Here is a 57,671-nt window from a genome sequence, read left to right as displayed (position 1 = left end):
CCTGACGAATCTGGCCACGAAGGTCGCCTGGATCCCGCTGGGCAATGTCGCGATCATGGCGATCGTGACGGCACTGCGCGAGTGGTTCCGCAAGTCGGAACTGTCCGCCGACCGCGCCGGGCTGCTGGTCGGCCAGGATCTGCAGGCCTCGATGCGCGGACTGATGAAGCTGGCCGGCGGCAATCATCTGCACGAGATGAACGTCGATGCCTTCCTGAAGCAGGCGGAGGAGTACGAGGCGGGCGGCGATCTGCGCGACTCCGTGCTGAAGATCCTCAACCTGCTGCCGCGCAGCCACCCGTTCACGACCGTACGGGCGGCCGAGCTGAAGAAGTGGGCGGCCAGCCGCGACTACCAGCGGATCATGGACGGCCACTACCCGCGCCGGGACGAGGACAAGGACACCTCGGTCTCCGACTCGTTCCGGGACTCCGCGGCGCACTACGCCGACTCGGTGCGCAACAGCAAGGACCCGCTGATGGGCCTGGTGCGCGATATCGCCGGCGGTGCGGGCGATCTGGGTGGCAAGCTGCGCGACACGGTCTTCCGTGGCGGCGCGCGCCCCGACGGCTCGGGCGGCGGCAAGGGCAGCAACGGCTCGGGGGGAGCCGACGGCCCGGAGGCCTCCTAACGCAGCGGATGGCTCGGCTTCGGCTGGGCGGAGGGCGCCAGCTCACCACAGAGCGAGGGGTTGGCCCGGTCCCTGGCGTAGGGGTCGGTGCCCCTGGGCCGGTCCTTGCCGGCGTGCTGTCCCGCGAACAGCGGGCGCAGCGCGTCGGCAGGCCGCGAGGAGCAGGCCAGCGGCCCGGCCTGCAGGCTGCTCTGCACGACCTCCAGGCGGTGGTCGTTGAGGTTCTCCCGGCTCAACCGGAAGTGCACCTCACGCCGGACGGTGACCAGCGAGGCGGCGCCCGGGGTGGGCTTGCCGACGCCCTGGCCCGGGGCGTCGTCCGGGGCGGCGGGGGCGGGCCGGACGGCGTAGACGAAGGTGTAGTCGGCGCTGACATCGAGCGCGTCCGGGCTCAACTCCGACGCGGAGAGCGTGCCGTTGACCCGGACGTTCCGGTCGGCGAGCCGGGTCTGCCTCGGGTCGAAGCGGATCAGCCACCCGGTCGCCGCATCGTGGCCGTTGTCGTCGGGGCGGGCCAGGCTGCGGTCGAACTGGTCGAGTTGGCCGGTGTCGAGCAGCAGCCGTACCGGCCGCACGGACCCGCCGGTGAGGGTGGCCGGGTCCAGCGAGGACCGGACGAGGTAGTCCTTCGCGACGGTCAGGGCGGCGACGATCTGGCCGTCGGAGAAGTGCTCGGTACGGGTGACGGCGGGCAGATTGACGCCCGCGGCACCGATCCGGTAATCGGCCGCGGGGCTGTGGGCGAAGAGGTCCCCCGGCTTGGCTCCGGGTACCTCCCCGGCCGGCGCGAGCGGCACCACCGCGGAGCGCAGCGGCTGCGCCCGGACCGTCTCCGGGGTTTTGTACGGATGGCGTACGCCCATGTAGACGGCGGTGCCGAAGGCGAGGACGATCAGCAGCACCAGCAGGACGGCCTGCCGCGAGCCGCCCAGCCGCATCCAGGCGTGCCGGGTTTTGACGGCCGGCGAATGGTGCTCGCCCAGCCGCTCGTCCGCGGAGAATTCCTGCAGCCGCGCAGCCCGAACAAACGATTCGTCGAAGACGACGGATCGGTATTCGTCCTCACCGCCTCCCGGGGCGCCGTTGGGCGTCCCTTCCGGAGGGTCCCCAGGCCCGGTCATACAACAAGAGTAGGTCTGCCGGGGCGAAGGTAAACGCCGGGGCGACGGGCAACTTCGTAGGAGGATTCCGTTTCGAAAACCCGTTTTGCGGGCACGGCGCCACGGTGTCAGTGCGGCCTGGGCACCGCCGGGAACGACGGGCGCAGGGATCCGGCCGACGGCAGGCCGGGGCGCGCCGTGCGGACGCTGTCCACGACACCCGTGGCGGGCGCGTCCACCCCGCTGGACGTGGGCGCGGGTGCCGGGTGCTGGGTCCGTCCCGAGGAACCGCGGTAGACGGCGCTGAAAGCCAGCGCGACCAGCCCGATGCCCATCACCACGGCCAGCACCCAGGCGACCGGCCGGTGCCAGCGGGTACTGCTGCGGTACGGGCGCAGCGCACCGCCATAGGGGCCGTACGGGCCGTAGGGCGGGTAGTCGCCCCACTCACCGTCGTCCTCGTACTCGGCGTAGTCGGTGTACCCGTCGTAGTCGTCACTCCCCCGGACGCGGCGGTGGCTGCGCAGGCCGGTCTCGTCCGGGTCGTCGCCCTCGGAACCGAAGCCGGGGCCGGAGCGGGCCGCCTCGGCCTCGGCGCGTGCCTCGGCGGCGGCCAGCATCCGCTCGACCGCCGAGGGTTCATGAATCTGCGCGGACCGGACGAATTCCTCGTCGAAGACCACGGAGGCGAATTCTTCGTCCGCTTTTCCGTGGCTCCCGTGGTGGTGCTCGTCGGGCTCTTCACCGTCCGGGAACGGCTTGCCCCCCACGTCGTCCGGCACCCGTCCAGGTTAGCCCCGGGCCGTCATTTTGGGCAGAGAGAACGGGGAATCCGGGGGACGTTCAGCGGGTGTGGCCGTCTCCCGTGAGGATGTACTTGGTGGAGGTCAGCTCGGGCAGTCCCATCGGGCCGCGGGCGTGCAGCTTCTGCGTCGAGATGCCGATCTCCGCGCCGAAGCCGAACTGGCCGCCGTCGGTGAAACGCGTCGAGGCGTTGACCGCGACGGTGGTGGAATCCACCACCTGGGTGAAGCGCCGGGCGGCGGCCTGTGACGTGGTGACGATCGCCTCGGTGTGGCCGGAGGTCCAGCGCCGGATGTGCGCCACCGCGGCGTCCAGGTCGGGCACCACGGCGGCCGCGATGTCGTAGGAGAGGTACTCCGTCGCCCAGTCCTCGTCGGTGGCGGGGGCGACCAGCCCGGGGCCGGCCTGCTGCCAGGCGGCGTCGCCGTGCACGATCACCCCGGCCTGGGTCAGCGCCTCCAGGGCGCGCGGCAGGAACTTCTCGGCGATCCCGGCGTGCACCAGCACCGTCTCGGCGGCGTTGCAGACGCTGGGCCGCTGGGCCTTGGAATTGACCAGGATGTCGAGGGCCATGTCGAGGTCGGCGGCCTCGTCGACGTAGACGTGGCAGTTGCCGGTGCCGGTCTCGATCACCGGGACCGTGGACTCCTCCACGACCGTACGGATCAGGGACGCGCCGCCGCGCGGGATCAGCACATCGACCAGGCCGCGGGCGCGCATCAGCTCCTTCACCGAGTCACGGCTCTCGCCGGGCACCAGCTGCACCGCGTCGGCGGGCAGCCCGGCGCTCCGGACGGCGTCCCGCAGCACGTCCACCAGGGCGCTGTTGGAGGCGTACGCGGAGGACGAGCCGCGCAGCAGCACGGCGTTGCCGGACTTCAGGCACAGGGCCGCGGCGTCCACCGTCACATTGGGCCGGGCCTCGTAGATGATGCCGATCACCCCGAGCGGGACCCGGACCTGCCGCAGGTCGAGGCCGTTGGGCAGGGTCGAGCCGCGCACCACCTCGCCCACCGGGTCGGGCAGCGCCACGACCTGGCGGACGTCCGCGGCGATGGCCGCGATCCGCTCGGGGGTGAGGGTGAGCCGGTCCACGACCGACTCGGCGGTGCCGGCCGCCCGCGCCTTGGCGATGTCCTCGGCGTTGGCCGCGACGATCGCGTCGGCCCGCTCCACCAGGGCGTCGGCGATGGCGAGCAGCGCTGCGTCACGGGCCGTACGCGGCTGCGGTGCCAGGACGGCGGCGGCCTCCCGCGCGCGGCGGGCGGTCTCGAGGACGGGCGAGGAGTGGGATGCGCTGCTGGTCATGGCCGCAGCCTAACCGGGCGGCTCGCCGCGGCCACGCCGTATCTCACAGCGCGGGACGCGGACGACCGCGGATCAGAAGGGATGGACGCCGACCGGTGAGGCCGGGGGCGGACCGTAACCCTCCGCTACGCGCTGATGGTAGGTCTCGCGGTCGATGACCTCCAGACCGACGATCTCCCACGGCGGCAGCTTGGCCGTCGAGCGGTGCTCGCCCCACAGCCGTAGCGCGACCGCCGCGGCGTCGTGCAGGTCCCGCGCCTCCTCCCAGTAGCGGATCTCGGCGTGGTCATTGGCGTAGCGGCTGGTCAGCAGGAAGGGATGGTCGTGGGCGAGCTGTTCCAGGGCCCGCCGGACCTCCTTCAGCGGGGCCTCGGCGCCCGAGACGCTGAGAGTGATGTGCCACAGCCGGGACGTCTCGCGCTGCCCGCCGTCCGGTCCTCGCTGTGCCGCCCCGTCCCGCTGTGCACCCCGCTCGTCCGGCCGGCCGGTGTCCCCGCCGGTTCCGACGCTGGTCAGCGTGCGCTCCGCCGTCCCTCGGGGCAGCGCCCCTGAGCGCCCTCGTCTCACCGGCGGCCTCCTGTGATGCGAATCGCTCCGCCCTCGGGGGATGCGGAGCCTCCTACGTCGGCGGGTGCGCTCGCGCGCTGCGGGCGCCGCTCCCCCACGGCGTCCCCGCAACAAAGTTGACCAGCCCGCGGCCCGTCGCGGGGGCGTTTTCACCAAGGTCTCCACGGAAAGGCCGGTCTCCGCACCGCGTGGTGGGAGGGGTTCACGGAGCGTGACGACCGTCGGCCGGAGGGCGGCTTCAGGGGTGCAGCAGCACCAGATCGTCGCGGTGCACGACCTCCCGCTCGTAGGCGGGGCCCAGCTCGCGGGCGAGATCGCGGGTCGAACGACCCATCAATCGGGGGATTTCCCGGGCATCGAAATTGACGAGTCCCCGGGCGACGGCGCGGCCCCCGGCGTCCCGCAGCTCGACCGGGTCACCGGCGGAGAACTCACCGTCCACGGAGGCGATACCGGCCGGCAGCAGCGAGGAGCGCCGTTCGACGACGGCCCGTACGGCGCCGTCGTCCAGGACGAGGGCGCCGCGCGGCGTGGAGGCGTGCGCGAGCCACAGCAGCCGGTCGGCGGAGCGGCGGCCGGTGCGCAGGAAGTGGGTGCCGGTCGCGCCGCCGGCCAGTGCGTCCGCGGCGTGCACGGCGGAGGTCAGGACGACCGGGATGCCCGCCGCGGCCGCGATCCGGGCCGCCTCGACCTTGGTGACCATGCCGCCGGTGCCGACACCGGCCTTGCCCGCGCTGCCGATGGAGACGCCCTCCAGGTCCGCGGGGCCGCCGACCTCCGCTATCCGGGAGGTACCGGGGGCGGACGGATCACCGTCGTAGAGGCCGTCCACGTCCGAGAGCAGGATCAGCAGATCGGCGCGGACGAGATGGGCGACCAGGGCCGCCAGCCGGTCGTTGTCGCCGAACCGGATCTCGTCGGTGGCGACGGTGTCGTTCTCGTTGACGATCGGTACGGTGCCCATGGCCAGCAGTTGGTCGAGGGTCCGGTAGGCGTTGCGGTAGTGGGCCCGGCGGCTGGTGTCGTCGGAGGTCAGCAGGACCTGGCCGACCCGGCGGCCGTAGCGGGCGAAGGACGCGGTGTAGCGGGCGACCAGCAGGCCCTGGCCGACGCTGGCCGCGGCCTGCTGCCGGGCCAGGTCACGGGGCCGCCGGTCCAGCCCCAGGGGCGCCAGCCCGGCCGCGATGGCTCCGGAGGAGACCAGCACGATCTCCTTGTCCTGGTGCTTGGCCAGCACGTCCACCAGCGCGTCCACGCGGTCCGCGTCCAGTCCCCCGGCGGCCGTGGTCAGCGAGGACGAGCCGACCTTCACCACGATCCGGCGAGCGTCCTTCACGTCCTGCCTTGCGCCTGCCACCTGCATACCCCTGTGCTCGCCGATCCCGCCGCCGTACGGGGGATTACTGCCCGACCCGCACCACGGCCCTACGGGCGCAATCTACGGCAGAGCGGACCCCGGGCGCTTCGTGATATTGCCTGGCGGACGCCCTGCGGGAGGGGAGCGGCCGGACCCGGCGCCCGGCACAGGGCGCAGAATAGGGGCCGAAATGCCGGGCCTTGCTTCCGTGCCTTTCCCCGCCCGCGCGGGTTTTCCTTAAGAGGGAAGCCGAGGCCAAGAGGTTGCGTTCGATTGGTCCGCTTTCGCGGTGATGAGAGCCACAGCAGATTGTCACCAAGGCCAACAAGGTCATACGGTCGGGTGTCCATCGGTCCCGTTTCGCCGCTCCGGCGGCGTCGCAGCGCGGGACCCGGCCGCCCCCCTCGGCCTCCCCTTTGACCTTTCGTGCTGCCAGGAGCCCTCCCCCGTGCCTTCCGCCGGAATCGCCCCCCGCCGAGCCGTCCAGCTCGCGGCACTCTTCGCGATGATGGTCGCGTTCACCGCCCAGTTGGTCGGTGCGCTGCTGCCCGTCATCCCGCTGTTCATCGCCGCATCCGTGGTCAACCTGGGTCTCGACCTGGTCCTCCAGCACAAGCAGCCCGGCCTGCTCGCGGTGCTCGGCCGGATCCGGTTCGATGTCACGGTGCGCCAGTTGCTGCGCGACATGCTGATACTGGTCGGCCTGCTGCACATCGACGGCATCAACCCGCTCGAGGAGCAGGCGCCGCTCACCATCACCCTGCTCCTCTTCTACGGCACCCACTTCGTGTGCCAGGCGGTCGCGGTGCTGGTCCGCAGGACCCGCAGCCTGCCGTTCGTGACCCGCAACATCGATGCGAGCGCGCTGCGGCTGTCCGACGCCCCGCCGCGCATCCTCTCCCGCCAGACGGGCCGGCGGCTGCTGCGCTTCTCCGTGCCCACCACGGTCGGCATGATGCTCACCTCGATCACCACGGACGCGTACTGGGGCGGCATCGGCCTGACCGTCTCCCTGACGCTGTCCGCCGGCGGCACCCTCTACCTGGGCACCTGGCTGCTGCCCAAGAAGCGGGTGGCCGGCGAGAAGCAGGCCCTGGCGTGGCTGGACGACTGGCTGGCCGAGTACCGGCCGACGGTCGGCATGTACTTCTCCGGCGGTTCCTCCTCCGCCTACCAGGCCAACATGTGGCTGAGCACCCTGGCCGCCCTGGACGGCAACCCGATCATCGTGCTCCGCGAGCGCTTCATGGTGCAGAAGATCGAGGCCACGGACGTGCCGATCGTCTGCATCCCCAAGGTCGCCAACCTGATGCGTCTGGAGCACTCCACGCTCAAGGTCCTGCTGCACCCGGCGAACTCCGGCAAGACCTCGCAGATCCTGCGCATCCCCTCCATCAAGCACGCCTTCACCAACCACGGCGAGAGCGACAAGCTGTCCTCCTGCAACCCGTACGCCAAGGCGTACGACGAGGTATGGGTGGCGGGCCCGGCGGCCCGTGACCGCTACCAGCTCGCCGACATCGGCGTCGAGGACAAGGACGTCATCGAGGTCGGCCGCCCCCAGCTGGCCCCGATCCAGCCGATCCAGCGGCAGGACAGTGCCCCGGCCGGCCGGATGACGACCGTGCTGTACGCCCCGACCTGGGAGGGCTGGGACGGCAACCCGGGCAACACCTCGGTGATCCTGGCGGGCGAGAACATCGTCCGCGAGCTGCTCGCCGACGAGAACGTGCAGCTGCTGTACAAGCCGCACCCGATGACCGGTTCCGTGGACCCGCGCGCGGGCGCCGCCAACAACCGCATCCAGGCGATGATCACCGAGGCGAACACCCGGCGCAGCGGGGAGCGGCCCGGCCCGGAGGCCGCCGCCGAGCTGGCCCGCCGCACCGGCGAGCTCAATGCGCTGACCACTTCCGCGTTCCGCAAGAGCGCGGACGAGCTGGAGCGGATGGGGCTGCAGGGCACCCCCGAGGAGGGCCGCGCCGCCGCCGTCGAAGCGGCCGTCACCGCCTGGGAGGCGGCGTACTGGAACTCCTTCCCCCGGTGGGAGCACCGCATCATCACCACCGCCCGCCCCGGCATCTTCAGCTGCTTCAACCAGGCCGATGTGCTGATCAGCGATGTCTCCAGCGTGGTCTCCGACTACCTGAGCAGCGAGAAGCCGTACGCGGTCGCCAACACCTCGGGGATGAGCGAGGACGACTTCCGGGCGAACTTCCCGACGGTGCGGGCCGCGACGATCCTCACTCCCGACGCGCACGAGGTGGCCGGTCTCCTCGACGCGGTCCGCAACCCGGAGCACGACACCCTGGCCGCGGAGCGGGCCGAGCTCAAGGAGCATCTGCTGGGCCCGTCGGACCCGCCGTCGTCGGTCCGCTTCAACCAGGCCGCACTGGACCTGGCCACGAAGGCCGACGAGCGGCGCATCCGGATGGAGAACCGGCTGTCCGGTATCCCCGGCCAGCGCTCGCAGGAGGACGTGGACGCCTCCGAGACGGCCGGACACGAGGCCAGCGGCGCCTCGGACACCACTGCCGCCGTCTAGGCCGCAGCGGGCCGCTCACGGCTTCGGCCGCGACGCCGGCGCAACGGGGAAGGCCCCCGGGAGGAGAACTCCCGGGGGCCTTCCCCGTTGCCGTGGTTGCCGTGGTTGCCGTGGTTAGAAGGGCTTGAAGCCCTCGTACTCCTGGTCGGCCTCGTCCCGTGCCACGTCCCGGTCCCTGCGGCGCTGCGCAGCCGGCCGGGGCGCCTCCATACGGTGGTCCTCGCCACGCCGTCCCAGCATCTCCGCACCGGCCGCCATCATCGGCTCCCAGTCGAAGACGACCGCGTTGTCCTCGGGGCCGATGGCAATGCCGTCGCCCGCGTGCGCGCCCGCCTTGCGCAGGGCGTCCTCGACACCGAGACGGTTGAGGCGGTCGGCGAGGTAGCCGACGGCCTCGTCGTTGTTGAAGTCGGTCTGGCGGACCCAGCGCTCGGGCTTCTCACCGCGCACGCGGAAGAAGTTCTCGCCCTCTTCGGTGACCGTGAAGCCGGCGTCGTCCACGGCCTGGGGCCGGATGACGATACGGGTGGCTTCCTGGACGGGCTTGGCGGCGCGGGCCTTGGAGACGACGTCGGCGAGCGCGAACGACAGTTCCTTCAGGCCCATGTGGGCGACCGCGGAGACCTCGAACACGCGGTAGCCGCGCTCTTCGAGGTCGGGGCGGATGATGTCGGCGAGGTCCTTGCCGTCGGGGACGTCGATCTTGTTGAGGACGACCATCCGGGGCCGGTTGTCCAGGCCACCGTACTGCTTGAGCTCCTCCTCGATGATGTCGAGGTCGGAGACCGGGTCGCGGTCGGCCTCCAGGGTCGCGGTGTCGAGGACGTGGACGAGCACCTCGCAGCGCTCGACATGCCGCAGGAACTCCAGGCCCAGGCCCTTGCCCTGGCTCGCGCCGGGGATCAGGCCCGGGACGTCCGCGATCGTGTAGACGGTCGAACCGGCCGTCACCACACCGAGGTTGGGCACCAGGGTGGTGAAGGGGTAGTCGGCGATCTTGGGCTTGGCCGCGGAGAGCACCGAGATCAGCGAGGACTTGCCGGCGCTCGGGTAGCCGACCAGCGCGACGTCCGCGACGGTCTTGAGTTCCAGCACGATGTCGCGGGCCTCACCGGGCTCGCCGAGCAGCGCGAAACCGGGGGCCTTGCGCCGGGCGGAAGCCAGCGCGGCGTTGCCGAGGCCGCCGCGGCCGCCCTGGCCGGCGACGAAGGTGGTGCCCTGGCCGACGAGGTCGGCGAGCACATTGCCCGCGCGGTCCAGGATGACGGTGCCGTCGGGGACCGGCAGGACCAGGTCCTGGCCGTTCTTGCCGGAGCGGTTGTCGCCCGCGCCCGGCTGGCCGTTGGTGGCCTTGCGGTGCGGGTGGTGGTGGTATTCGAGAAGGGTGGTGACGTCCTGGTCGACGACCAGGGTCACGTCGCCGCCACGGCCGCCGTTGCCGCCGTCCGGGCCGCCCAGCGGCTTGAACTTCTCCCGCATCACGGAGGCCACGCCGTGGCCTCCGTTACCCGCGGCGACGTGCAGCTCGACGCGGTCCACGAAGGTGGTCATGGTGGGGGTGCCTCCAGATAACTACGGGTATGTCGCTCTACTGCGCGCACGTCTCTGCCCTGCGCACATGTCTCTGTACTAACACGCAAGGGCGGACCGGCCTTCCCGCTCTCGCGGGAAAAGGCGGTCCGCCCCTGAGTGATGCTGATGCTGAGCTATCGCTCGGTCAGGCCGGAATTACTCGGCGACCGGAACGATGTTCACGACCTTGCGGCCACGGTGGGTGCCGAACTGCACCGCACCGGACGCCAGGGCGAACAGGGTGTCGTCGCCGCCGCGGCCGACGCCCGTGCCCGGGTGGAAGTGGGTGCCACGCTGGCGGACCAGAATCTCACCGGCGAGGACGGCCTGACCGCCGAAGCGCTTCACGCCGAGCCGCTGAGCATTGGAATCGCGACCGTTCCGAGTGGACGATGCGCCCTTCTTATGTGCCATGTCTCCTCAGTCCCTTACTTCGCCGGAGCGTCGATGCCGGTGATCTTCAGCGCCGTGTGGAGCTGGCGGTGGCCGATCCGCTTCTTGTAACCGGTCTTGTTCTTGTACTTCTGGATCCGGATCTTGTCGCCCTTGTGATGGTCGACGACCTCGCCCTGGACCTTCACGCCGGCCAGGACCCACGGGTCACTGGTGACCGCGTCGCCGTCGACAACCAGCAGCGTCGAGAGCTCGACGGTGTCGCCGACCTTGCTGGTGGAAATGCGGTCAACCTCGATGACGTCGCCAACAGCAACCTTCTGCTGGCGTCCGCCGGTGCGCACGATCGCGTACACGCGGAACTCTCTTTCGCTGGGAACGGATCCTCTGATGCCAGCCGCTCACACGGGCTCGGGATGGGGCCCGTGGAATCCGAGTGGACGAGCGGCCTCCCTCGGCGGACCGAGAGGTGTTTGCTCAGGGGTTCGGTGTCACAGACACCGACGGTCAAGATTACGGGGCCTTGACCAGGGGGTCAAACCGGCCCCGGACCGCTGACGGCCCGGGGCACGGCTGGTGCTGCCGAGCGGCTTACGCCACGCCCTCCGCCTGCGCCTCCGAGGGCTGCTCGGCGGCAGCGGTCTTCTTGGCCGCCGCCTTCTTGGTCGTGGCCTTCTTCGTGGTGGTCTTCTTCGCCGTGGCCTTCTTGGTGGTGGTGGTGGTGGTGGTCTTCTTCGCCGCCGTCTTCTTGGCCGTGGTCTTCTTCGCCGCGGTCTTCTTGGCGGTGGCCTTCTTGGCCGCCGTCTTCTTCGCGGTCTTCTTGGCCGCGGGCTCCGCCTCCACCCCGGCGCCCTCGGCGGGCTCCGTGGCCTCGGCCGGCTCCGGCTCGGTGACCGGCTCGGCCGACGGCGCCGACTCGGCGGGCACCACGATCGCGGCGGCCTCCTCGGCGGCCTTGGGGGCACCCGCCGGAGCGGTCACCTTACGGGTCGCCCGACGGCGCGGACGGGCCGGTGCGGGCTCCGCGGCCGGCGCCTCGGCGACCGGCTCCGGGGCCTTCTCCGGCTCGGCTGCGGGCGCCTGCTCGGCCGGCACCACGATCGCGGCGGCCGACTCGGCGGCCTTGGGAGCGCCCGCCGGAGCGGACGCCTTCCGGCTCGCCCGGCGGCGGCCACGGCTGCGTCCGGCGGCCGCCTCGGCCTCGGCCGGGCTGCCGAACCATTCGTCGGCCCCCTCCACCGCGGGCTGCAGCTCGGCCTCCGTCACGGCGGCGGGCTCCAGCTCCGGCGCGCCGCCCTCCGGGGCCGGCTCGGCGGCCTCGGCCTCGTGGACGTGCGGCTCGGGCTGGGCGCCCTTGCCCTTCTTCTTGCGCTTGCCACCGCCGCCGGCCACCGCCGGCTGGTCCATGTGGACGATGACGCCACGGCCGTTGCAGTGCACACACGACTCGGAGAAGGACTCCAGCAGGCCCTGACCGACCCGCTTACGGGTCATCTGGACCAGGCCTAGCGAAGTGACCTCGGCGACCTGGTGCTTGGTGCGGTCCCGGCCCAGGCACTCCAGCATCCGCCGCAGCACCAGATCCCGGTTGGACTCCAGCACCATGTCGATGAAGTCGATGACGACGATGCCGCCGAGGTCGCGCAGCCGCAGCTGGCGCACGATCTCCTCGGCCGCCTCCAGGTTGTTCCTGGTGACCGTCTCCTCGAGATTGCCGCCCTGACCGGTGAACTTCCCGGTGTTGACGTCGATCACGATCATCGCTTCGGTCTTGTCGATCACCAGCGAACCACCGCTGGGCAGCCAGACCTTGCGGTCCAGCGCCTTCATCAGCTGCTCGTCGATGCGGTACGTCGCAAAGACATCGACGTCCGAAGTCCACTTCTGCAGCCGGTCGGTGAGGTCCGGGGCGACGTGCGCGACATAGCCGTGGATGGTCTCCCACGCCTCGTCACCGCTGACGATGACCTTGGAGAAGTCCTCGTTGAAGATGTCGCGGACCACCCGGACGGTCATGTCCGGCTCGCCGTAGAGGAGCGACGGGGAGCTGGTGGAAGCGGCCTTCGCCTTCTTCTGGATCTCTTCCCACTGCGCCTGCAGCCGCTGGACGTCGCGCGCCAGCTCGTCCTCGCTCGCCCCCTCGGCGGCGGTGCGCACGATGACGCCCGCGTCCTCGGGGACGATCTTCTTGAGGATCTGCTTCAGCCGCGCCCGCTCGGTGTCGGGGAGCTTACGGCTGATACCGGTCATCGAGCCCTCGGGCACATAGACCAGGTAGCGGCCGGGGAGCGAGACCTGGCTGGTGAGCCGGGCGCCCTTGTGGCCGATCGGGTCCTTGGTGACCTGCACCAGCACGGACTGGCCGGACTTCAGCGCGGTCTCGATGCGGCGCGGGCCGTTGGACATGCCGAGCGCCTCGAAGTTGACCTCACCGGCGTAGAGCACGGCGTTGCGGCCCTTGCCGATGTCGACGAAGGCGGCCTCCATCGACGGCAGGACGTTCTGCACCTTGCCGAGGTAGACATTGCCGACGTACGAGGTCGCCTGCTCCTTGTTGACGAAGTGCTCGACGAGCACGTTGTCCTCAAGAACGCCGATCTGGGTGCGCTCGCCGCTCTGGCGGACGACCATCACGCGCTCGACGGCCTCGCGGCGGGCGAGGAACTCCGCCTCGGTGATGATCGGCACCCGGCGGCGGCCCTGCTCGCGGCCCTCACGGCGGCGCTGCTTCTTGGCCTCCAGACGCGTCGATCCCTTGATCGACTGCACCTCGTCGGCGCTGGTGCTCTCGTCCTTCTTGCGGGGCTCACGGACCTTGACGACCGTGCGCTCCGGGTCGTCGGTACCGGTGGTCCCGTCCTCGCCGGTGTCACCGGTGCGACGGCGGCGGCGACGGCGCCGGCGGCTGCTGCTGGAGCCGCCGCCCGGCTGCTCCTCGGCTTCGTCCTCCGCCTCGGGCTGCTCGTCGGCCTCCTCGGGCTCGGCCCGGTCGCTCTCCCGCTCCTCGGCGCCGCGGCCCTCGGCGGGCTGCTCCTCGCCGCCCTCGGCGGACTCACCGCGACGGCGGCGACGGCCACCACGGCGGCGACGGCGCGAGGGGCGGCCGTCGGACTCGTCCTCGCCGTGGCCGCTCTCGGCTTCCTCGGTCTCCGGTTCGGCCGCGGCTTCGGCTTCTTCGGCCGCCGGCTCCTCTACGGGGGCGGCGGACACCGGCTCGGGCTCGGCCGGGGCGCCACGGCGGCGACGGCGGCGCGCACCGGCGGCGGGCTGCTCCTCCACGACCGGCTCGGCCTCGGTCTCCTCCTGGCGCGCCGCGGCAGCGGCGGCGGCCGCGGTCTCCGGCGTCTGGAACATCGGCTCGGTGAAGACCGGCGCCTGGAAGACGGCCGTCGGGGGCCGCTGCGCCCGGCGGCGGCCGCGCTGCGGCGCCTCCTGTGCGGGCTCTTCCTCGGCGCGGGGCGCCTCGGCGGCGGGCTGCTCGGCGGCACGCTCGCCACGGCGGCGTGCCCGGCGGCGGGGGGCTTCGGCGGTCTCGCCCTGGGCGGCCTCGGCGGGGGCGGCCTCGGCTTCGGCGGCCGGAGCCTGCTCGGCTTCCGCTTCCGCGGTCCGTCCGGCGGCCTGCGGCGCACCCGCGGGGGCGGTGGCCTTACGGGTGGCACGGCGGCGGGAGCGGGCCGGCTTGGCGTCCTCGGCGGCGGCCGGGGCCTCCTCCTCGGTGCTCTCGGCCCGGGCGGCCGGTGCAGCGGTCTCAGCCCGGGCGGCGGGCGCGGCGGTCTCGGCGACCGCCTCGTCGGCGTCGCTCGCCTGCGGGGTGCCGGCCGGAGCGGTGACCTTGCGGGTCGCCCGGCGGCGGGTACGGCGGGGGGCGGCGTCCTCGGGCTCCTCGGCGGCGGCCGGGGCGGGCTGCGCGGCGGGCGCCGGCTCTTCGGCGGCGGCCGGGGCGACGGGCGCGGGCTCTTCGGCGGCGACCGGCTCCTGACCGGCCTCATGCTGCGGCGAACCGGCCGGGGCGGTCACCTTGCGGGTCGCCCGGCGGCGGCCGCGGCGCGGCGCGGCGTCCTCGGGCTGCGGCGTCTCGGCAGGCTCCTCGGCGGGCGTCCCGGCGGCGGCCGCAGGCGTCTCGGCGGCGGGTTCGGCGGGGGCCTCGGCCGGCTCGCCTCCGGCCGGCTGCGGGGCTCCGGCCGGGGCGGTGGCCTTACGGGTCGCGCGGCGGCGGGAACGGGCCGGCTTGGCCTCGTCCCCGGTGGTCACCGCGGAGGCGGCGACCTCGTCGTCGAGGGCCGGATCGACCGCGGGTGCGGCGGTGGCCTCGGTGCTCACCACCTCGGCTTCGGCGGCGCCGTCGGCCACCGGAGGACCGGCCGGCCGGGAGGCCGCACGGCGCCGGCGGCGCGGCGGCAGCGTGTCGCTGGGTGAGTGGTTGTCGTCGGCACCACGGTCCTGGGACTGCGTGGAGCGGGTGGGCTCAATGGGCTCGAGCATGCGGGCGGTTCTCCCGTCACGCTCCCGGGCGCCGCGCCTGATTCCGGCCGCGGTCCGCGTGATGAGCGCGGTCCCGCTGTCCGGGGCGTGGGCGCCGCACGGGAGCTGTCGTCTCGCTCGCCGATCCCCGTAGGGCAGGGACCGGCGAAAGTCTCCTGGTCAGATGCGTCTGCCGGACCGGGGTGGCTCCCTGGCTGATCGGCGACGCGACGACGGCGCTCCTACGCAGTACCGTCCCCGGCTGCCGGGGATACCCCGCTCGTCACCTTCGCGGCACTCAGCCCGGCGGCCGTGGGTGGGGCGGCCGTGGCAGCGTCGCGGTCGGGCGCAAGCGGGTCGGTCACCGCGCCGGTCTCCTCATCGAGCAGCCCCTGCGCCAGCCTGGTCACCGCTGCGGGGACCGGCGGCGCCAGGTCGGCCGTAGCTCGGAGGCCGGACAGGACGTCGTCGGGTCGAACGGCAGGTGTCAGATGCCGAACAACCAGCCGCAGTATCGCACAGGCTTTGCCGTCGGGCCTATCGCCGGCGTGACCGGCGGCCTCCAGACGCGTCACCGCGGCCCGCGCGTCAAAGGTCCGCATGCCGTTTTTCGTCCGCCGCTCGACCTGTACCTCGTCCGCGGCGAGGAACGCCTCGACCGCACGCGCGGCCTCCTCTACCTCGACACCGTCGAGCCGGAGCTCCCACACCGAGGCCTGGAGCCGGTCGGCCAGACCACTGGTGTGGGCCTCGACCGCGTCGGTCACATCGAGCCCGTCCGGCAGCGACGAGTCGAGAAGAGCACGCAGAGTGTCCGGATCGCGGCGCTCGGCGAGCTGGATCTCCAGATACTCGGCCTCGCTGCCCGTACCGGTGGGGGCGGCGTTGGCGTACGACACCTTGGGGTGCGGGGTGAAGCCCGCCGAATAGGCCATGGGGACCTCGGCGCGGCGCAGCGCCCGCTCGAAAGCGCGCTGGAAGTCGCGGTGGCTGGTGAACCGGAGGCGGCCGCGCTTGGTGTAGCGCAGTCGGATGCGCTGCACCGCCGGTGCGGGCGGCGGGCCTTCGGGCTGTCGCTTGCCCAGTGTCGTTCAGTCCTTCGTGAGTGCGGTCGTACTGCTACCTAGAGTACGTGTGCCGGGCGCTCCCGGTTCCCGCCGGGGCTCGGCAGCGGCGGTCGGCCGGGGCTTCGCGGGGGCGCCGAACAGCGCCCGCCGGATCTCCCTGCGGGTCTGCCGCACGGTCGCGCGGGCGGTGCGCAGGGCCTGCCGGACCGGCCGCCAGATGCCGTCCCGGATGCCGTGCCCGAGAGGGGTGAGCACGGTGCGGTACACCCACCGCACCGGTTCGACGAGGAGCCACCGCAGCATCGCGCCGAGGAACCGGCCGATGGCCCCGGAGATGATCCCGGCGGCCCGCCAGCAGTGCCCGAGCGCCGCCCCGGCCTCGCGCACCACCACCGTCACCACGGCGGCCAGCAGCCGCCCCGCGGGCACCAGCACATATCGCCACAGGGTGACCAGCGGCACGACCAGGAGCCACCGCACGAGGGTGGCGAGAACGGTGCCGATGCCGCGCACCAGCCAGGCGAGGCCCCGTCCGGCCGGCGTCAGCACACAGGTGTACAGCCACCGGGCGGGAACCACGACGAGATGACGGACCAGCCACTCCAGGGCCACGCCGATGCCCCGGCCGACGGGCGCCAGCACATACCGCCACAGGACCACCCACGGCCACACGAACAACGCGCGACCCAGCCACAGCAGGGCCGTGCCCAGTCCGCGCAGCAGCCAGGCGATGCCGTGCCCCACCGGGGTCATCACGTGGGTGTACAGCCACCGCACGGGGAGCACGAGCAGCTGCCGCACCAGCCACGCCACCGCCCTGCCGGTCCCCCGGCCGGCCGGGGCGAGGACGGCGCACCACAGCCACCCCAGCGGGGCGACGACCAGCGTGCGCCAGGCCCATCCGAGCGGGAGCACGACCAGGGTGCGCCAGGCCCATGCCACGGGGACGACCACGAGGGTGTGCCCCAGCCGGGCGAGGCCGCGGCCGAGGGGGCGCAGCACGCTCCGGTTGACGGCCCGGCCGGCGGCGGTCAGTGCATCCCACACCAGGCGCACCGGCACCACGAGCACCAGCACCACGATCCGGATCGGAATACGGACCACTTGGGTCACACAGCCCTCGCCCGGCTCGTAACGGGCGGGCACCCGCCGGTCGTTGTCCGTGGGCTCCATCCGGCCCCTCCCCCTTGTTCTTCCGTGCCCGCACCGCGCGTCCCGCGGCCCCTCAGGGGTGCTCGTGCGGCTGCTGTCCGGCGGCGGGTGCGGCCGCGTGGATCCAGTAGCGCAGCTTCTCGTTCCGCTGGTCCTCGAAGATCCCGCCGCAGGCCTCGATGACCTTACGCGAGGCGGTATTGGTGTGGTCGCAGGTGACCAGCACCGGGTCGATGCCCAGCTCGTGATGGGCGATCGGCAGTGCGGCGCGCAGCATCGCGGTGGCGTGGCCGCAGCGGCGGGCGCCGGGGCGTACGGCATAGCCGAGGTGGCCGCCGTAGTGGAGGAGTTCGTCGGTGAGGCGGTGGCGGAAGGTGACCCGCCCCAGGTAGCTGCCGTCCGCCACCCACCACCGGGTGGTCTTGGGGACCACGCCGTCGGCGCGTTCCTCGCCCGGTGCGCCGCTGATCGCGTCGACGTACTCGGCGAACCCGTCCGCGGTCGGCCAGCGGGTGGCCCAATTCCTCAGCTCCTGCGCCAGGTTCGAGTGCGGAACGTGCTCCGCACCCTCGGCCCGGAACTCGTCCATCGCGGCAAGAAACGAGGCATGGACGCGGGTGGTGGGGGCGATGAGCTGCGGCGGCATCACCTCATTGTGCGGGAGTACGCCGCGGCCCGGCCACCGCGGGGCGCGGGGGCCGGGCCGACGGGGAACCCGGCGCTCCTGGAAGAGCTGAGAAGGCGGAAGCCGTCCTACCGGACGATGCCCGGGGCCCTGTTGTCCGTGCACCTGTCCGTTCTTCCTGACGACACGACGTCGCCGGTTCGTCAGGAACTCGATCTGCGCGTGCTCGCTCGGGAGCGCGGGTGGCGGGTGGTCGGCGTCGCCGGCGAGCGGAACGTCTCGGCCACCAAGGTCCCGCCACTGATCTCCTCCGCGTCGGCGCGAAGGGCCGGATCAAGCGAACCAAGGTCAAGGGACTGCTTCGCCGGGGTCCGGACAGGCCCCGACGAAGCACCCCGCTACAGCAGGCCGAAGGCGAAGCCGAGACCGGCGATGGTGACGGCGAGGCCGATGGCCAAGATCACCGGCCCGATCACATAGTTGCCCCAGTTCTTCTCGCCCTTGACGCGCAAGAGGGCGAGGGTCACGGCGACACCGGTAGCGACGACCAGGCACCCGGCGAGCCCGAGGAGCGCCAGGAAGAAGGGGGCCCAGCCGGGATCGGGGTGGTTCGGGTCGATGTGTATGACCGTCGCCAGGGACACACCGCCGGGCTCACCGGTCACGGGTCACTCGTCCCCCTTCTGGGCTTCCTTGGCCACGTTCTGCGCATCCGACTCCATTCCGGAGCCCGCTTCGTAGACCGCCGTATTGAGGCCGGTGCCGAAACCGTTCCTGTACGCCGCATCCTTGTACCTGTCCTCTTCACGGACGTGCTCGCCGCCGAGGTGATGTCCCTCCATCTTCCCGAGGAAGTGGTCGCCTGCGCGGTTGCCAAGAGCTCCGGTGGCGACGTTCGTTCCCGCATCCCATGCGATGGTCTCGCCGTCCTTTCCGTCCCAGGCATCGACGGTGAGACCCCCGGCGATGTTGCCGAGCGCACCGTTGGCCGCGTTGCCGGCCCGGCCCTCGCCGCTGAGCACCTTGCCGAACGCCCCCGTGAGGTGAGCCCCCTGCGCCAGCGATGCTCCGCCCGCCGTGAACGCGGCCGTGCCCAGGGCTGCCTTGCCACCGGCCGAGAAATCTTCACCCACCGTCACGGGCTGACCGTTGAGTGCCTGGTTGAGCATCAAGCTGCCCGAGTCGGCGACGAAGTTCGTGGCGAAGCTCTCCGCGCCCTTCGCAAGGAACTTGGCGCTGAACCGGGCCACTGTGGTGAGCACCTGCTCCAGTGTCGCCGCGGTTTCGGCGCCGAGCCCCGCGAAGCGCTCCAGCAGCGCCGCCACCTTCTCCGCCGCCGAGGTGAACAGCTTGACCAGGTTCACGATCTTGGCGACCTTCTCGGCCACGGCCGCGTTGGCGACAAGATCGGAGACGAAGCCGGTGAAGAGGGACAACGCGGCACCGAGCACCTCCATCTCCGCGATCTGAACGCAGATATCGATGATCTCTTCGTTGATCTTGTCGATCTCGTCGGCAAAGTCCCGCAATCCATCGGCCACGTGATGGAAGTTCTTCGCGATATCGGTGATGGTCTTCTTCTGGTCCTGCCAGTGCTTGCCGAAGGCGTCACGGGCCGCACCGTGCCAATCCTTTGTGTCGACGCCGTCGGCGGCGGCGTCGAGAGCCCGAACCGTCTTGGTCAGCGCGGTCCCCATGGAGTCCCAGGCATGGGCGATCGAGCGGAGCGTGTCGCCGTCGCCGCCGGGCAGTTCCACGCCGAATGCTTCGAGGATCTCCAGGACCTTGCCGTCTATCCAGCTGTTGATGCTCACGTCACGCCCCCTGTTGCCGGGGCACGGAGTGCAGGTGGCCGAGGGCGACCTGGTCCGACTCCTCGTAGTGGGACGCATTGATCCGCAGCCGGTCGGCGTCGCTGGAGAGCACGTCGGGAAGGTGCCCCAGCGCCTTGGTGGTGCTGCTCATCAGCTTGCGGTACTTGTCCGCCGCGCCGTCGCAGGCACCGAGGATGCCGAAAGCCTCGCCGATCTCCACCGATGTCGCGACGAACGCTTTGATCGGCGTGTCCAGCGCATTCGCCTCCCGCTCGAATTTCCCTGCCAGTTCCGTCAATATCGACGGCTCGACACCGAACTGCCCGCTCATCCGTCTCCCCCTGTTCGAACGCATACAAAGGTTCAGGATTACGACGGAGAGCGGCAGCCGGAAAAGGATCTTAACGATCCCAGAACGCCAACGTGGAGAACGTTTTACCTTCGCAGTCCCACCCGAACCCGGTCATGACCAAAGGCAAACGTGATCTTTTACCGAACGCGGTCCACGGCCCGCCAGATCACTCGAACCAGCGCCGCGTACGTGGGTGCTCGGAACGTTCCTGAACCTCGGGTCGTTCCACCTGATCGTCCTTGGCGGGATCGCAACATGTGCGGGTACCGGCGGATTCATTGGGGTCTTGTCGAGGATCGCCGTTTCACGAGCGTCCTCATCAGCCGTGCGATCGGCACCATCGGGGCATGCCTGCTGTTCGTTTGCATTCTTGGGCATTCGGAGGTCGGTCCGGTCTGCCCCGGTGATGGAGTGAACAGCAAGCGGCCCGCACCCCGGAGGGTACGGGCCGCAGCTCTTCGGAGCGGGGCTCGCAGCGGTCGGAACTCCGGAGGATTGCCGCCGCGGCTGCCCTCACCGGCGATTCACGGGAGGGCCCGAGCCCCGTCTACGCGCAGAGCGCTTCACACGGGGTCAGACCCACTCCACGTCCGGAAAGGACCGCGAGCGCGTCTGTGACGCGTTCACAGCGTCGCTCACGAACTCGCGTTTCCGCTGGTCGCAGGCTGCTTCACGGTCAGGGGCAGCAGCTTCTTGCCGGTGGGGCCGATCTGGATGTCGAGGTCGAGCTGCGGGCAGACGCCGCAGTCGAAGCACGGGGTCCAGCGGCAGTCCTCGACCTCGGTCTCGTCCAGTGCGTCCTGCCAGTCCTCCCAGAGCCAGTCCTTGTCGAGACCGGAGTCCAGGTGGTCCCAGGGCAGGACCTCCTCGTACTCCCGCTCACGGGTGGTGTACCAGGCGACGTCCACGCCGAACTCGGGCAGCGTCTCCTCGGCGGCCTTCATCCAGCGGTCGTAGGAGAAGTGCTCGCGCCAGCCGTCGAAGCGGCCGCCGCCCTCGTAGACGGCGCGGATGACCGAGCCGACGCGGCGGTCGCCGCGCGAGAGCAGGCCCTCGACGATGCCGGGCTTGCCGTCGTGGTAGCGGAAGCCGATGGAGCGGCCGTACTTCTTGTCGCCGCGGATCTTGTCCCGGAGCTTTTCGAGACGGGCGTCCGTCTGCTCCGCCGACAGCTGCGGCGCCCACTGGAAGGGGGTGTGCGGCTTGGGGACGAAGCCGCCGATGGAGACCGTGCAGCGGATGTCGTTCTGCCCGGAGGCCTTGCGGCCCTCGGCGATGACCTTGACCGCCATGTCGCCGATCTGGAGCACGTCCTCATCGGTCTCGGTCGGCAGACCGCACATGAAGTAGAGCTTCACCTGCCGCCAGCCGTTGCCGTAGGCCGTGGAGACGGTCCTGATCAGGTCCTCTTCGGAAACCATCTTGTTGATGACCTTGCGCATCCGCTCCGAGCCGCCCTCGGGCGCGAAGGTCAGACCGGAGCGACGGCCGTTGCGCGTCAGTTCGTTGGCAAGATCGACGTTGAAGGCGTCCACACGGGTCGACGGCAGCGACAGACCGATCTTGTCTTCCTCGTACCGGTCGGCGAGCCCCTTGGCGATATCGCCGATCTCGGTGTGGTCCGCGGAGGACAGCGACAGCAGGCCGACCTCCTCGAATCCCGTGGCCTTCAGACCCTTGTCCACCATGTCGCCGATGCCGGTGATGCTTCGCTCCCGTACGGGGCGCGTGATCATGCCTGCCTGGCAGAAACGGCAGCCGCGGGTGCAGCCACGGAAGATCTCGACCGACATCCGCTCGTGGACGGTCTCGGCCAGGGGGACGAGCGGCTGCTTGGGGTAGGGCCACTCATCCAGGTCCATGACGGTGTGCTTGGACACCCGCCACGGGACGCCGGAGCGGTTCGGCACGACGCGGGAGATCCGCCCGTCGGCCAGGTACTCGACGTCGTAGAACTTGGGGACGTAGACGCTGCCGGTCTTCGCGAGGCGGAGCAGCAGCTCGTCGCGGCCGCCGGGCCGGTCCTCGGCCTTCCAGGCGCGGATGATCTCGGTGATCTCCAGCACCGCCTGCTCGCCGTCGCCCACGACCGCGCAGTCCAGGAAGTCCGCGATCGGCTCGGGATTGAAGGCCGCGTGGCCGCCCGCGAGGATGATCGGGTGGTCCTCCGTGCGGTCCTTGGACTCCATCGGGATACCGGCGAGGTCCAGGGCGGTGAGGAGGTTGGTGTAGCCCAGCTCGGTCGAGAAGGAGACACCGAGCACGTCGAAGGCGCCGACGGGGCGGTGCGCGTCGACCGTGAACTGGGGGACGCCGTGCTCGCGCATCAGCGCTTCGAGGTCCGGCCACACGCTGTACGTGCGCTCGGCCAGCACGCCCTCGCGTTCGTTGAGGACCTCGTAGAGGATCATGACGCCCTGGTTGGGCAGGCCGACCTCGTAGGCGTCCGGGTACATGAGCGACCACCGCACATCACAGGAATCCCAGTCCTTGACGGTGGAGTTCAGCTCACCGCCGACGTACTGAATGGGCTTCTGCACATGCGGGAGCAGGGCCTCGAGCTGCGGGAAGACCGACTCGGCAGACATCTCGAACCTTCGTGAGCTGGCAGGGGGCGACTCTCAAGCGTAACCGCTCGCGACCACCGCCCTCGCACGGCGATCCGGCAGCCCGTGGCGGCAGGGAGCACCGGGAGCGGCCCGCCGTGCAGGCGCCGGGGGCGGGCCGCCTGGGCAGCCGGCAATCTGGGCACCCGGGCACCCGGGGAGCAGGCAGGCGGAGGCCGGCCGATGGGCCGTCGTGCGGTCATGCGACCGGCCGCCATGCGGTCACGCGACCGGCCGTCGTGCGCTCACGGCCGGAGCGCGGCCCGGTGCTTGCGCCGCGAGACCTTCTTCCACAGGCGCGGCAGCTCCCGTTCCCGGTCCGTCGCCCGGGCCTCCTCGTGCCCGTAGAGCAGACCGAAGGTGAAGCCGCCCTCACCGGCCCGCTGTGCCTGGGTGGCCAGCTCGCGCAGCGCCCCGCGCGCCACCACGCCGTCCTGGTGATCGCCCAGCAGCTGCTGCACCCGCTTGATCCGCCGGGCGAACTTCTTCGCGGGCCGGCCGAGCGCCGGACGGGCCGCCTCCGCCGCGTACCGCGTCCGCTTGGCGGCCTTGCGGGCGCCGTGCAGCGCCTCGTCCCGCGCCCGCCCGGCCGGGGCCGCCAGCGCGGCCTCCACCCGGCGGGCCAGCCGCCGGTAGTCCCTCAGTACGGCCCCGGCCACCACCTCGGGCGCCGGCCCGTCCGCGGCCGGGCGCAGCGGCGGCGCCTCCAGGAGGGCGTGCAGGGTCTTCAGCAGCTCCAGATAGCGGGGTCCGTCCAGTACGGAGAGCACTTCCCTGCGCGCGCCGGTACGGCGCCGCTCGGACCAGATGCGCAGCCGGGCGGCCACCGGGCCGAGCCGCAGCGTCCGGGGCACCTCGGCCAGCGCGTGCTGCAGTCGCGCGGTCAGCACCTCCCGGTCCCGGTCCACCCCCAGCTCCGCCGCCAGCCACTTCAGCTCCAGGCCGACGGGCCGGGTGGCGGCGCGGTCGAGCACCTTCGTGTACGAGCGGAAGGCGCTGCGCAGCCGGCGGGTGGCGACCCGCATCCGGTGTACCGAGTCGGGCAGATCGCGCCGTACCGCCGGATCCAGCTCGATGATCACCCGTACCTGCTCGCGGACGTACCGCAGCACCACGTCTCCGGCGGTGGGCTGCGTCTTGTGCCCGGCGTCCGCGCCCTTGTCCTTACCCTGCTTGGGCTTGGGCTTGGGCTGGGTCTTGGGCTTGGGCTGGTCCTTGCCTTTGACCTTGCCGCTGTGGCCGTCCCTGCCGCTGCCCGTGTCCTTCACCATGGCCTTGCCTCCGCCCTTGCCGGCGCCTCGGGGGCGAGGCGCGTCCGGCCCCGCACCGGGGGGCGCGGGGCGCTCGCGCTCCAGGCCCGTCTCGGCGAGCGCCCGCGCCAGCTTCGACGCCGATGCGGCGGGGCGCGCCCCGGCCGCGACCAGCGCCCGGCCGACCTCGTCCAGCAATGCGCTGTCGCCGCCCCCGAGCAGCTCCACCTCGATCTCGCGCCACCGGGCCCCGGCCGTGCCCGCTCCGCCCTGTGCGGACTTCTCCGCCCGCTGCGCGTGCACCTCGTCCACCGCCAGCTCCGCGAGTGGTGCGCCCGCGGCATCCCGCAGCACCCGGACCGTGCGCCGTGTCCGCAGCCGCACGAGGGGAACCAGCTCCCGGTCCAGCACCCGCGACCGGACGAGCGCGGTCAGCTCCGGGGGCGGCGTATCGGACAGCGGCGCCCGCACTTCGTCCCGGACGCCCGGCGCGACCGGCAGCTTCAGGTGCCAGCCCGCATCCCTGCCGCCGGTGCGTCTGCGCAGCGTGATGGCGTCGGCGGCGAGGCGCTGGTCAGGAGTGTCGAAGTAGCGGGCGTCAAGATCCTCGACGCCTGATTCCGCCACGGTGGCGACCCGGCCGACGCCGACCAGGTCGGGCAGCCGCGCACCGCCGTCAACCTCGTACTTCCGTTCGATTTCCCGCACGGTGTCCGCCATGCATCGAGGCTAGCCACCCATCCCGGCCGGGGCCACCCGCCCGGACGGGGAGCCGTACGGGGAGCCGTACGGGGAGCCGTACGGGGAACCGCCGCACCGCGGGCGGGCGCCGCAGCAGCGGGTAGCGCCACCCACGCAAAGTGGGTTACTCTGTGTGACGAACCGAGTGCGCAGAGTGGAAATCAAGCAGGCACATCGATCGACGCTCACTCGCCCCCAGGGGAGGGAGACACCCGTGCACCCCTCAACCGCGCCCGTCACCCGGACACCCGTCCGCGTCTCGGCAGGCGCCCGCCCGTACGTTCTCACCGCGCCGAGCACACCCACCGCCCCGAAGGCCGCCCGCGATTTCGTCCGCGCCGTACTGCGCCGGACCGCACTCTCCCCACTCCTCGACACCGCCGTGCTGCTCACCTCGGAGGCGGTGACCCGCGCCCATCTGCACACCCCGCGGACGGCGGACATCCTGCTGCGGATGCTGACCGCCGGGCACGGGCTGCGGATCAGTGTGCACGACGCGGCACCGGCCCGGATTCCGCGCCCGGCGCCCGGCGAGCAGCCGGACGATTACGGGCTGCTGCTGACCGGCCGCCTCGCCGACGACTGGGGCGCGACGCCACCCGAGGACCTGCCCCGGCCCACCTCGCTGTGGTTCGAGCTGCATCTCAAGCAGTGAAGTGCGCTTCAAGCAGGGAGGCACACCGCAAGCAGTGCGGTACAGCTCAAGCCGGAAGGCGGCGTCAGCGCGAGGCCGACAGGGGGCGCTGGACGCGGATCGACTGGAGCAGCCCGATCGCGATCCAGACCGCGAACATGGAGGTGCCGCCGTAGGAGACGAACGGCAGGGGGAGTCCGGTGACGGGCATGATGCCGAGGGTCATACCGATGTTCTCGAAGGACTGGAAGGCGAACCACGCGATGATGCCGGCGGCGACGATCGTGCCGTAGAGCTCGGTGGACTCGCGCGCGATCCGGCAGGCGCGCCACAGGACGACACCGAGCAGCACGATGATCAGCCCCGCGCCCAGGAAGCCGAGCTCCTCACCGGCGACGGTGAAGATGAAGTCCGTCTGCTGCTCGGGGACGAACTGGCCGGTGGTCTGGCTGCCGTGGAAGAGCCCGGAGCCGGTCAGTCCGCCGCCGCCGATCGCGATCCGGGCCTGGTTGGTGTTGTAGCCGACACCGGCCGGATCAAGGCTCGGGTTGGCGAACGCGGCGAAGCGGGCGATCTGGTAGGCGTCCAGCAGGCCGAGCTGCCAGATGGCGACACAGCCCACGACGCCGGTGCCGGCCAGCCCGAGGATCCAGCGGTTGGAGGCGCCGGAGGAGAGCAGTACGCCCAGGATGACGGCGCCGAGCACCATGACCGAGCCGAGGTCGGGCATCAGCATGATCACGGCGACGGGGACGGCGGCCAGACCGAGGGCCTGGACGACGGTGCGGTGGCCGGGGTTCGCGCGGTCCCCCGCATCGACCCGGGACGCCAGGATCATCGCCATGCCGAGCGTGATGGTGATCTTCGCGAACTCGGCGGGCTGGAGCGAGAAGCCGCCGGGAATCGCCAGCCAGGAACGCGAACCGTTGATGGTGGCGCCCAGTGGCGTCAGGACCAGCAGCGCCAGCCCGACCGACAGGGCGTACAGGATCGGGACCGCGCCGCGCAGGGTGCGGTGCCCCAGCCAGATCGTGCCGGCGGCCAGCGCCAGGCCGATGCCGAGATTCAGCAGATGGTGCAGGAAGTAGTAGTACTCGTCGCCGTGGTTGAGCTCGGTGCGGTTGCGGGTGGCGGAGAAGACCAGCAGCGACCCCATCAGCGACAGCACCAGGCAGGACAGCAGCAGCATCCAGTCCAGCTTGCGCAGCACCGAATCGCGCGCCGTCAGCTTGCCCCAGGTGCCGAGCTCGGGGGTGTAGCGGCGGATCGAGAACGCCCGGGAGGTATGGCTGGTCGTCACTGGGGGCTCTCCGATGCGGACGGCGACGGCGACGGCAGGACATACGGTTTGATGGGCTGAGCCTCGATGCTCCCGTCACCCTCGATCTTGGGGAGCGAGCCCTGGGGCTTCGGCAGCAGGGCGGCCTTGGGGTTGATACCCCCCTTGTCGTCGACTCCGTACAGCGCGTTGTAGATGTTGCGCACGGCCGGACCGGAGGCGCCGGAGCCGGTACCACCCTGGGCGATCGTCATGACGATCGTGTAGTCCTTGGTGTACGTCGCGAACCACGAGGTGGTCTGCTTCCCGTAGACCTCGGCGGTACCGGTCTTGGCGTGCATCGGAATCTTGTCCTGCGGCCAGCCCTGGAAGCGCCAGGCGGCGGTACCGCGGGTGGCCACACCCGCCAGCGCGGAATCGATCTGCCGGAGCGTCTTGGGGGTGTCCGGCAGCTTGCCGTGCGGCGTGGGCCTGATCTGCTGCACCTTCTTGCCGTCGGGGCTGACGACGGCCTTGCCGACGGTCGGGTTGTAGAGCGTGCCGCCGTTGGCGATCGCGCCGTAGATGGTCGCCATCTGGATCGGTGTGACGAGGGTGTCGCCCTGGCCGATGGCGTAGTTGATGGAGTCGTAGGCGTGCAGCTTCATGCCTTCGAGGCAGCCCTCACGGGCGAGCTTGGTACCGAAGTCCTTCTTCTTCGGCCAGGCCTTGGCCTGCTCGCACCAGCCGGCCTTGTTGGCCTTCCAGAAGTCGTTCTTCCACTTGCGGTCGGGGACCCGGCCGGTGACCTCGTTGGGAAGGTCGATGCCGGTCTCCTTGCCGAGACCGAACTGGTGGGCGGTCTTGTAGAACCAGTCGTTGGGGTCCTTCTTGGGCTTGTCCCCGCCGTCCTTCTTCCACTCGTCGTGCGAAAGGCGGTAGAAGACGGTGTCGCAGGAGACCTCCAGCGCCCGGCCCAGGCTGATGTCGCCGTGGCCCTCGCCCTCGAAGTTCTTGAAGACCTGGCCGCCGATGCTGTACGAGCTGGTGCAGGGGTAGTGGCCGTTGAAGTCATAGCCCGCGTTGATCGCGGCCGAGGTCGAGATGACCTTGAAGATCGAGCCGGGGGCGGCCTGCCCCTGGATGGCACGGTTCAGCAGCGGGTAGTTGGAGTCCTTGCCGGTGAGGTGGGCGTAGTCCTTGCCGGAGATGCCGCCGACCCAGGCGTTGGGGTCGTAGCTGGGGTTGGAGGCCATCGCCACCACCCGGCCGGTCTTGGCTTCCATCACGACCACGGCGCCCGAGTCGGCCTTGTAGTTGGTGCCGGTGTTCTTGTCGTGCACCTTGCGGGCGTCCTTCATGGCCTGTTCGAGCTGCTTCTCCGCTATGGCCTGCACGCGTGCGTCGATGCTGGTGACGACGCTTGCGCCGCCCTGGCCCTTCTCGCTCTTGGCCTGGCCGATGACCCGGCCGAGGTTGTCGACCTCGTAGCGGGTGACGGCGGCCTTGCCGCGCAGATAGCGGTCGTACGTACGCTCCAGACCGGACCGGCCGATCTGGTCGGAGCGCAGGAACGGCGAGCGGGTGTTCTTGGCCTTGTTGATCTCCTCGTCGGTCACCGGCGAGAGGTAGCCGAGCACCTGGGCGGTGTTGGCGTTGCCGGGCTCGGCGTAGCGGCGCACGGCGGTGGGTTCGGCGCTGATACCGGGGAACGCCTCGGAGCGTTCGCGGATCTGGAGGGCCTGCTGGGTGGTGGCCTCGTCGGTGATCGGGATCGGCTGGTACGGCGACCCGTTCCAGCAGGGCTGCGGGGTCTTGGCGTCGCACAGCCGGACCTTGTTGCGGATCTCCTTCTCGGACATCCCGAGCACCTTGGCCAGCCGGCCGAGTACGGCCTTGCCGTCGTCCTTCATCTTCAGCAGCTCGGTACGGCTCGCGGAGACGACCAGGCGGGTCTGGTTGTCGGCCAGCGGCACCCCGCGGGCATCGAGGATCGAGCCGCGGGTGGCGGGCTCGATGACCTGCTGGACGTGGTTGTTCTTCGCCTCGGTGGCGTACTCCTGGCCGTTGCGGATCTGCAGATACCAGAGCCGGCCGCCAAGGGTGAGCAGCAGGGAGAAGACCAGGATCTGGATCGCGATGAGCCGGACGCTGACCCGGGAGGTCCGGGTTTCCGGGAGATTACTCATGGCGCGCAGCGCCTCCACGAGGGGTGGTGATCGGAAGGAGAGCGGGCGTCACAGTCGCTTGACCCCCTTGATGCGGCCCACCTTGTCGCGGGCCGACTTGCCGAGCAGACTGCCGCGCTGGCTGCCGATGCCCGTCCCCGTGCGCAGGGATTTCATGGCGCCGCGGCTGGCCTTGAGGCCCGTACCGGTGGTGAGCCAGCCGTATCCCGCGTCGCGGCTGCCGGCCCCGCCGCTCTGGCTGCCGGAGCTGTCGCCGGCCAGCAGATCGCCCTCGGTTCTCCGCGCCAGCGCCATCACCAGAGGAACCGTGAAGGGGGCCAGCAGCAGGTCGTAGAGGGTGGCGCTGAGCAGCAGTCCGACGATGCCGACGTGGCGGGCGGCGGTGTCACCGACCAGCGAGCCGACTCCGGCGTACATCAGCGTCGAGCCGACGGCGGCACCGAGGACGACGAGCAGCGGGAGCGTCGCCGAGCGGTGCCGGCCCGATTCGGGCCTGGTCAGGCCCGCGGCATAGCCGATGACGCAGAGCACCAGCGCATAGCGGCCGATGGCGTGGTCGGACGGCGGGGCGAGGTCGGCCAGCAGCCCGGCGAAGAAGCCGATCAGCGCGCCGCCGACATGGCCGTAGACCAGCGCCAGGCCGACCACGACGAGCAGCAGCAGGTCCGGTACCGCACCGGGAAGTTGGAGTCTGGCGAGAATGGTGACCTGGATGACGAGGGCGACGACCACCAGCGGGGCCGAGAGCAGGATCCGGTTGATGCGCATCGGTCAGCTCCTGGGAGAAGCGCTCGCGGAGGGGGTGGCCGTGACGGTGACCGTCGGCGTCGGTTTGGGCTTCGCGGGCGCAGGCGGCAGGACGGTGTCGCGCGGGTCCTGGCGGGGCGGTGCGACGACCACGCCGACGATGTCGAGCTGGGAGAACGAGACGAAAGGCCGGACCTGGAGGTTACGGGTCAGATCGCCGTTGGACGGCTCGACCTTGACGACCTTGCCGACGGGCACCCCGGGCACGAACGGCTTGTCCCTGCTGGAGCCGAAGGTGACCAGGCGGTCGCCCCGCTTGATGTTGGCCTTGCCATTGAGGAGCTGAACGCGCAGCGAACTGACGCCCTGCCCGTTGGCGAAGCCGATCTCGTTGGTCTTCTCCATCCGGGTGCCGACGGTGAAGTCGGGGTCGGCGGCCAGCAGGACGGTGGAGGTGTCGGCGCCGACGGTGGTGACCCGGCCGACCAGACCGTCGCCGTTGAGCACGGTCATATCGCGGGCGATGCCGTCACGGCGGCCGGCGTCGATGGTGACGGTCCAGGAGAAGCCCTGGGCCGAGCCGATGGCGATGACCTGGGCACCCTTGATGCCGTACTGGCCGGTGCCCGCGGTCTTGAGGATCTTGTCGAGCTCGGCGGCGCGGCTGCGGTTCCGGTCGGAGGAGCCGAGCTTGGCCTTCAGCGCCTCGTTCTCGTGCTCCAGCGTGCTGATCCGGTTGTGCCGGCTGCCGGAGTCCCGCACGGCACCGATGGCGTTGCCGACCGGATTGACGACGCGGGCCACGCCGCCTTCGACCGGGCCGAAGGCAGAGGCGGCGGCTTGCCGGGCACCATCGAGCGGGGACTGTTCGCCGCCGCGGATATCAACCGTGATCAGCGCGAACGCGATCGCGACCAGCAGCACCAGCAGCAGCCGGCTCTCTCGTGTGTCCCTCACGTGCGGCAGCCGTGTCCTTCCTCGTAGGACCGGCCGGCTGCGGGCCCCGCCGGTCTCGTTCGGGAGTTGAGCGTTGTGCCTGATATGACGGTGCCGGATGGTGAAGCGTCAGTGCACCGTGTCTGTCGGGATGTTGTGCCTGTATACCAGCGATCCGCCGGGCTGACCGGCCGCGGTCGCCAGGGGTCCCGACCGCCGCGGACGCCGCTCGGCGGCCGCGGCGCGGATCGGGACCCGGGCCGTGCTACCTGCGCGGCTGGGAGTCGAGGACCTGCTGGAGCGCCTCGAACTCCTCGACGCACTTGCCGGAGCCGAGCGCGACGGAGTCGAGCGGGTCCTCGGCGATGTGGATGGGCATACCGGTCTCGCGGCGCAGCCGCTCGTCGAGGCCGCGGAGCAGGGCGCCGCCTCCGGTGAGCACGATGCCGCGGTCCATGACGTCGCCGGAGAGCTCCGGCGGGCACTTGTCGAGCGTCGTCTTGACGGCGTCGACGATGGAGTTGACCGGCTCCTCGATGGCCTTGCGGACCTCGGCGGCCGAGATGACGACGGTCTTCGGCAGGCCGGAGACCAGGTCACGGCCGCGGATCTCGGTGTGCTCGTCCTGTTCGAGATCGTACGCCGAACCGATGGTGATCTTGATGCTCTCGGCGGTGCGCTCGCCCAGCAGAAGGCTGTACTCCTTCTTGATGTGCTGGATGATCGCGTTGTCGAGTTCGTCGCCGGCCACCCGGATGGACTGGGCGGTGACGATGCCGCCGAGCGAGATGACCGCGACCTCGGTGGTACCGCCGCCGATGTCCACGACCATGTTGCCGGTGGCCTCGTGGACCGGCAGGCCGGACCCGATCGCGGCGGCCATCGGCTCCTCGATGATGTGGACCTGGCGGGCGCCGGCCTGGGTCGAGGCCTCGATGACCGCGCGGCGCTCCACTCCGGTGATGCCGGAGGGGACACACACGACGACCCGCGGGCGGGCCAGATAGCGCCGCTTATGGATCTTGAGGATGAAGTAGCGGAGCATCCGCTCGGTGATCTCGAAATCGGCGATCACGCCGTCTTTCAGGGGCCTTACGGCGACGATGTTGCCGGGCGTGCGCCCGATCATCTTCTTCGCCTCAGCACCTACCGCGAGGATCCCGCCGGTGTTGGTGTTGATGGCCACGACCGACGGCTCGTTGAGGACGATGCCGCGGCCCCTGACGTACACCAGCGTGTTGGCGGTCCCGAGGTCGACAGCCATGTCACGGCCGATGAACGACATGTTGTTCCCCATGAGGATACGTCTGGCCTTCCCAACTGGAGCGAATGCTTACTGGAGGTCGGCAGGAGGTGATGCGCTGTGCGGCGCGGAAGCCTCCATCGTAGTTCGTAGTGCGCCCACTCGAACACGTCGGGAGGCTGTTCCGCCATTGTCAGCCGTACAGGCACCCGCCCCCCTTAATGGTGACGTCGTGTCGCGGTGATGCGTTCCCCCGATCGTGTCGTATACACCAAAGGGCGACCGATGATTTCGTCGGTCGCCCCTGGTCACGAGGGGTGTACAGCTGACGACTCGTCAGGAGATGCCGGGGAAGAAAATCTTGATTTCACGCTCTGCGGACTCTTCGGAATCCGACGCATGGATCAGATTCTCTCGGGTGATCGTTCCGAAGTCCCCACGAATGGACCCACCCGGCGCGGCAATCGGGTCAGTCGGACCGGCGAGCATCCGTACGCCCTCGATCACCCGCTCGCCCTCGACGACCATCGAGACCACCGGTCCGGAGGACATAAAGGCGACCAGGGGCTCGTAGAACGGCTTGCCGACGTGCTCGGCGTAGTGCTGTTCGAGAAGCGCGCGGTCCAGGCTGCGCAGCTCCAGCGCACTGATCGTCCAACCGGCCTTCCTCTCGATACGGCCGAGAATCTCGCCGATCAGACCGCGCTTGACGGCGTCGGGCTTGAGGAGGACGAGGGTGCGCTGGCTCACGGAGGAACTCCCTGGATATGAACAATGGTCAGCGGGTGAACTGAGGCTACATGGGTGACCCGGCCCCGGGCGGCCCCGCCCCCGGCCTCCCGCACGGGCCCGGAACCGCGCCGGAGGTCCTCCCCTAGGCCGGCTCGCCCGACGCCTCGGCCTGCGCGGCCCAACGGGCCTTCGCCTCATCGATCTTGCGGCCGAAGTGGACCGACGCCCACCACAGGGCCGCGAAGACCACGCCCAGGAAGAACATCGTCGGGACCACGAAACCGCTGGCGATCAAGGCGAGCTGCAGCACCCAGCCGAGCTGGACGCCACCCGGGCGGGCCAGCATCCCGCACAGCAGGATGCTCAGCAGCATTCCGATCCCGCTGACCGTCCAGACCGTGGCCGCCGGCAGGTCGGTCATCTGCATCGCGACCAGGCCGGCGAAGCCGATCACGAAGAATTCACCTATCAGGGTGCTCGCACACAGGGTGCGCATGGTCAGCTCCTCCCCATCAGCAGCCGGGCCTCGCCGACCGTGATCACCGAGCCGGTCACCAGCACACCCGCCCCGGAGAACTCGCCCTCTTCCTCGGCGAGGGTGATCGCCGCCTCCAGGGCGTCGTCGAGCCGCGGCTCGACCTGGACCCGCTCGGCGCCGAAGACCTCGACGGCGACGGCCGCCAGCTCATCGGGATCCATCGCACGATGGCTGGAATTACGTGTCACCACGACCTCGGCGAAGATCGGCTCGAACGCCTCCAGGAAGCCCCGTACGTCCTTGTCCCCGCTGGCCCCGACGACACCCACCAGCCGGCTGAACCCGAACGCCTCGGTGACCGCCTCGGCCGCCGCCCGCGCACCCGCGGGGTTGTGTGCCGCGTCCAGCACGACCGTCGGGCTGCGCCGCACGACCTCCATCCGGCCGGGCGAGCTGACGGCGGCGAACGCGGAGCGGATGGTGTCGATGTCCAGCGTGCGGGCGTGGTCCGAGCCGACGCCGAAGAACGCTTCGACCGCGGCGAGCGCCACCGCGGCGTTGTGCGCCTGGTGGGCGCCGTACAGCGGCAGGAAGATCTCGGGGTACTCGCCGCCCAGTCCGCGCAGCGTCAGCATCTGACCGCCGACCGCGACCTCGCGGCTGAGCACCCCGAACTCCATGCCCTCACGGGCGACCGTGGCATCCACCTCGACCGCGCGCTTGAGCATCACCGACGCCGCGTCCACCGGCTGCTGCGCCAGCACGACCGTGGCGTCCTTCTTGATGATCCCGGACTTCTCGCCGGCGATCTGCTCGGGCGTCTCCCCCAGCCGGTCGGTGTGGTCCAGGGAGATCGGGGTGACCACCGCGACATCGCCGTCGATGACGTTCGTCGCGTCCCAGGTGCCGCCCATGCCGACCTCGACGACCGCGACGTCCACGGGGCTGTCGGCGAAGGCGGCGTACGCCATCGCCGTGAGCACCTCGAAGAAGGACAGGCGGTACTCCTGCTGGGAGTCGACCATCTCCACGTACGGGGCGATGTCCCGGTAGGTCTCGATGAAGCGCTCGGCGGAGATCGGGGCGGCGTCCAGGCTGATCCGCTCGGTGATCGACTGGACGTGCGGGCTGGTGTAGCGGCCGGTGCGCAGATCGAAGGCGGACAGCAGGGACTCGATCATGCGGGCGGTGCTGGTCTTGCCGTTGGTGCCCGTGATGTGGATGGACGGGTAGGCGCGCTGTGGTTCGCCGAGGATGTCCAGCAGCGCCGCGATGCGCTGCACCGACGGGTCGAGCTTGGTCTCGCCCCAGCGGCCGGCCAGCTCGTCCTCGACGGCGCGCAGCGCACGGTCGACCTCGGGGTCGGCCGGGCGGGCAGGAATCCCGTCCCCCTGCGGCGGCCCGGCCTGGGCACGCAGGGTCCGGCTGCCGGCCTCGATCACCGCAAGATCCGGGTCACGTTCGGTCTCCGCCTCGACCATGTCGTCGAAGGCTTCGTTCGGGTCGGGGTCGTCGTTCTGGGGGCGCTCGCTCACGCCGACCAGTCTACGAGGCACGTGTGACAGCGGTGCGCTGCGTTGCCCTTCCCCGGTACCGCGCCGCCCGGCGGGGGCCCGGCCGGCGCGACCTGCGCGACCGGACCCCGGACCCCGCCCGTACGCCGACCCCGCACCCCGCCCGTACGCCGACCCCGCACCCGCACCCGCACGCCGGAGCCGCCCCTCGCCTACGGCTGAGCCGCCTACGTCAGTGCCGCCTTCATCATGGCCCGCGCGGTCGGCGCCGCCAGGCCGTTGCCCGAGACCTCGTTACGGGCGGCATGCCCGTCCTCGACCATCACGGCCACCGCCACCCGGTGCCCCTTGCCGTCCTCGGCGTACGAAACGAACCAGGCGTAGGGCGTACCGCTGTTGTCGACGCCGTGCTGGGCGGTGCCCGTCTTGCCGCCGACGGTCAGTCCGCCGATCTTCGCGCCGGACCCGGTGCCCTTGTCCACGACCGTCTGCATCGCCGACTTCAGCTGCCGGGCCGTATGCGCCGATACGGCCTTCCCGTCGCCGTAGGTCGACGGCCCGAAGTCCTGGACGGTGTTCCCGCCGCCGTCGGTCAGCTTGTCGACCAGCTGCGGCTTCTTGAGCTCGCCGCCGTTCGCGAGGGCCGAGGAGACCATCGCCATGTGCAGCGGGGTCGCCTGGTCGTCGAACTGGCCGATCCCGGACAGCGCGGTCTGTGCCTCGTCCATGTCGGAGGGGTAGACGCTCTTGCCGGCCCGCACCGGGGTGTCCACCTTGTCGTCGTTGAAGCCGAACTTCTCGGCCTGCGCCTTCACCTTGTCCTTGCCCAGGTCGACGGCCATCTTCGCGAAGACGGTGTTGCAGGAGTACTGGAGCGCGGTGCGGATGTCCGCGTTCTTGCAGGGCGCGGAGGCGTTCTCGTTGGTGAGCTTGGTGCGGGTGTGCGGGAGGGTGTACGGGTCGGGGCTGTGGGTGGGCTCGTCCACCGAGGAGTACAGACCGTTGTCCAGCGCGGCCGCGGCGACCACCAGCTTGAAGGTGGAGCCGGGCGGCAGCGGCTGCCGCAGGGCCCGGTTGACCTCGGGGTGGTCCGGGTCGGCGGACATCTTCTTCCAGGCCTTCTGGTCGGCCCCCTCCGACCCCGCGAACTTCCCCGGGTCGTACGAGGGGGTGCTGACCATGCCCAGGATCCGCCCCGTGGCCGGGTCCATGGCGACAGCGGCGCCCTTCTTGCCGTCCAGCGCCCGGTAGCCGGCCTTCTGCACCGCGGGGTCGACGGTGGTGGCCACGTCGCCGCCCTTGGCCCGGGTGCGGGTCAGCGCGTCGGCGGGGCTCTGCAGCCGGCTGTCGGAACCGTCGAGGAGATCCCCGTAAAGGCTCTCCAGCTGGTTGTGGCCGAAGATCTGCGAGGTGAAGCCGGTGACCGGGGCGTAGAGCCGGCCGTCCTGGTAGGTCCGCTTGTACTTGAGCGTGGAGGGGGTGGGGGCGGAGCCGGTCACGGGCTCCCCGCCGACGAGGATGTTGCCCAGCGGCGCCGCGTACTTGCCGATCGCCACCCGCGGATTGTGCGGGTCCTCCTTGTACTCGCCGGCCTTCGCGCCCTGGATCCAGGTGGCCCAGCCCATCAGCGCGACGATGAGGGCCAGGCAGAAGATCGAGGCCCGGCGCAGGGGCTTGTTCATGGAGCGCGGCTCCTCGGTGGTGGACGGGCGGTGGTGCGGGCTTCCGGCATTCCGGCATTCCGGCATTCCGGCATTCCGCTCCACCGTGCCCCGGCTTTATGAGAGCGCGATGAGAACCGCCGGACCGGCCCCTCCGGGACAACTTTCCGCCGCCGTTCGCCCTCTTCCTCGGCGGGCTGTACGCGCCCCCGAGATCGAGATCACCACGACGCAGCGCGCGGGAAGGCTGGAGCTGAGGACGGGTGCCGGCAATCAGTCAGCGGATGCATTTGATACTGCTCACCGCCTGGACGGTGCTGTGGTTCGTCGTCGTCGAACCGCATGGCGGCTTCTCCTGGCACTATCTGCGCTCCGGTGGCGAACTGATCTACCAGGGCGACGCGGGCGACGGCTCCGGCGGGCTGAACCTCTACGCGCACCACCCCGAACTCCAGATGGGCCCGCTCAGCTTTCTGACGGCCGGCCTGTTCAACCCCTTCCCCGAGGCCACCGGGCAGTTCCTGGCCGCGGCGCTGATGTCGCTGCTCGGCCTGGTCATCGTGGTGCTGGCGGGCCGCAGCGCCGCCCACCACTTCCTGGGCACCGGCACCAACCACCAGCGGCTGCGGCAGCGCGTACTGATCGCCGGGCTGGCCTTCATCCCCATGTGGATCGAGGTGGGAGTCCGCTTCGGGCATCTCGACGACGTCCTCGCGCTGTTCTTCACCGCCCTCGCGGTACGCGCCCTCACCCGGGGCAACGCCGCGCTCACCGGCGCCTGCCTGGCCCTGGCGATGGATTCCAAGCCCACCGCCCTGGCCTTCCTCCCCCTGCTGCTCGCCCTGCCGAGGGAGAAGTGGCTGCGCGCCGGGGTGTGGTGCGCGGGCCTGGTCGCCCTCGCGTGGCTGCCGTTCTTCCTCGGCGACTCGCAGTCCTTTGCCGCGGCGAAGTTCGCCATCCCCAACCATCCGGCGTCCGCGCTGCGCTGGCTGGGCGTCGGCGACCCCGAGACCCCGGGCTGGGACCGCCCCGCCCAGGCCGCTCTCGGCCTGACGCTGGGCTCGATAGCCGTGTGGCGGGGGCGCTGGGCGGCGGTGGTGCTGCTCGGCGCCAACGCCCGCATCGTCCTCGACCCCAGCGTCTACACCTACTACACGGCGTCGGTGCTGCTCGGCACCCTGCTGTGGGACGTCATCGGCCAGCGCCGGCTGGTCCCCTGGTGGAGCTGGCTGGCCCTGCTGATCCTCTACGGCAGTGTCTTCGCCGTCCCCGACGATGCCGCCCGGGGTCTGATCCGTCTGGCGTTCGTGACCGTCTCGACGGCGTATGTCCTGCTCTGGCCGGTACGTGAGCGGGGCCGTCGGGGACCGGGACGGCGCAGGCCCCCCGCCCGTACGGACGAGGGGCCTGCACACGACGGTCCCCCACACGGCCCGGATCCCGGGCCGTGGCCGGGCCCCGCGCCTACGCCTGGGGCAGGGCCGCCAGCTGGGCGGTGATCCGGACGATGTCCGCCTCCGCGGCCTCCAGCCGGCCGCGGATCTTGTCCACGACCTTCTCCGGCGCCTTGGCGAGGAACGCCTCGTTGCCGAGCTTGGCGGTGGCCTGCGCCTTCTCCTTCTCGGCGGCGCCCAGGTCCTTCGTCAGCCGCTTGCGCTCGGCCTCGACGTCGATCGCACCGGACAGGTCCAGCGCGACCGTCGCGCCCGCGACCGGCAGCGAGGCGGTGGCGCTGAAGCCCTCACCGGCCGGCTGCAGCCGCAGCAGCGAGCGCATCGCGGCCTCGTGCGCGGCCAGCGCCGTACCGGACAGCTCCAGCTGCGCCGGGACCTTCTGGCCGGGCTGCAGCCCCTGGTCGGAGCGGAAGCGGCGGACCTCGGTCACCACCTGCTGGACGGTCTCGATCTCCCGCTCCGCCGCCTCGTCCCGGAAGCCGCCCGGGGCGTCGGCCCCGGCAACGAGCACCGCCTTGGGCCAGTCGGCGATCACGACCGACTCACCACCGGTCAGCGCCGTCCACAGGGTCTCGGTGACGAACGGGACGATCGGGTGCAGCAGCCGCAGCGTGACGTCCAGGACCTCGCCCAGCACCCGGCGCGAGGCGTCGGCAGCCGGGCCGCCCGCCATGAACGTCGTCTTGGAGAGCTCGACGTACCAGTCGAAGACCTCGTCCCAGGCGAAGTGGAAGAGGGTGTCCGACAGCTTCGCGAACTGGTAGTCGTCGTAGTACGCATCGACCTCGGCGACGACCGAGTTCAGCCGGGACAGGATCCACCGGTCGGTCGCCGACAGCTGCTCGGCGGGCGGGAGTTCGCCCTCCACCGTCGCACCGTTCATCAGCGCGAAGCGGGTGGCGTTCCAGATCTTGTTGGCGAAGTTACGGGATCCCTGGACCCAGTCCTCACCGATCGGCACGTCGACGCCGGGGTTGGCGCCGCGGGCGAGGGTGAAGCGGACGGCGTCGGAACCGTATGCGTCCATCCAGTCCAGCGGGTTGACCGCGTTCCCGAAGGACTTGGACATCTTCTTGCCGAACTGGTCGCGGACCATGCCGTGCAGCGCGATGGTGTGGAACGGCGGGGTGCCGTCCATCGCGTACAGCCCGAACATCATCATCCGGGCGACCCAGAAGAAGAGGATGTCGTAGCCGGTGACCAGGACGGAGTTCGGGTAGAACTTCCCGACACTCGGGGTCTGCTCGGGCCAGCCGAGCGTGGAGAACGGCCACAGCCCGGAGGAGAACCAGGTGTCCAGGACGTCGGTGTCCTGCGTCCAGCCCTCGCCGCTGGGCGCCTCGTCGTCCGGTCCGACGCAGACGACCTCGCCGTTCGGCCCGTACCAGACCGGAATGCGGTGACCCCACCACAGCTGCCGCGAGATGCACCAGTCGTGGAGGTTGTCGACCCAGCCGAAGTAGCGGGACTCCATCTCCTTGGGGTGGATCGCGACCTTGCCGTCGCGGACCGCGTCACCCGCGGCCTTCGCCAGCGGGCCGACCTTGACCCACCACTGCATCGACAGCCGCGGCTCGATGGTGGTCTTGCAGCGCGAGCAGTGGCCGACGGAGTGGGTGTACGGGCGCTTCTCGGAGACGATCCGGCCCTCGGCGCGCAGCGCACCGACGATCGCGGACCGGGCCTCGAAACGGTCCAGGCCCTGGAACGGACCGTGCGCCGTGATGACGCCGCGCTCGTCGAGGACGGCGAGGTTGGGCAGGTCGTGCCGGCGGCCGATCTCGAAGTCGTTGGGGTCGTGGGCCGGGGTGACCTTGACCGCGCCGGTGCCGAACTCCGGGTCGACGTGCTCGTCGGCGACGACCGGGATCCGGCGGCCGGTCAGCGGCAACTCGATCTCGGTGCCGACGAGATGGGCGTAGCGCTCGTCGTCCGGGTGGACGGCGACCGCGGTGTCCCCGAGCATCGTCTCGGCCCGCGTCGTCGCGACGACGATGGAGTTGTCGCCCTCGCCGTACCGGATGGAGACCAGCTCGCCGTCGTCGTCCTGGTACTCCACCTCGATGTCCGAGATGGCGGTCAGACAGCGCGGGCACCAGTTGATGATGCGCTCGGCGCGGTAGATCAACTCGTCGTCGTAGAGCCGCTTGAAGATCGTCTGGACGGCCTTGGACAGGCCCTCGTCCATGGTGAAGCGCTCCCGCGACCAGGCGACGCCGTCGCCGAGCCGGCGCATCTGGCCGGAGATCTGGCCGCCGGACTCGTTCTTCCACTGCCAGACCCGCTCGACGAACGCCTCACGGCCCAGGTCGTGCCGGGAGACGCCCTCCTTGGCGAGCTCGCGCTCGACGACGTTCTGGGTGGCGATACCGGCGTGGTCCATGCCCGGCTGCCACAGGGTCTCGTAACCCTGCATGCGCTTGCGGCGGGTGAGGGCGTCGATCAGCGTGTGCTCGAAGGCGTGCCCCAGGTGCAGGGAGCCGGTGACGTTCGGCGGCGGAATGACGATGGTGTACGGCGGCTTGTCGCTCTTCTCGTCCGCCTCGAAGTAACCCCGCTCTACCCAGCGCTCGTACAGCGGCCCCTCTACATCGGCCGGCGTGTACTGAGTCGGCAGTTCGGGGGCGCTGTGGTTGCTCTGCTGAGTGTTCTCGGTCACGACGCACAGTGTACGGGCGCGGATGTCGCAGCTTCGAATCGGTTTCGCCCCCGGCGCACCGGCTGTCAGCGGCGTCGTACAGGATGTCGGAAGCGTATAAACATCACGCAGTACTCAACTGGCTTCAGTTGTCACGAGGGGAACCGCTCCATGAGCTTCAACCAGCCGCCTCCCGGCCCGTACGGCCAGCAGCCCCAGCAGCCCGGCCCGTACGGCCAGCCGCAGCAGCCGCCGGCCCCGCAGCCGGGCTACGGCTACCCGCAGCAGGGCGGCCAGGTACCAGGTCAGCAGCCGGGCTACGGCTACCCGCAGCAGGCCCCGCAGCAGGGGTACGGCTACCCCCAGCAGGGCGGCCAGCCCGGCTACGGCCAGCAGGCTCCGTACGGCGGCCAGCAGACCCCCTACGGCACGATCCCCCAGGGCGCTCCGGAGAGCGGTGGCAACGGCAAGAAGATCGGCCTGATCGTCGGCGCGGTCGCGGTCGTCGCGGCGATCGGCGTGGGGGCGTACTTCGCGTTCGGGTCGGGCGGGGATGTGAAGCCTTACACGATCTCGTTGCCGAAGACGTTGTTGAACGGGCAGTTCGAGAAGGCACAGCAACCCGGCAGCTCGGGGGGCGCCGAGGACTTCACCGACGACAAGGAAGCCAAGGCGATGGGCATCACCAACGCCAAGGGCGTCAGCGGCGGCTACAAGAGTGGCGACGGGCTGCAGCTGACGGTCAGCGGCGTGTACGGCAACGTCGCCGACCCTGAGGGAACCGTGGGGCAGGTGCTCGCCAAGGTGGACGAGAGCCAGAAGAAGGCCTTCACGGACAAGGGCGCCAAGATCGAGGACGTCACCCCGACGACCACGTACTCGCCGAGCGACTTCGACGGCTCGGTGATGAAGTGCAGGACCCAGAAAATCACGCTCTCGCAGGGTGGTGTGAGCGTGCCCGTCACCGCCTCCACCTGTGTCTGGGGCGACAGCAGCGCCATCGGCGTCGTCCAGGCCGCGTCCGCACCGTCCCCCGCCGGTGGCCCCACCGCCACGACGCCCGGCGCGGAGGCACTCTCCGAGAAGACCGCCAAGATCCGCACCGAGGTCCGCAAGGAGAAGTAGCGGCGTCGGTCACCGCCACCGACCGGAGACGACACAGAGCCGCCCGGCAGCATGATCGCTGCCGGGCGGCTCTTGTGGTGCGTGCCGGGCGCCTACGCGCTCTTCTCCTGCGGTTCCCCCGACTCGCCGCGATTGCGCGGCACCAGGGTCGGGTTCACATTCGAGTGCACGACGTCCTCGGTGATGACGACCCGGGCCACGTCCTTGCGGGACGGGATTTCGTACATCACCGCCTGGAGGACCTCCTCCATGATGGCGCGCAGACCGCGGGCGCCGGTGCCGCGCAGGATGGCCTGGTCGGCGATGGCCTCCAGGGCCGGGCGGTCGAAGTCCAGCTCGACACCGTCGAGTTCGAAGAGCCGCTTGTACTGCTTGACGAGCGCGTTGCGCGGCTCGACCAGGATCTGCAGCAGGGCCTCACGGTCGAGGTTGTGGACCGAGGTGAGGACGGGGAGGCGGCCGATGAACTCCGGGATCATCCCGAACTTCACCATGTCCTCCGGCATGACGTCCTGGAGCTGGTCCTTGGACTCGATCTCGCGCTTGGAGCGGATCGTGGCACCGAAGCCGATGCCCTTGGCGCCGGACCGGGCCTCGATGATCTTCTCCAGACCGGCGAAGGCACCGCCGACGATGAAGAGGACGTTGGTGGTGTCGATCTGGATGAATTCCTGGTGGGGGTGCTTGCGGCCGCCCTGGGGCGGGACCGAGGCGGTGGTGCCCTCCAGGATCTTCAGCAGCGCCTGCTGGACGCCCTCGCCTGAGACATCGCGGGTGATCGACGGGTTTTCGCTCTTCCGGGCGACCTTGTCGATCTCGTCGATGTAGATGATGCCGGTCTCGGCCTTCTTGATGTCGAAGTCCGCGGCCTGGATCAGCTTGAGGAGGATGTTCTCGACGTCCTCGCCGACGTAGCCGGCCTCCGTGAGCGCCGTGGCGTCGGCGAACGCGAAGGGGACGTTCAGCATCCGGGCGAGGGTCTGCGCGAGCAGGGTCTTGCCGGAGCCGGTCGGGCCGAGCAGCAGGATGTTGGACTTGGCGAGCTCGATGCCCTCCTCGCCGCGGCCGGGGCCGTTCTCGCCCGCCTGCACCCGCTTGTAGTGGTTGTAGACGGCGACCGACAGCGCCTTCTTCGCGGGCTCCTGGCCGACGACATAGCCGTTCAGGAACTCGTAGATCTCCCGCGGCTTGGGGAGTTCCTCCCACCGCACCTCGGAGGTCTCGGCGAGCTCCTCCTCGATGATTTCGTTGCAGAGGTCGATGCACTCGTCGCAGATGTACACACCAGGTCCCGCGATGAGCTTCTTCACCTGCTTCTGGCTCTTTCCGCAGAACGAGCACTTGAGCAGGTCGCCGCCGTCACCGATGCGTGCCACGAGGTGCTTCCCCTTCGCCTGGGATCCGCATTGCTCCACGGACCCGGGTGCTTGCCTATCGACGGTACCTTGCCGGGCCCCCCGTTCGGGCCCCCCTTGGACCGACTCGGTTCACTCGATCCGATTCCGGTCCAAGGGGGCAACGCTCCGGCTCACTTCGCGAAGATCGCTAGCCGATCGAGACGGACGACTTCCGCGTCGAGACGATCTGGTCGACCAGACCGTACGCCAGGGACTCCTCGGCGGTCAGGATCTTGTCACGCTCGATATCATCCCGGATCTTCTCGATCGGGGTGGTGGAGTGCTTGGCCAGCAGCTCCTCCAGCTGCGAACGCATCCGCAGGATTTCGTTGGCGGCGATCTCCAGGTCGGAGACCTGGCCGCGGCCGGTCTCGCTGTAGGGCTGGTGGATCAGCACCCGGGCGTTCGGCAGCGCCATCCGCTTGCCGGGGGTACCGGCGGCGAGCAGCACGGCCGCGGCGGAGGCCGCCTGGCCCATGCAGACCGTCTGGATGTCCGGCTTCACGAACTGCATCGTGTCGTAGATGGCCGTGAGCGCCGTGAAAGAGCCGCCCGGGCTGTTGATGTAGATCGAGATGTCCCGGTCCGGGTCCATCGACTCCAGGCACAGCAGCTGCGCCATGACGTCGTTGGCCGAGGCGTCGTCGATCTGCACGCCGAGGAAGATCACGCGCTCCTCGAACAGCTTCGCGTACGGGTCGTACTCGCGCACGCCCTGCGAGGTGCGCTCGACGAAGCGCGGGACGATGTAGCGGGACTCGGCACGCGCGCCGGAAAACTCGGACTCCGCGCCCTGGGAGAGGCCGCTGCCGGGGTAGTTGTTCATCGTGGTGTTCACCGTCCTGGTGGCGATCAAGTGGGCTGGGGGCTGTAGGGCGAGTGGTACGGGGCTCAGGCCCCGGTGCCGCCCCCGCCCGGAACGCCGGCGGCGGAGGTCATCACATCGTCGATCAGGCCGTACGTCTTGGCCTCATCGGCGGAGAACCAGCGGTCGCGGTCGGAGTCCTGGGTGATCCGCTCGACGGTCTGACCGGTGTGGAAGGCCGTCAGCTCAGCCATCCGCTTCTTGGTGTGCAGCAGCCGCTCGGCGTGGATCTTGATGTCCGACGCGGAACCCGCCAGGCCCGCGGAGGGCTGGTGGATGAGGATCTCGGCATTCGGCAGCGCGAAGCGCTTGCCCGGGGTGCCGGCGCTCAGCAAGAACTGTCCCATCGAGGCGGCGAGGCCCATCGCGATCGTCACCACGTCGTTCTTGATGTACTGCATGGTGTCGTAGATCGCCAAGCCGGCCGAGATCGAGCCGCCCGGGGAGTTGATGTAGAGGAAGATGTCCTTGTCCGGGTCCGCGGCGAGGAGAAGCAGCTGCGCGGTGATCTTGTTGGCGATGTCGTCGTCGACCGGCTGGCCGAGGAAGATGATCCGCTCGCCGAGCAGCCGGTTGTAGACCTGGTCGCCGAGGCCACCGAAGGTCGGCTCAGCGGCGGCGGAAGGCATCGGGATCGTCACGTGTCCACCTGCTCGTTGTCGGACGGCTCCAGGCCGTCTCAGCGTCGTCTGCTGGGGCGTGGGGAACCGGCGCCGTGTGTGGCCCCGGCGCGGTTTCAGGGACTCCCCTGCCCTCGTATCTACGGACCCTAACGCGCAGGTCGGACAACGCCATCCCGCATCGATAACTGTTCGCTGTGAGCGCAGGCTCACGGGGTGGTACGACCACGGGCCCGAACACGCGGACGTGCGTGTTCGGGCCCGTGGTCAGAGAGCTGCGCGCAGGCGCAGGGCGGTGTCCGGGGCTCAGGCCTCGGGCTTCTCCTCCGCCTCGCCCTCGACGATCTCAACGGTCTCGACGGACTCGGCCGCCTCGACGGTCTCGGCGGTCTCGTCCTCGTCGTCGAGCTCGATGACCTCGCCGGTGCTGTCCTTGACCGTGGCGGCCTCGACGACGACCGCGAGGGCCTTGCCGCGGGCGACCTCACCGACGAGCATCGGCACCTGGCCGCCCTCGACGACGGCCTGGGCGAACTGGTCGGGGGACATGCCGGAGGACTGCGCGCGGCGCATGAGGTGCTCGGTGAGCTCCTCCTGGCTGACGTTCAGCTTCTCCTTGTTGACCAGCTCGTCCAGGATGAACTGGGTCTTGATGCCCTTCTCGGCCTGCTCCTTGGTCTCGGCGTCGAACTCTTCCTCGGTCTTGCCCTGGATCTCCAGGTACTTCGCGAGGTCGAGGCCCATCTGGCCGAGCTGGTGGTTGACCAGGTTGTGCTTGCGGGTCTCGATCTCGTCCGCGAGCAGCTTCTCCGGCATCGGCACCTCGACGAGCTTGAGCAGCTCGTCCAGGACCTTCTCCTGCGCCTGGGTGGCCTGGTCGTACTTCTTCATCTGCTCAAGGCGCTTGCGGCTGTCCGCACGGAGCTCCTCGAGGGTGTCGAACTCGCTCGCCAGCTGGGCGAAGTCGTCGTCCAGCCCGGGCAGTTCGCGGGACTTGACCTCGGTGACCTCGACCGTGACCTCGGCCTCCTTGCCCTCGGCGGAACCGCCCTTGAGCTCGGAGGTGAAGGTGGCACTGTTGCCGGCCTGCACACCGGTGACGGCCTCGTCGATGCCGTCGAGGAGCTCGCCGGAACCGATGGTGTACGAGACACCCTCGGCGACGCCGTCCTCCAGCACCTCGCCGTCCACCTTGGCTTCGAGGTTCAGCGTCAGGACGTCGCCGTCCTGGGCCGCGCGCTCGACCGGGCTGGTCGTCGCGAAGCGCTCACGCAGCTGCTCGACGGACTTGTCGATCTCCTCGTCCGACACCTCGACGGCGTCGACCTCGACCTCGATGCCGGAGTAGTCCGGGATCTCGAGGGCGGGGCGGATGTCGACCTCGGCGGTGAAGGCCAGCAGCTCGCCGTCCTTCAGCTCGGTGATGTCGACCTCGGGCTGGCCGAGGACGTTCAGCTCACCCTCGTTGACCGCTTCGGTGTAGAACTTCGGGAGCGCGTCGTTGACGGCCTCCTCCAGCACGGCGCCACGACCGAACCGCTGGTCGATGACCCGGGCCGGGATCTTGCCCTGGCGGAAGCCCTTCACCGTGACCTGCTGGTTGATCTTTTTGTACGCCGCGTCGAGGCTGGGCTTGAGCTCCTCGAAGGGCACCTCGACAGTGAGCCGAACCCGAGTCGGGTTCAGGGTCTCCACGGCGCTCTTCACGGTTCGGTCTCCTTGGGGCTGACTTCTGGGGTTCTGCGTGAGATCTACCTGGGCCCGGCTGATCCGGGTCCGGCCGATCGCGCCCGGTACACAGACACACGGACACGCAGCTTGCATAGTAACCGCAAGGAGGATGACGCCCACAACGCGATCTTGAAAGGGCGCTCGTTGTGCGGCGCCGCCACGGTGGGCCGAGGCTTCGCCCGACGCCGTACTGTCGGGCTGACCTGCTACTGGTCGGGGTGGCCGGATTCGAACCGACGACCTTCCGCTCCCAAAGCGGACGCGCTACCAAGCTGCGCCACACCCCGTCGGTGCGACACGTAGGGTACATGGCCGCAGGCGGTACGGCTGCCAGTTGCCGGGATGCCTCGTGGGGCGATGCACGGGCGGGGACGGCCGGGTGCCTCGTCCGCGCGAGGGGATGTGCGGTGCACCGCCGCGACCCGCTAGGATGCACTGCGTGCCGAGGTCCTGCGACCTGTGGCGCTCGCGGGCGTAGCTCAATGGTAGAGCCCTAGTCTTCCAAACTAGCTACGCGGGTTCGATTCCCGTCGCCCGCTCTCACCAGGAAACCCCGGGCCGGATGGCCTGGGGTTTTCCGCTTTCCGCAACGGCCGCCCGGTGTCCGCACACCTCTTCGCTCCGCGGCCGCGGCCCCCATAAGGTGGCCTGCATGGAGATCTGGCTCAATCCCGCGTGCTCCAAGTGCCGTTCGGCCGTGGAAATCCTCGACGAAGAGGGCGCCCGCTACACCGTGCGCAGATATCTGGAGGACCCGCCGGACGCCGATGACCTGCGCGGTGTGCTGGCGCGGCTGGGCCTGGAGCCCTGGGACATCACCCGGACCCAGGAGGCCGAGGCGAAGGAGCTGGGCCTCGCGAAGTGGGAGCGCACCGACGCCGCACGAGAGCAGTGGATCGCGGCGCTGGCGGCACACCCCCGGCTGATCCAGCGGCCGATCATCACGGCGGACGACGGTTCGGCGCTGGTGGGGCGGAGCGAGGAAGCCGTACGCGAGGCAGTGGCGCGGACCGGGGGCGAAGAGGCTTCGAACGGCTGAACCCCGTGCGGCGCCCGGCACGGGGCCGGCGGACACCCGGAGGCGGACCGCCTAGAAGGTGATGTGGTTGATGGTGTCCGCAATCGAGTTGAGGAACCGGTTGATCGACGGCGCCATGCCCGTGGAGGCAAGGAAGAAGCCGAACAGTATGGCCACGAAGGCCGGACCTGCCTTGATCGACTTCCCTCTGATCAGCACGATCAGAATGATCCCCAACAGCAGCACCACTGACAGCGAAAGAGCCACACTGATCACACCCTCGGTCGGAACGCCTCACCGGCCCGGGGGCATGCCGCGCACACCCCCCTGCACCCATCGTGCCACCAACTCCATGCCCACTGCAGGCCGGTGACGAATCATCGGCCAACGCTTTGCCCTATTCCAGCCGATGGCGGCCATGGGGCTGCGGCAGGGTGACGCACGGGCGGCGGGGTGACGCCCGCGCGGCGGCCGCGAGGGGCCGGACCACACCGTGCCGGGCCGAGCCGCGCCGGACCACGCCATGCCGGGCGGGGCGGGGCGGGGCGGGGCCGGGCGGGGCGGGGCGGGAATTTCTCCGGCCGACGCGGCGTCGGCAATTCACCACGGCCATTCCACCCGGGGGCATTCTGATCAGTTTCCGGCCCGGCTCCGGTCCGGAGAATTTCCTGTCCGTGGTATCCGTCACTGCCTTGCAAGGCGCCATCAAGGCTTATTAGCATTCGGACATAAGACCAAGGAATCGGACATTCCCCCTGAGTCGTTTGCGGGGGATACAGGGCGATTTGAGGGGATGATAGGGGGCGAATCGGACTGCGAGGGCGTGGGCTCTCCGCAGCGTCAGCGGATTTTATCCGCGCCCCGTCCACGGCGGAAGCCAAGGAAAAGGGGAATGACTTCGACGCGGTTTTACGCATTCACCGACCGCCGCTATCGTGCCTCCAATGTTTCCCGCTGCCGCGACACCCCGACGCGAACTTCCCCCTGCCCGGGCGGCAGAGGGCACGGACCGGGCGGAGCCCGCGGACCGGTCGTCCAGCGCGGACGGCGCGGAGGGCGCGGCGGCACCCGCGCCGAAGAGCGGTGGCCGGCACGCGTTCTTCGACAACGCGAAGTACCTGGCCATCGTGCTCGTGGCGATGGGGCACTCATGGGAACCGCTGACCGACGGCAGTCGCGCCGCCGAGGCGCTCTACATGACCGTCTACACCTTCCACATGCCGGCCTTCATCATCATTTCCGGCTACTTCTCGCGCAGCTTCGACATGCGCAAGGACCGGCTGCAGCGGCTGGTCACCGGGGTCGCGGTCCCCTACGTCCTCTTCGAGACCGCCTATGCGTTCTTCAAGCGCTGGGCGGACGACGATCCCGGGCACCCCATCAGCCTTCTCGACCCGTGGTTTTTGACGTGGTTCCTGGTGGCCCTGTTCATCTGGCGGCTGACCACCCCGCTGTGGAAGATCGTGCGCTGGCCGATTCCGCTCGCGGTGGCCATCGCCGTGATGGCGTCGGTGTCCCCGGACATCGGCGATGATCTGGACCTCCAGCGGGTGCTGCAGTTCCTCCCGTTCTTCGTCCTGGGACTGGCGCTGCGGCCCGAGCACTTCAAGCTGGTGCAGCGGCGGGCCGTGCGGATCGCCTCGCTGCCGGTCTTCGCCTGTGCGCTGGTGATGGCCTACTGGGCGGCTCCCCGGATGAGCTCGGCGTGGTTCTACCACCGCGACAGCGCCCAGGAATTGGGCACCACCTGGTGGATCGGCGCGGTGATGACGCTGGCGCTCTTCGGGTGCTCGATCGTGATGACGGCCTGCTTCTTCTCCTGGGTGCCGACCCGGCGGACCTGGTTCACGGTGCTGGGCGCCGGGACGCTCTACGGCTATCTGCTGCACGGCTTCCTGGCCAAGGGCTCGCGGTTCTGGGGCTGGTTCGACGACTACGCCTGGCTCCACTCGCCGCTCGGCGAGATCGCCGTCACACTGATCGCGGGCGGCATCGTGACGGCCCTGTGCACCCCGCCGGTCCGCAGGATGTTCCGCTTCGCGATGGAGCCGACGATGGCCTGGGCGTTCCGGAAGGATCCGGCCGATACGGCGCGGGCCCGGGTCGGCGCCTGAGCGCGCGACGTCCCGGCCCGGCAGGGCGTCCCGCCCGGACCGGCACGGCGTCCGCCCCGGGCACCGGCTCCCTCGTTACGCGTCCCGGCAGATCAGCAGCAGCGCGCGGTCGTCGTTAACGTCCTTGGCGACGGCCTCGATCAGATGCCAGGCGGCCCCGGCGAAGCCCGTGGCGACATAGCGGTCGGCCTCGCCGGTCAACCGGTCGATGCCCTCGGCGATATCGCGGCCGGCGGCCTCGACCAGGCCGTCGGTGAACAGCATCAGGACGTCGCCCGGCCGCAGCGTCCCCTTGACCGGATCGAACTGAGCGCCGTCGAAGACGCCGAGCAGCGGCCCCTCCCCCGGCTTCTCCTCCCAGCGGCCGCTGCCGGCGCTGAGCTGGAGCGCCGGCAGATGTCCCGCGGAGAGGAGTTCGTAGTCGCCGGACTCCAGGTCGAGGACGAGATGGACGGAGGTGGCGAACCCCTCGTCCCAGTCCTGGCGCAGCAGATAGCCGTTGGCGGCGGGCAGGAAGCCGTGCGGCGGCAGCGAGCCGAGCAGGCCGCCGAAGGCGCCGGACAGCAGCAGCGCGCGGGAGGCCGCGTCCATGCCCTTCCCGGAGACATCGGTCAGCACCACTTCGAGGATCTGGCCGCCGTGGGTGCGGGAGGCCACCACGAAGTCGCCGGAGAAGAACTGGCCGCCGGCCGGGCGCAGCGCCATCTCGTGGTGCCAGCCCTCGGGGAGCGCGGGCAGCTTGCTCTGGACCCGGATCCGTTCGCGCAGGTCGAAGAGCATCGTGCCGCCGCGCCGCCAGGGCACCCCGACCCGGCTGCGGAACTGGGCGATCAGCAGCCCGAAGAACCCGACCGCGGCGACCACCAGCACCGTGCCCGGAGTGATCCGTTCCGGCCCCTCGTCGTACGGGCCGAACAGTGCGGCTTCGACGACCAGCGCGGCCGCGGACGCGCCGTACAGAATCAGGAGGTTGGCCGGCCGCAGCAGCAGTCCGCCGGCGATGACCGGGAGGACCAGCGCCGTCGGGGCGATCCATTCGGGCCACCGGAGGGTGCCCGCGGCGAGGGCGGGTATGGCGAGGAGGAGGACGGCCAGCGCGAACCGGTCGGAGCCCTCGCCGCGGAAGTAGTCGACCCCGGCCTTGCGCACGCCGATGCGGGCCCGGTGCAGGCCTTTGTGCACCCGGGCCGTCAGGGCTTCCGTTCCCTGGCCGGTTGTCATCGCTCTGGGACCTTATCCACCCGTTCGGCGGCGCGTCGATTCGCCGCACGACGGCCTGGCCAATTGCCGGGAAACGGCGTGCGAAATGCGGTCGCGCGGGCGGAGTGACCGCGGCACGTGGCGTCGGCGGCGTCCGGGTCGGAGGTGGCGCCCTGGTGCCGCACGGTTCTGCAGGCCGGTCCGGCCGTTGTGGCCCTCAGCCGCCGGTGGACGGCTGGCAGCCCGGGCACCAGAAGAGGTTGCGGGCGGCGAGACCGGCGGTGCGGATCTCGCTGCCGCAGAGGTGGCAGTCCTGGTGCGCACGGCGGTAGACGTACACCTCGCCGCCGTGGTCGTCGACCCGCGGCGGGCGGCCCATCGCCTCCGGCAGGTGTTCCGGGCGGACGGTGTCGATCCGGTTGTCCCGGACGCCCTCGGCCATCAGGAACACCAGGTCGGCCCAGAGCGCGTCCCATTCGGCGCGGGTGAGGTCGCGGCCGGGGCGGTAGGGGTCGATGTGGTGGCGGAAGAGGACCTCGGCGCGGTAGACGTTGCCGACCCCGGCGATGATCTTCTGGTCGAGCAGCAGCGCCGCAATCGTCGTACGGCTTCGGGAGATCCGCTGCCAGGCGCGGGTGCCGTCGTCACCGGGGCGCAGCGGATCGGGGCCCAGCCGGTCGTGTATCGCGCGCTTTTCGTCCTCGGTGATCAGTGCGCAGGTGGTGGGGCCGCGCAGGTCCGCGTAGGCGGTCGGGTTCGCGAGCCTCAGGCGCACCGTGTCGGTGGGCGGCGGAGCGGGGGCCGCGCCGAAGCCGAGCTTGCCGAAGAGGCCGAGGTGGACATGGATCCAGCGCTGGGGGTACCCCCTGGACCGCTGGGGGTCCCCCCGGTCGAACGGAGGGGAGACCGGGGGGTCGTCGGAGGTCCTTGAGGGAGGGCCGAAGCCGAGGAAGAGGTGTTTGCCGTGCGCCTCCGCGGTCGTCATGACCTGGCCGTCCACGAGGGCGGCGCCGGCGGCGAACTTGCCCTGGGGGCTGCTCGCCCGTACCGGTCCGCCCTCGAAGCGTGCGCGGTGGTCCAGGGCGAGGCGGTGGATCGTATGCCCCTCGGGCACGGGTGTCCTCCAGTGGGCGCGCCCGCCCGCCCCGGCGGCCGGGGCGGGCGGGCGGCGGGATGAGCGGGGGTCAGCCCTGCGGGTGGTGGGCGGGGACGGCGGGCAGCTCGCCGGTGGTCTCGTAGGCCGAGAGCATCTCGATGCGGCGGGTGTGCCGCTCCTCACCCGAGTAGGGCGTGCCGAGGAAGACCTCGATGAACCTGGTCGCCTCTTCCCGGGTGTGCATCCGGCCGCCCACGGAGATGACGTTGGCGTTGTTGTGCTCGCGGCCGAGCTTGGCGGTCTCCTCGCTCCAGGCCAGCGCGGCCCGTACGCCCTTGACCTTGTTGGCGGCGATCTGCTCGCCGTTGCCGGAGCCGCCGATCACGATGCCGAGGCTCTCCGGGTCGGCGGCGGTCCGCTCCGCGGCGCGCAGGCAGAACGGCGGGTAGTCGTCCTGGGCGTCGTAGATGTGGGGACCGCAGTCGACGGGCTCGTGGCCGTGGGCCGTGAGCCACTCGACGAGGTGGTTCTTGAGTTCGAAACCTGCATGGTCGGAGCCGAGGTACACGCGCATGCGATGAGTGTGACACGAGCGGCGGCGGGTAGGCGCCGCTGGGTCTTCCCGGGCTGCGTGCACAGAATGCGACTCCCCGCCTTCCGTACGCAAGCACAGCGCGAAACCATCCAGGGTTTCACACAACAATCCGGCTTCAGACCTTCCAATCCACGGTTAACGAAGATCTAATGCGGGGGATCCATCCGCGAACCACGAAGGACGGTCACATGGGCGCGCACCCTTCCCCGAGCTCTCCAGGAGCAGGTGGCACCCCCACCTCCCCATCGGCCCCCGCCCCCGGCGGCGGGCCCACCGGGGGGCAGTCGCAGGACGGGCTGCAGGCAGGGCTCAAGAACCGCCACCTGTCGATGATCGCCATCGGCGGCGTCATCGGCGCCGGCCTGTTCGTCGGCTCCGGCGCGGGTATCGCGGCCGCCGGCCCCGGCATCCTGCTCTCCTACGCGCTGACCGGTCTGCTGGTCGTGCTGGTCATGCGGATGCTGGGCGAGATGGCCGCGGCCTCGCCGACCTCCGGCTCGTTCTCCGCGTACGCGGACCGGGCGCTGGGCCGCTGGGCCGGGTTCACGATCGGCTGGCTGTACTGGTTCTTCTGGTCGGTCGTGCTGGCCGTCGAGGCGACCGCGGCCGCCGCGATCCTCACCGGCTGGGTCCCGGCCGTCCCGCAGTGGGCCTGGGCGCTGCTGGTGATGATCGTGCTGACCGGTACGAACCTGGTCTCGGTCAGCTCGTTCGGCGAGTTCGAGTTCTGGTTCGCCGGGATCAAGGTCGTCGCGATCGTCGTCTTCATCGTGGTGGGCGCGCTGGCGATATTCGGGCTGCCGCCGGGCGGCGCCCCGGTCGGCACGGAGAATCTGACCGGGCACGGCGGATTCCTGCCGCACGGTCCCGGCGCGATCCTCTCCGGCATGCTGCTGGTGGTCTTCTCCTTCATGGGCAGCGAGATCGTGACGCTGGCGGCGAGCGAGTCGCCGAACCCGGTGCAGGCCGTCCGCAAGGCCGTCAACAGCGTCATCTGGCGGATCGCGCTCTTCTACATCGGCTCGATCGCGGTGATCGTGACGCTGCTGCCGTGGAACTCCAAGGCGGTGGAGAAGAGCCCGTACGTGGCCGTGCTGGAGTCGCTGGACATCCCGTACGCGGGCACCGTGATGGATGTCGTGGTGCTGACCGCGGTGCTGTCCTGTCTGAACTCCGGGCTCTACACCGCCTCCCGGATGGCGTTCTCGCTCGGTCAGCGCGGCGATGCGCCGAAGTCGTTCGCCACCGTCAACAAGGGCGGGGTGCCGGCGGTCGCGATCTGGGCGTCGGTCGCCTTCGGCTTCGTGGCGACGATCTTCAGCTACACCTCGAAGGACACCGTCTTCCAGTTCCTGCTGAATTCGTCGGGCGCGGTGGCGCTGTTCGTGTGGCTGGTCATCTGCTTCTCGCAGCTGCGGATGCGCCGGGTCATCGAGCGGGAGATGCCGGAGCGGCTGACGGTGCGGATGTGGCTGTACCCGTGGCTGACCTACGCGACGATCGCGCTGATCGTCTTCGTCATCGGCTACATGTTCTACAACCCGGACGGGCGCAAGCAGATGGTGCTGTCGGTGGTCGCGGCCGTGGTGGTGCTGGCGGTCGGGCTGATCCTGGACCGGCGGCGGCCGCGGACGGCCGTGGCGGACGGGGCGGACGGGGCGGACGCCCCGGGCGTCGGCGCCGGGGTGACGGACCGGGCCTAGTACGGCGAACGCGCGAAGGGGCCGGGCCCCGTGCACACCCATGAGGTGTGTACGGGGCCCGGCCCCTTCGTGTGCGGCCTGCGCGGCCCGCTCAGCCGCGGCGCCCGGCCAGCTTCCAGGCCGTGGGCAGCGCGCCCATGGCCAGCGCGGCCTTGAGGGCGTCGCCGATCAGGAACGGGACGAGTCCGGCGGCGACGGCCTGGCCGAAGGACATGCCGGTGCTCAGCGCCAGGTAGGGGACGCCGACGGCGTAGATCAGCGCGGTGCCCGCGGCCATGGTGGCGGCGGTGCGCAGCACACCGCGGTCGCCGCCGCGGCGGGCCAGCGCGCCCACGGCGGTGGCGGCCAGCAGCATGCCCACGATGTAGCCCAGGGTGGCCCCGCCCGCTCCCGAGGCGCCACCGGCGAACCACGGCAGGCCCGCCATCCCCGCCAGGGCGTACAGCGCCAGCGACAGCGCACCGCGGCTCGCGCCGAGCGAGGCGCCGACCAGGAGGGCCGCGAAGGTCTGGCCCGTGACCGGGACCGGGGAGCCGGGGACCGGGACGGCGATCTGGGCCGCGATGCCGGTGAGCGCGGCGCCGCCGAGCACCAGCGCGGCGTCACGGACGCGGGCACGGGAGGCGGTGGCGGCCGGCAGCAGATCGGCGAGGACGGTGCCAGGACGGGAGAGAGCAGCAGTGCTCATCGGGGCTCCGCGGGAGGTGAGAGGGACAGGACGGGACGGGACGGGACGACGTTAGTCCAGCGGACCGCCGGAGATCATCGTGTGGCGACGACAAAGCCACACCGGCCCGCTTGGAGAGTTCCGAACATGCGTTCCGAACCACCGCCAGCATGCCCGGTACCGGCGGGGCGCGAGGCGTCATTGCAGGTCACGTGATGCTCATCACGGCCCGGGCCGCCTCCGGGCGCCGGTTTTGTGGTAGCGCGCGACATGCGGCGACACTGGGCGCGCCCCGCGGTGACCTGTGGAGTTCCCCCAACCCGCCGGCGGCCCCGCCGCCCCGGCCCTTGCGAGAGTACGAGCCCATGCACGACGCACCGACCCGAGCCGTCGAGCCCTCCCCGGGGACGGTCACCGACGGGAAAGAACCGCTGTCCGCGGGCCTCAAGCAGCGCCATCTGACGATGCTGGGGCTGGGCGGAGTGATCGGCGCGGGCCTGTTCGTGGGCTCCGGCGCGGGTATCGCGGTGGCCGGTCCCGGGATCGTGCTGTCGTATCTGATCGCGGGCGCGCTGGCCATGCTGGTCATGCGGATGCTCGGCGAGATGTCGGCGGCGATGCCGGCGTCCGGTGCCTTCTCGGTGCATGCGGAGCGGGCACTGGGGCGGTGGGCCGGGTTCAGCGTCGGCTGGCTGTACTGGTTCCTGCTGGTCGTGGTGCTGGCCGTGGAGGCCACCGGTGCGGCGCAGATCGCGAACGGCTGGGTACCGGCGGTGCCGCAGTGGGGCTGGGTGCTGATCTTCATGATCGTCTTCACCCTCGCCAACCTGGCCGCGGTGAAGAACTTCGGCGAGTTCGAGTTCTGGTTCGCGACGCTGAAGGTCACCGCGATCGTGCTGTTCCTCGTGCTGAGCGTGCTGGCGGTCTTCGGGGTGCTGCCGGACACCGAACCCGTCGGGCTGGCGAACCTCACCGGACACGGCGGATTCCTGCCGCACGGCTGGGGCGGGGTGGTCTCCGGGGTCCTGGCCGTGGTGTTCGCCTTCGGCGGCCTGGAGGTCGTCACCATCGCCGCGGCCGAGTCGGACGATCCGGCGCGCGCGGTGGGCCGGGCGGTGCGCAGCGCGGTGTGGCGCATCCTCTTCTTCTACGTCGGCTCGATGCTGGTCATCGTGACCCTGCTGCCCTGGTCGTCGATGCAGCCGGGCAAGAGCCCCTACGTCGCGGTGCTGGACAGCATCGGGGTGCCGGGCGCCGGCCAGATCATGAACATCGTGGTGTTCGTGGCGCTGCTCTCCGCGCTGAACGCCAATCTCTACGGCTCGTCACGGATGATCTTCTCGCTGGCCGAGCGGGGCGAGGCGCCGCGGGCGCTGCTGAAGGTGTCGGGACGGGGGTCCCCCCGCTCGAACGAAGTGGAGAGTGGGGGAGAAGCCGGGAGTGGGGGAGGCGTGCCGCGCCGCGCCGTGCTCGCCTCGGTGGCGTTCGGGTTCGTCTCCGTGCTGCTGAATCTGAAGTGGCCGGACTCGGTCTTCCTCTACATGCTCAATGCGGTCGGCGCGGTGCTGCTCTTCGTCTGGGGCCTGATCGCCGTCTCCCAGCTGCGGCTGCGTCCGCGGATCGCCCGTGAGGCGCCCGGGAAGCTGACCCTGCGGATGTGGGGCTTCCCGTATCTGACCTGGGCGGCGCTGGTGGCGATGGGCGGGGTGCTGATCCTGATGCTGACCGATGACACGGCCCGGCCGCAGCTTCTGTGGTCGGCCGGGGCGACCGGCCTGGTGCTGCTCGTCGCGGGCGCACGCGCGCTCCGGGAGCGGCGCGGGCGCCGCTGATTCCCGCCAGGCAGAAGGTCACCCCACGTCACAATCGACCGCAGGGTGAACACACACGGTGCCGATGACGTCTGAATACCGAACATTCGCTGCACGACTGTTGCCCTGAGCGGACACCGGCGCTCAAACTGAGCCCGCTTCGCCGAGGACTCCGGAGTTCAGCCGTCGGCAGGCCCTGCGCGATCCGCCCGCACCGGCGGGGACCAGGGGGCCCGGCAGCGCCGTCGCACCGGTCGCGGCCCGGGGGAACGCACCATCGCCTTGCTCCGCTCTCACCTACTGGGACAGGTACGACATGAATCGGACACCCTCGTCCGCCGCATCCGCGCGCGAGCACGGCGACGCGGTCCAGGGCGCCGGCCCCGACAGCTCCGCCACGCTGTCCAACGGCCTCAAGCAGCGCCACCTCTCGATGATCGCCCTGGGCGGGGTGATCGGCGCGGGCCTGTTCGTCGGCTCCCGCGCCGGCATCGCGGCGGCCGGTCCGTCGATCGTGCTGGCCTATGCCGTCTCCGGCGCACTGGTCATGCTGATCATGCGCATGCTCGGCGAGATGGCCGCGGCGAATCCGGCCTCCGGCTCCTTCTCGGTGCACGCCGAGCGCTCCATAGGTTCCTGGGCCGGGTTCACGGTGGGCTGGATGTTCACCGCGCTGCTGTGTGTGGCGGTGGCCGCCGAGGCGCTGGGTGCCGCCGACGTGATGCACCAGTGGTTCCCGGGCACCCAGCCCTGGATGTGGGTCCTGCTGTTCATGGCGCTCTTCACGGCAACGAACCTGACCGCGGTCTCCAACTTCGGTGAGTTCGAGTTCTGGTTCGCCGCCCTGAAGGTCGCGGCGATCGGCATCTTCCTGGTCCTGGGCCTGCTGGCCATCTTCGGTGTGCTCCCCGGCACCGATGCTCCGGGCACCTCGCATCTCACCGGTGACGGCGGCTTCCTCCCCAAGGGCGTCGACGGCCTGATGGTCGGTCTGCTGGCCTCGGTGTTCGCCTACGGCGGGCTGGAGACGGTGACCATCGCGGCCGCCGAGTCCAAGGACCCGGTACGCGGCGTGGCCCGCGCCGTGCGCACCGCGATGTGGCGAATAGCCCTCTTCTACGTCGGCTCGATGGCCATCATCGTCACGGTCATCCCCTGGAGCGCCCCCTCCATCGCCAAGAGCGGCCCGTACGTGGCGGTCCTGGACTACCTCAAGATCCCGGCGGCCGGCCAGATCATGAACGTCGTCATCCTGATCGCGCTGCTCTCCGCGGTGAACGCCAACCTCTACGGCGCCTCGCGGATGGCCTACTCCCTCATCTCCCGCGGCCAGGGCCCGGCCTTCCTCGGCAAGGTGAGCGGCGGCGTCCCGCGCCGCGCCGTCCTGCTGTGCTCCGCCTTCGGCTTCCTCGCGGTCCTCTTCAGCTTCCTGTGGCCCACCACGGTCTTCCAGTGGCTGCTGAACATGGTCGGCGCGGCCGTCCTGGTGGTGTGGGGCTTCATCGCCGCCGCCCAGCTGCGGATGCGGCGGCAGCTGGAGCGCGAGGCACCGGAGAAGCTCGTGGTGAAGATGTGGGCCTTCCCGGTCCTGACCTGGGTGGCGCTGGCGGGCATCGTCGCCGTGCTGCTGCTGATGGTGCGCGATGAGAACCAGCGGATCCAGCTGCTGTTCACCGGCGGCTTCGGGGCGGTACTGGCCGTGATCGGGCTCATCCGGCAGCGGTCGCTGGGCAGGGGCGTCGGCCTGGCCAAGGAGTAGCAACTCCGCAGCGCACCCCCACTCCCCGCAGGCGGGGGGGGGCCCCCCACCCCGGGGCCCCCCCCCCGGCGGGGTTTGGGCCCCGGCGGGGGCGGGGGCCCGGCCCCGGGGAAACCAGCAGCTAGCGGGGAAGTTCACCGG

General features: G+C 70.6%; 46 protein-coding genes and 2 tRNA genes (1 of these 48 only partly in view). 11 read left to right on the top strand and 37 right to left on the bottom strand.

The genetic code is table 11. The annotated features are described in order from the left end of the window. Positions 1–631: the 3' portion of a M48 family metallopeptidase gene (locus ACF088_RS11915; RefSeq protein ID WP_392375530.1), read on the top strand. Its footprint begins 473 nt before the window's first position; only the last 631 of its 1,104 coding nucleotides appear in the window; the start codon falls outside the window, past its left edge; its stop codon occupies positions 629–631. Here the strand turns inward: ACF088_RS11915 and ACF088_RS11910 are convergent. From ACF088_RS11910 to proB, 5 genes are all read right to left on the bottom strand, one after another. Beyond that, entirely contained in the window at positions 628–1,752 is a 1,125-nt protein-coding gene (locus ACF088_RS11910) for a hypothetical protein (RefSeq protein WP_392375529.1), read from the bottom strand. The genes ACF088_RS11915 and ACF088_RS11910 overlap by 4 nt on opposite strands. A gap of 107 nt (positions 1,753–1,859) precedes the next feature. Continuing rightward, complete coding sequence (locus tag ACF088_RS11905; RefSeq protein WP_392375528.1) at positions 1,860–2,513, bottom strand: hypothetical protein; 654 nt, start codon at positions 2,511–2,513, stop codon at positions 1,860–1,862. Positions 2,514–2,574: 61 nt separating this feature from the next. Further along, positions 2,575–3,843: a glutamate-5-semialdehyde dehydrogenase gene (locus ACF088_RS11900; protein WP_392375527.1), complete on the bottom strand. Its 1,269-nt coding sequence runs from the start codon at positions 3,841–3,843 to the stop codon at positions 2,575–2,577. Positions 3,844–3,915: 72 nt separating this feature from the next. Beyond that, complete coding sequence (locus tag ACF088_RS11895) at positions 3,916–4,410, bottom strand: hypothetical protein (protein ID WP_392375526.1); 495 nt, start codon at positions 4,408–4,410, stop codon at positions 3,916–3,918. Between the two features lie 238 nt (positions 4,411–4,648). Continuing rightward, positions 4,649–5,746, bottom strand: coding sequence for a glutamate 5-kinase (proB, locus tag ACF088_RS11890; RefSeq protein WP_392375525.1), 1,098 nt, complete (start codon positions 5,744–5,746; stop codon positions 4,649–4,651). A gap of 469 nt (positions 5,747–6,215) precedes the next feature. Here proB and ACF088_RS11885 point away from each other — a divergent pair, with 469 nt between their 5' ends. Then, a complete protein-coding gene (locus tag ACF088_RS11885; RefSeq protein ID WP_392375524.1) occupies positions 6,216–8,312 on the top strand; it encodes a hypothetical protein in 2,097 nt (698 codons plus the stop codon). 114 nt (positions 8,313–8,426) lie between these two features. Here the strand turns inward: ACF088_RS11885 and obgE are convergent, their stop codons facing one another. The 12 genes from obgE to ACF088_RS11825 all read right to left on the bottom strand — a co-directional run bounded on the left by obgE (position 8,427) and on the right by ACF088_RS11825 (position 24,324). Next, positions 8,427–9,863, bottom strand: coding sequence for a GTPase ObgE (gene obgE / locus ACF088_RS11880; RefSeq protein WP_392375523.1), 1,437 nt, complete (start codon positions 9,861–9,863; stop codon positions 8,427–8,429). Between the two features lie 177 nt (positions 9,864–10,040). Continuing rightward, positions 10,041–10,298, bottom strand: coding sequence for a 50S ribosomal protein L27 (rpmA, locus tag ACF088_RS11875; RefSeq protein WP_085925635.1), 258 nt, complete (start codon positions 10,296–10,298; stop codon positions 10,041–10,043). Positions 10,299–10,312: 14 nt separating this feature from the next. After that, positions 10,313–10,633 (bottom strand): 50S ribosomal protein L21, encoded by a 321-nt coding sequence (rplU, locus tag ACF088_RS11870; protein ID WP_030082047.1) that lies wholly within the window; start codon positions 10,631–10,633, stop codon positions 10,313–10,315. A 235-nt stretch (positions 10,634–10,868) separates the two neighbouring features. Next, positions 10,869–14,759: a ribonuclease E/G gene (locus tag ACF088_RS11865; RefSeq protein WP_392375521.1), complete on the bottom strand. Its 3,891-nt coding sequence runs from the start codon at positions 14,757–14,759 to the stop codon at positions 10,869–10,871. A gap of 221 nt (positions 14,760–14,980) precedes the next feature. Continuing rightward, a complete protein-coding gene (locus tag ACF088_RS11860) occupies positions 14,981–15,781 on the bottom strand; it encodes a TIGR03936 family radical SAM-associated protein (protein ID WP_392375519.1) in 801 nt (266 codons plus the stop codon). A 48-nt stretch (positions 15,782–15,829) separates the two neighbouring features. After that, positions 15,830–16,978: a hypothetical protein gene (locus ACF088_RS11855; protein ID WP_392375518.1), complete on the bottom strand. Its 1,149-nt coding sequence runs from the start codon at positions 16,976–16,978 to the stop codon at positions 15,830–15,832. A 52-nt stretch (positions 16,979–17,030) separates the two neighbouring features. Beyond that, on the bottom strand, positions 17,031–17,603 hold the full coding sequence (locus ACF088_RS11850) for a GNAT family N-acetyltransferase (protein WP_392375516.1): 573 nt from the start codon (positions 17,601–17,603) through the stop codon (positions 17,031–17,033). Between the two features lie 377 nt (positions 17,604–17,980). Further along, entirely contained in the window at positions 17,981–18,247 is a 267-nt protein-coding gene (locus tag ACF088_RS11845; RefSeq protein ID WP_392375515.1) for a hypothetical protein, read from the bottom strand. A gap of 3 nt (positions 18,248–18,250) precedes the next feature. After that, a complete protein-coding gene (locus ACF088_RS11840) occupies positions 18,251–19,339 on the bottom strand; it encodes a WXG100 family type VII secretion target (protein ID WP_392375514.1) in 1,089 nt (362 codons plus the stop codon). Positions 19,340–19,397: 58 nt separating this feature from the next. Further along, positions 19,398–19,727, bottom strand: a complete 330-nt coding sequence (locus ACF088_RS11835) for a type VII secretion target (RefSeq protein ID WP_392375511.1) — start codon at positions 19,725–19,727, stop codon at positions 19,398–19,400. A gap of 656 nt (positions 19,728–20,383) precedes the next feature. Then, positions 20,384–22,336, bottom strand: a complete 1,953-nt coding sequence (locus tag ACF088_RS11830) for a TIGR03960 family B12-binding radical SAM protein (protein WP_392375510.1) — start codon at positions 22,334–22,336, stop codon at positions 20,384–20,386. A gap of 263 nt (positions 22,337–22,599) precedes the next feature. Next, on the bottom strand, positions 22,600–24,324 hold the full coding sequence (locus ACF088_RS11825; RefSeq protein WP_392375508.1) for a CHAD domain-containing protein: 1,725 nt from the start codon (positions 24,322–24,324) through the stop codon (positions 22,600–22,602). Between the two features lie 235 nt (positions 24,325–24,559). Here ACF088_RS11825 and ACF088_RS11820 point away from each other — a divergent pair, with 235 nt between their 5' ends. After that, the gene (locus ACF088_RS11820) at positions 24,560–25,000 is read left to right on the top strand and encodes an ATP-binding protein (RefSeq protein WP_392375507.1); all 441 of its coding nucleotides are present in this window, start codon (positions 24,560–24,562) and stop codon (positions 24,998–25,000) included. A gap of 64 nt (positions 25,001–25,064) precedes the next feature. Here ACF088_RS11820 and ACF088_RS11815 read toward each other — a convergent pair whose 3' ends face one another. From ACF088_RS11815 to ACF088_RS11775, 9 genes are all read right to left on the bottom strand, one after another. Then, the gene (locus ACF088_RS11815) at positions 25,065–26,246 is read right to left on the bottom strand and encodes an FtsW/RodA/SpoVE family cell cycle protein (RefSeq protein WP_392375592.1); all 1,182 of its coding nucleotides are present in this window, start codon (positions 26,244–26,246) and stop codon (positions 25,065–25,067) included. Between the two features lie 29 nt (positions 26,247–26,275). Then, entirely contained in the window at positions 26,276–28,426 is a 2,151-nt protein-coding gene (gene mrdA / locus ACF088_RS11810; RefSeq protein WP_392375505.1) for a penicillin-binding protein 2, read from the bottom strand. Between the two features lie 48 nt (positions 28,427–28,474). Then, on the bottom strand, positions 28,475–29,194 hold the full coding sequence (mreD, locus tag ACF088_RS11805) for a rod shape-determining protein MreD (protein ID WP_392375503.1): 720 nt from the start codon (positions 29,192–29,194) through the stop codon (positions 28,475–28,477). Between the two features lie 3 nt (positions 29,195–29,197). Beyond that, positions 29,198–30,130, bottom strand: coding sequence for a rod shape-determining protein MreC (gene mreC, locus ACF088_RS11800; protein WP_392375502.1), 933 nt, complete (start codon positions 30,128–30,130; stop codon positions 29,198–29,200). Between the two features lie 244 nt (positions 30,131–30,374). Next, positions 30,375–31,394 carry a rod shape-determining protein gene (locus ACF088_RS11795; RefSeq protein ID WP_003985182.1) on the bottom strand — a complete coding sequence of 340 codons (1,020 nt, stop codon included), beginning with the start codon at positions 31,392–31,394 and terminating at the stop codon, positions 30,375–30,377. Between the two features lie 294 nt (positions 31,395–31,688). Beyond that, positions 31,689–32,102: a nucleoside-diphosphate kinase gene (ndk, locus tag ACF088_RS11790; protein WP_392375501.1), complete on the bottom strand. Its 414-nt coding sequence runs from the start codon at positions 32,100–32,102 to the stop codon at positions 31,689–31,691. A 124-nt stretch (positions 32,103–32,226) separates the two neighbouring features. Continuing rightward, positions 32,227–32,580 carry a DUF4233 domain-containing protein gene (locus ACF088_RS11785; RefSeq protein WP_392375500.1) on the bottom strand — a complete coding sequence of 118 codons (354 nt, stop codon included), beginning with the start codon at positions 32,578–32,580 and terminating at the stop codon, positions 32,227–32,229. Between the two features lie 2 nt (positions 32,581–32,582). Next, complete coding sequence (locus tag ACF088_RS11780) at positions 32,583–34,097, bottom strand: bifunctional folylpolyglutamate synthase/dihydrofolate synthase (protein ID WP_392375499.1); 1,515 nt, start codon at positions 34,095–34,097, stop codon at positions 32,583–32,585. A gap of 206 nt (positions 34,098–34,303) precedes the next feature. Continuing rightward, positions 34,304–35,758: a peptidoglycan D,D-transpeptidase FtsI family protein gene (locus tag ACF088_RS11775; protein WP_392375498.1), complete on the bottom strand. Its 1,455-nt coding sequence runs from the start codon at positions 35,756–35,758 to the stop codon at positions 34,304–34,306. Positions 35,759–36,021: 263 nt separating this feature from the next. Between ACF088_RS11775 and ACF088_RS11770 the strand changes: the two genes are divergently transcribed. Beyond that, a complete protein-coding gene (locus ACF088_RS11770; protein ID WP_392375496.1) occupies positions 36,022–37,236 on the top strand; it encodes a hypothetical protein in 1,215 nt (404 codons plus the stop codon). On the opposite strand, the gene ACF088_RS11765 is transcribed toward ACF088_RS11770, so the two are convergent. Continuing rightward, complete coding sequence (locus tag ACF088_RS11765) at positions 37,202–39,850, bottom strand: valine--tRNA ligase (protein WP_392375495.1); 2,649 nt, start codon at positions 39,848–39,850, stop codon at positions 37,202–37,204. The genes ACF088_RS11770 and ACF088_RS11765 overlap by 35 nt on opposite strands. 150 nt (positions 39,851–40,000) lie before the next feature. Here ACF088_RS11765 and ACF088_RS11760 point away from each other — a divergent pair, with 150 nt between their 5' ends. Next, positions 40,001–40,954, top strand: a complete 954-nt coding sequence (locus tag ACF088_RS11760) for a hypothetical protein (RefSeq protein ID WP_392375494.1) — start codon at positions 40,001–40,003, stop codon at positions 40,952–40,954. Positions 40,955–41,046: 92 nt separating this feature from the next. On the opposite strand, the gene clpX is transcribed toward ACF088_RS11760, so the two are convergent. The 5 genes from clpX to ACF088_RS11735 all read right to left on the bottom strand — a co-directional run bounded on the left by clpX (position 41,047) and on the right by ACF088_RS11735 (position 45,854). Beyond that, positions 41,047–42,330 carry an ATP-dependent Clp protease ATP-binding subunit ClpX gene (clpX, locus tag ACF088_RS11755; RefSeq protein ID WP_328386842.1) on the bottom strand — a complete coding sequence of 428 codons (1,284 nt, stop codon included), beginning with the start codon at positions 42,328–42,330 and terminating at the stop codon, positions 41,047–41,049. Between the two features lie 169 nt (positions 42,331–42,499). Then, positions 42,500–43,177, bottom strand: a complete 678-nt coding sequence (locus ACF088_RS11750; protein ID WP_392375591.1) for an ATP-dependent Clp protease proteolytic subunit — start codon at positions 43,175–43,177, stop codon at positions 42,500–42,502. 65 nt (positions 43,178–43,242) lie between these two features. Further along, a complete protein-coding gene (locus tag ACF088_RS11745) occupies positions 43,243–43,845 on the bottom strand; it encodes an ATP-dependent Clp protease proteolytic subunit (RefSeq protein ID WP_030082101.1) in 603 nt (200 codons plus the stop codon). Between the two features lie 297 nt (positions 43,846–44,142). Beyond that, positions 44,143–45,543 carry a trigger factor gene (gene tig, locus ACF088_RS11740; RefSeq protein ID WP_392375492.1) on the bottom strand — a complete coding sequence of 467 codons (1,401 nt, stop codon included), beginning with the start codon at positions 45,541–45,543 and terminating at the stop codon, positions 44,143–44,145. Positions 45,544–45,777: 234 nt separating this feature from the next. Continuing rightward, positions 45,778–45,854: transfer RNA gene (locus ACF088_RS11735), tRNA-Pro, on the bottom strand. 181 nt (positions 45,855–46,035) lie between these two features. Between ACF088_RS11735 and ACF088_RS11730 the strand changes: the two genes are divergently transcribed. Both ACF088_RS11730 and ACF088_RS11725 read left to right on the top strand, forming a co-directional pair. Next, positions 46,036–46,106, top strand: a tRNA-Gly gene (locus ACF088_RS11730). Positions 46,107–46,219: 113 nt separating this feature from the next. Further along, positions 46,220–46,606: an arsenate reductase family protein gene (locus ACF088_RS11725; protein ID WP_392375491.1), complete on the top strand. Its 387-nt coding sequence runs from the start codon at positions 46,220–46,222 to the stop codon at positions 46,604–46,606. Between the two features lie 51 nt (positions 46,607–46,657). Here the strand turns inward: ACF088_RS11725 and ACF088_RS11720 are convergent, their stop codons facing one another. Further along, the gene (locus ACF088_RS11720) at positions 46,658–46,852 is read right to left on the bottom strand and encodes a hypothetical protein (RefSeq protein ID WP_030082107.1); all 195 of its coding nucleotides are present in this window, start codon (positions 46,850–46,852) and stop codon (positions 46,658–46,660) included. Positions 46,853–47,529: 677 nt separating this feature from the next. Between ACF088_RS11720 and ACF088_RS11715 the strand changes: the two genes are divergently transcribed. After that, complete coding sequence (locus tag ACF088_RS11715) at positions 47,530–48,699, top strand: acyltransferase family protein (protein ID WP_392375489.1); 1,170 nt, start codon at positions 47,530–47,532, stop codon at positions 48,697–48,699. A 75-nt stretch (positions 48,700–48,774) separates the two neighbouring features. On the opposite strand, the gene ACF088_RS11710 is transcribed toward ACF088_RS11715, so the two are convergent. The 3 genes from ACF088_RS11710 to ACF088_RS11700 form a co-directional block, all read right to left on the bottom strand. After that, complete coding sequence (locus ACF088_RS11710; protein WP_392375488.1) at positions 48,775–49,920, bottom strand: PP2C family protein-serine/threonine phosphatase; 1,146 nt, start codon at positions 49,918–49,920, stop codon at positions 48,775–48,777. Between the two features lie 196 nt (positions 49,921–50,116). Beyond that, entirely contained in the window at positions 50,117–51,013 is an 897-nt protein-coding gene (locus ACF088_RS11705) for an Fpg/Nei family DNA glycosylase (RefSeq protein WP_392375486.1), read from the bottom strand. Between the two features lie 70 nt (positions 51,014–51,083). After that, a complete protein-coding gene (locus tag ACF088_RS11700; RefSeq protein WP_392375485.1) occupies positions 51,084–51,569 on the bottom strand; it encodes a ribose-5-phosphate isomerase in 486 nt (161 codons plus the stop codon). 209 nt (positions 51,570–51,778) lie between these two features. Between ACF088_RS11700 and ACF088_RS11695 the strand changes: the two genes are divergently transcribed. After that, positions 51,779–53,293, top strand: a complete 1,515-nt coding sequence (locus tag ACF088_RS11695; RefSeq protein ID WP_392375484.1) for an amino acid permease — start codon at positions 51,779–51,781, stop codon at positions 53,291–53,293. 91 nt (positions 53,294–53,384) lie between these two features. Here ACF088_RS11695 and ACF088_RS11690 read toward each other — a convergent pair whose 3' ends face one another. Beyond that, complete coding sequence (locus ACF088_RS11690) at positions 53,385–53,981, bottom strand: biotin transporter BioY (RefSeq protein ID WP_392375482.1); 597 nt, start codon at positions 53,979–53,981, stop codon at positions 53,385–53,387. A gap of 344 nt (positions 53,982–54,325) precedes the next feature. Here ACF088_RS11690 and ACF088_RS11685 point away from each other — a divergent pair, with 344 nt between their 5' ends. Both ACF088_RS11685 and ACF088_RS11680 read left to right on the top strand, forming a co-directional pair. Beyond that, a complete protein-coding gene (locus ACF088_RS11685) occupies positions 54,326–55,792 on the top strand; it encodes an amino acid permease (protein ID WP_392375481.1) in 1,467 nt (488 codons plus the stop codon). Positions 55,793–56,087: 295 nt separating this feature from the next. Next, positions 56,088–57,530 (top strand): amino acid permease, encoded by a 1,443-nt coding sequence (locus tag ACF088_RS11680; protein WP_392375479.1) that lies wholly within the window; start codon positions 56,088–56,090, stop codon positions 57,528–57,530. The last annotated feature ends 141 nt before the right edge of the window (positions 57,531–57,671 follow it).

Origin of the sequence: Streptomyces sp. NPDC015125 (genome assembly GCF_043080045.1) — a bacterium.
Lineage (GTDB): Bacteria > Actinomycetota > Actinomycetes > Streptomycetales > Streptomycetaceae > Streptomyces.
Note: the sequence above shows the minus strand (reverse complement) of the source record. Positions and strands in the feature narration are given on the sequence as shown.

Coding starts and splice junctions, on each gene's coding strand:
- ACF088_RS11910 (WP_392375529.1), bottom strand. CDS start 1,752: ATGACCGGGCCTGGGGACCCTCCGGAAGGGACGCCCAACGGCGCCCCG.
- ACF088_RS11900 (WP_392375527.1), bottom strand. CDS start 3,843: ATGACCAGCAGCGCATCCCACTCCTCGCCCGTCCTCGAGACCGCCCGC.
- obgE (WP_392375523.1), bottom strand. CDS start 9,863: ATGACCACCTTCGTGGACCGCGTCGAGCTGCACGTCGCCGCGGGTAAC.
- rpmA (WP_085925635.1), bottom strand. CDS start 10,298: ATGGCACATAAGAAGGGCGCATCGTCCACTCGGAACGGTCGCGATTCC.
- ACF088_RS11865 (WP_392375521.1), bottom strand. CDS start 14,759: ATGCTCGAGCCCATTGAGCCCACCCGCTCCACGCAGTCCCAGGACCGT.
- ACF088_RS11855 (WP_392375518.1), bottom strand. CDS start 16,978: ATGGAGCCCACGGACAACGACCGGCGGGTGCCCGCCCGTTACGAGCCG.
- ACF088_RS11850 (WP_392375516.1), bottom strand. CDS start 17,603: ATGCCGCCGCAGCTCATCGCCCCCACCACCCGCGTCCATGCCTCGTTT.
- ACF088_RS11835 (WP_392375511.1), bottom strand. CDS start 19,727: ATGAGCGGGCAGTTCGGTGTCGAGCCGTCGATATTGACGGAACTGGCA.
- ACF088_RS11830 (WP_392375510.1), bottom strand. CDS start 22,336: ATGTCTGCCGAGTCGGTCTTCCCGCAGCTCGAGGCCCTGCTCCCGCAT.
- ACF088_RS11825 (WP_392375508.1), bottom strand. CDS start 24,324: ATGGCGGACACCGTGCGGGAAATCGAACGGAAGTACGAGGTTGACGGC.
- mrdA (WP_392375505.1), bottom strand. CDS start 28,426: ATGAGTAATCTCCCGGAAACCCGGACCTCCCGGGTCAGCGTCCGGCTC.
- mreD (WP_392375503.1), bottom strand. CDS start 29,194: ATGCGCATCAACCGGATCCTGCTCTCGGCCCCGCTGGTGGTCGTCGCC.
- ACF088_RS11795 (WP_003985182.1), bottom strand. CDS start 31,394: ATGTCGTTCATCGGCCGTGACATGGCTGTCGACCTCGGGACCGCCAAC.
- ACF088_RS11785 (WP_392375500.1), bottom strand. CDS start 32,580: ATGCGCACCCTGTGTGCGAGCACCCTGATAGGTGAATTCTTCGTGATC.
- ACF088_RS11775 (WP_392375498.1), bottom strand. CDS start 35,758: ATGAACAAGCCCCTGCGCCGGGCCTCGATCTTCTGCCTGGCCCTCATC.
- ACF088_RS11770 (WP_392375496.1), top strand. CDS start 36,022: ATGCATTTGATACTGCTCACCGCCTGGACGGTGCTGTGGTTCGTCGTC.
- ACF088_RS11760 (WP_392375494.1), top strand. CDS start 40,001: ATGAGCTTCAACCAGCCGCCTCCCGGCCCGTACGGCCAGCAGCCCCAG.
- ACF088_RS11750 (WP_392375591.1), bottom strand. CDS start 43,177: ATGAACAACTACCCCGGCAGCGGCCTCTCCCAGGGCGCGGAGTCCGAG.
- ACF088_RS11745 (WP_030082101.1), bottom strand. CDS start 43,845: ATGCCTTCCGCCGCCGCTGAGCCGACCTTCGGTGGCCTCGGCGACCAG.
- ACF088_RS11725 (WP_392375491.1), top strand. CDS start 46,220: ATGGAGATCTGGCTCAATCCCGCGTGCTCCAAGTGCCGTTCGGCCGTG.
- ACF088_RS11715 (WP_392375489.1), top strand. CDS start 47,530: ATGTTTCCCGCTGCCGCGACACCCCGACGCGAACTTCCCCCTGCCCGG.
- ACF088_RS11710 (WP_392375488.1), bottom strand. CDS start 49,920: ATGACAACCGGCCAGGGAACGGAAGCCCTGACGGCCCGGGTGCACAAA.
- ACF088_RS11700 (WP_392375485.1), bottom strand. CDS start 51,569: ATGCGCGTGTACCTCGGCTCCGACCATGCAGGTTTCGAACTCAAGAAC.
- ACF088_RS11695 (WP_392375484.1), top strand. CDS start 51,779: ATGGGCGCGCACCCTTCCCCGAGCTCTCCAGGAGCAGGTGGCACCCCC.
- ACF088_RS11690 (WP_392375482.1), bottom strand. CDS start 53,981: ATGAGCACTGCTGCTCTCTCCCGTCCTGGCACCGTCCTCGCCGATCTG.
- ACF088_RS11685 (WP_392375481.1), top strand. CDS start 54,326: ATGCACGACGCACCGACCCGAGCCGTCGAGCCCTCCCCGGGGACGGTC.
- ACF088_RS11680 (WP_392375479.1), top strand. CDS start 56,088: ATGAATCGGACACCCTCGTCCGCCGCATCCGCGCGCGAGCACGGCGAC.